Origin of the sequence: Bacillus sp. ISL-57 (assembly GCF_018613135.1) — a bacterium.
Taxonomy (GTDB): Bacteria; Bacillota; Bacilli; order Bacillales; family DSM-1321; genus Peribacillus; species Peribacillus frigoritolerans.
Window position 1 is genome coordinate 1 of record NZ_JAGGQV010000039.1, and the last position, 51718, is coordinate 51718.

Annotated in this window: 54 protein-coding genes, 3 pseudogenes and 1 riboswitch; of the genes and pseudogenes, 11 read left to right on the forward strand and 46 right to left on the reverse strand. The window is 36.5% G+C overall.

Annotated elements, in window-relative coordinates; genetic code table 11:
- Positions 1-210: 210 nt before the first annotated feature.
- From J7I90_RS26455 to bla, 9 genes are all read right to left on the reverse strand, one after another.
- A complete protein-coding gene (locus tag J7I90_RS26455; protein WP_214774796.1) occupies positions 211-696 on the reverse strand; it encodes a GNAT family N-acetyltransferase in 486 nt (161 codons plus the stop codon).
- Positions 697-1061: 365 nt separating this feature from the next.
- On the reverse strand, positions 1062-1319 hold the full coding sequence (locus tag J7I90_RS27620; RefSeq protein ID WP_251025485.1) for a hypothetical protein: 258 nt from the start codon (positions 1317-1319) through the stop codon (positions 1062-1064).
- A gap of 159 nt (positions 1320-1478) precedes the next feature.
- Positions 1479-1631 carry a hypothetical protein gene (locus tag J7I90_RS26465; RefSeq protein WP_214774799.1) on the reverse strand — a complete coding sequence of 51 codons (153 nt, stop codon included), beginning with the start codon at positions 1629-1631 and terminating at the stop codon, positions 1479-1481.
- Between the two features lie 734 nt (positions 1632-2365).
- Positions 2366-3499 carry a zinc-dependent alcohol dehydrogenase gene (locus J7I90_RS26470; protein ID WP_214774802.1) on the reverse strand — a complete coding sequence of 378 codons (1134 nt, stop codon included), beginning with the start codon at positions 3497-3499 and terminating at the stop codon, positions 2366-2368.
- Between the two features lie 301 nt (positions 3500-3800).
- Complete coding sequence (locus J7I90_RS26475; protein WP_214774803.1) at positions 3801-4013, reverse strand: hypothetical protein; 213 nt, start codon at positions 4011-4013, stop codon at positions 3801-3803.
- Between the two features lie 128 nt (positions 4014-4141).
- Positions 4142-4579: a VOC family protein gene (locus J7I90_RS26480; RefSeq protein WP_214774805.1), complete on the reverse strand. Its 438-nt coding sequence runs from the start codon at positions 4577-4579 to the stop codon at positions 4142-4144.
- 343 nt (positions 4580-4922) lie between these two features.
- Complete coding sequence (locus tag J7I90_RS26485) at positions 4923-5330, reverse strand: hypothetical protein (protein ID WP_214774807.1); 408 nt, start codon at positions 5328-5330, stop codon at positions 4923-4925.
- A 109-nt stretch (positions 5331-5439) separates the two neighbouring features.
- Positions 5440-5841 (reverse strand): DUF6157 family protein, encoded by a 402-nt coding sequence (locus tag J7I90_RS26490; RefSeq protein WP_214774809.1) that lies wholly within the window; start codon positions 5839-5841, stop codon positions 5440-5442.
- A gap of 220 nt (positions 5842-6061) precedes the next feature.
- Complete coding sequence (bla, locus tag J7I90_RS26495; RefSeq protein WP_214774811.1) at positions 6062-7009, reverse strand: class A beta-lactamase; 948 nt, start codon at positions 7007-7009, stop codon at positions 6062-6064.
- 231 nt (positions 7010-7240) lie between these two features.
- Between bla and J7I90_RS26500 the strand changes: the two genes are divergently transcribed.
- Both J7I90_RS26500 and blaI read left to right on the forward strand, forming a co-directional pair.
- Positions 7241-9052 (forward strand): BlaR1 family beta-lactam sensor/signal transducer, encoded by a 1812-nt coding sequence (locus J7I90_RS26500; protein ID WP_214774813.1) that lies wholly within the window; start codon positions 7241-7243, stop codon positions 9050-9052.
- On the forward strand, positions 9033-9413 hold the full coding sequence (gene blaI / locus J7I90_RS26505; protein ID WP_214774815.1) for a penicillinase repressor BlaI: 381 nt from the start codon (positions 9033-9035) through the stop codon (positions 9411-9413). The genes J7I90_RS26500 and blaI overlap by 20 nt, the downstream gene beginning before the upstream one ends.
- Before the next feature lie 238 nt (positions 9414-9651).
- On the opposite strand, the gene J7I90_RS26510 is transcribed toward blaI, so the two are convergent.
- The 22 genes and pseudogenes from J7I90_RS26510 to J7I90_RS26610 all read right to left on the reverse strand — a co-directional run bounded on the left by J7I90_RS26510 (position 9652) and on the right by J7I90_RS26610 (position 28297).
- A complete protein-coding gene (locus J7I90_RS26510; RefSeq protein ID WP_214774817.1) occupies positions 9652-9828 on the reverse strand; it encodes a DUF4083 domain-containing protein in 177 nt (58 codons plus the stop codon).
- A 94-nt stretch (positions 9829-9922) separates the two neighbouring features.
- On the reverse strand, positions 9923-10150 hold the full coding sequence (locus tag J7I90_RS26515) for a DUF3953 domain-containing protein (protein WP_214774819.1): 228 nt from the start codon (positions 10148-10150) through the stop codon (positions 9923-9925).
- Positions 10151-10347: 197 nt separating this feature from the next.
- Positions 10348-10689, reverse strand: a complete 342-nt coding sequence (locus J7I90_RS26520) for a hypothetical protein (RefSeq protein WP_214774821.1) — start codon at positions 10687-10689, stop codon at positions 10348-10350.
- A 131-nt stretch (positions 10690-10820) separates the two neighbouring features.
- Positions 10821-10958 carry a hypothetical protein gene (locus J7I90_RS26525; RefSeq protein WP_167555975.1) on the reverse strand — a complete coding sequence of 46 codons (138 nt, stop codon included), beginning with the start codon at positions 10956-10958 and terminating at the stop codon, positions 10821-10823.
- A 181-nt stretch (positions 10959-11139) separates the two neighbouring features.
- Positions 11140-11826, reverse strand: a complete 687-nt coding sequence (locus tag J7I90_RS26530; RefSeq protein ID WP_214774823.1) for a zf-HC2 domain-containing protein — start codon at positions 11824-11826, stop codon at positions 11140-11142.
- Positions 11827-11828: 2 nt separating this feature from the next.
- A complete protein-coding gene (locus J7I90_RS26535; RefSeq protein ID WP_098186143.1) occupies positions 11829-12308 on the reverse strand; it encodes an RNA polymerase sigma factor in 480 nt (159 codons plus the stop codon).
- 285 nt (positions 12309-12593) lie between these two features.
- Entirely contained in the window at positions 12594-12962 is a 369-nt protein-coding gene (locus J7I90_RS26540) for a VOC family protein (RefSeq protein WP_048687544.1), read from the reverse strand.
- A gap of 245 nt (positions 12963-13207) precedes the next feature.
- Positions 13208-13753, reverse strand: a complete 546-nt coding sequence (locus J7I90_RS26545) for a hypothetical protein (protein WP_214774825.1) — start codon at positions 13751-13753, stop codon at positions 13208-13210.
- Between the two features lie 177 nt (positions 13754-13930).
- Positions 13931-14842 carry a DUF4240 domain-containing protein gene (locus J7I90_RS26550; RefSeq protein ID WP_214774826.1) on the reverse strand — a complete coding sequence of 304 codons (912 nt, stop codon included), beginning with the start codon at positions 14840-14842 and terminating at the stop codon, positions 13931-13933.
- 326 nt (positions 14843-15168) lie between these two features.
- Positions 15169-15537, reverse strand: a complete 369-nt coding sequence (locus tag J7I90_RS26555) for a DUF2750 domain-containing protein (RefSeq protein WP_170974058.1) — start codon at positions 15535-15537, stop codon at positions 15169-15171.
- 218 nt (positions 15538-15755) lie between these two features.
- Positions 15756-15921, reverse strand: a pseudogene (locus tag J7I90_RS26560) (DUF2197 domain-containing protein).
- Between the two features lie 42 nt (positions 15922-15963).
- The gene (locus J7I90_RS26565) at positions 15964-16206 is read right to left on the reverse strand and encodes a hypothetical protein (RefSeq protein WP_214774828.1); all 243 of its coding nucleotides are present in this window, start codon (positions 16204-16206) and stop codon (positions 15964-15966) included.
- Positions 16207-16362: 156 nt separating this feature from the next.
- Positions 16363-16725 (reverse strand): hypothetical protein, encoded by a 363-nt coding sequence (locus J7I90_RS26570; RefSeq protein ID WP_214774830.1) that lies wholly within the window; start codon positions 16723-16725, stop codon positions 16363-16365.
- A gap of 170 nt (positions 16726-16895) precedes the next feature.
- Positions 16896-17792, reverse strand: coding sequence for an Imm26 family immunity protein (locus tag J7I90_RS26575; protein ID WP_214774832.1), 897 nt, complete (start codon positions 17790-17792; stop codon positions 16896-16898).
- 653 nt (positions 17793-18445) lie between these two features.
- Positions 18446-19411, reverse strand: coding sequence for a carbohydrate kinase family protein (locus J7I90_RS26580; protein WP_214774834.1), 966 nt, complete (start codon positions 19409-19411; stop codon positions 18446-18448).
- A gap of 113 nt (positions 19412-19524) precedes the next feature.
- Positions 19525-21459, reverse strand: a complete 1935-nt coding sequence (locus J7I90_RS28220) for a glycoside hydrolase family 32 protein (RefSeq protein WP_396020458.1) — start codon at positions 21457-21459, stop codon at positions 19525-19527.
- Positions 21460-21537: 78 nt separating this feature from the next.
- Positions 21538-22554: pseudogene (locus J7I90_RS28225) on the reverse strand (glycoside hydrolase family 32 protein); the annotation flags it as partial.
- Positions 22555-22628: 74 nt separating this feature from the next.
- Complete coding sequence (locus tag J7I90_RS26590) at positions 22629-23531, reverse strand: ABC transporter permease (RefSeq protein ID WP_225988884.1); 903 nt, start codon at positions 23529-23531, stop codon at positions 22629-22631.
- Between the two features lie 80 nt (positions 23532-23611).
- Positions 23612-25177 carry a sugar ABC transporter ATP-binding protein gene (locus tag J7I90_RS26595; RefSeq protein ID WP_251025486.1) on the reverse strand — a complete coding sequence of 522 codons (1566 nt, stop codon included), beginning with the start codon at positions 25175-25177 and terminating at the stop codon, positions 23612-23614.
- A gap of 80 nt (positions 25178-25257) precedes the next feature.
- On the reverse strand, positions 25258-26238 hold the full coding sequence (locus J7I90_RS26600; RefSeq protein WP_251025487.1) for a substrate-binding domain-containing protein: 981 nt from the start codon (positions 26236-26238) through the stop codon (positions 25258-25260).
- A gap of 556 nt (positions 26239-26794) precedes the next feature.
- Positions 26795-27547, reverse strand: coding sequence for a DeoR/GlpR family DNA-binding transcription regulator (locus J7I90_RS26605; RefSeq protein WP_214774838.1), 753 nt, complete (start codon positions 27545-27547; stop codon positions 26795-26797).
- A 216-nt stretch (positions 27548-27763) separates the two neighbouring features.
- Complete coding sequence (locus J7I90_RS26610) at positions 27764-28297, reverse strand: DinB family protein (RefSeq protein WP_214774840.1); 534 nt, start codon at positions 28295-28297, stop codon at positions 27764-27766.
- 308 nt (positions 28298-28605) lie between these two features.
- Between J7I90_RS26610 and J7I90_RS26615 the strand changes: the two genes are divergently transcribed.
- The 3 genes from J7I90_RS26615 to J7I90_RS26625 are packed head-to-tail and all read left to right on the forward strand — an operon-like array spanning position 28606 to position 30828.
- Complete coding sequence (locus J7I90_RS26615) at positions 28606-29148, forward strand: sigma-70 family RNA polymerase sigma factor (RefSeq protein WP_214774842.1); 543 nt, start codon at positions 28606-28608, stop codon at positions 29146-29148.
- Positions 29138-29557 (forward strand): PadR family transcriptional regulator, encoded by a 420-nt coding sequence (locus J7I90_RS26620; protein WP_214774844.1) that lies wholly within the window; start codon positions 29138-29140, stop codon positions 29555-29557. The genes J7I90_RS26615 and J7I90_RS26620 overlap by 11 nt, the downstream gene beginning before the upstream one ends.
- Positions 29554-30828: an FtsW/RodA/SpoVE family cell cycle protein gene (locus J7I90_RS26625; RefSeq protein ID WP_214774847.1), complete on the forward strand. Its 1275-nt coding sequence runs from the start codon at positions 29554-29556 to the stop codon at positions 30826-30828. The genes J7I90_RS26620 and J7I90_RS26625 overlap by 4 nt, the downstream gene beginning before the upstream one ends.
- A 343-nt stretch (positions 30829-31171) precedes the next feature.
- Here the strand turns inward: J7I90_RS26625 and J7I90_RS26630 are convergent, their stop codons facing one another.
- Complete coding sequence (locus J7I90_RS26630; protein ID WP_214774850.1) at positions 31172-31963, reverse strand: phosphotransferase; 792 nt, start codon at positions 31961-31963, stop codon at positions 31172-31174.
- A 200-nt stretch (positions 31964-32163) separates the two neighbouring features.
- Between J7I90_RS26630 and J7I90_RS26635 the strand changes: the two genes are divergently transcribed.
- From J7I90_RS26635 to J7I90_RS26645, 3 genes are all read left to right on the forward strand, one after another.
- Positions 32164-32583, forward strand: a complete 420-nt coding sequence (locus tag J7I90_RS26635; protein WP_214774852.1) for a hypothetical protein — start codon at positions 32164-32166, stop codon at positions 32581-32583.
- A gap of 551 nt (positions 32584-33134) precedes the next feature.
- Positions 33135-33313: riboswitch (Lysine riboswitch) on the forward strand.
- A gap of 134 nt (positions 33314-33447) precedes the next feature.
- On the forward strand, positions 33448-34344 hold the full coding sequence (gene dapA, locus J7I90_RS26640) for a 4-hydroxy-tetrahydrodipicolinate synthase (RefSeq protein WP_214774854.1): 897 nt from the start codon (positions 33448-33450) through the stop codon (positions 34342-34344).
- A gap of 127 nt (positions 34345-34471) precedes the next feature.
- On the forward strand, positions 34472-35434 hold the full coding sequence (locus tag J7I90_RS26645) for a D-2-hydroxyacid dehydrogenase (protein WP_214774856.1): 963 nt from the start codon (positions 34472-34474) through the stop codon (positions 35432-35434).
- Positions 35435-35937: 503 nt separating this feature from the next.
- On the opposite strand, the gene J7I90_RS26650 is transcribed toward J7I90_RS26645, so the two are convergent.
- The 8 genes from J7I90_RS26650 to uraD all read right to left on the reverse strand — a co-directional run bounded on the left by J7I90_RS26650 (position 35938) and on the right by uraD (position 42448).
- Positions 35938-36525, reverse strand: a complete 588-nt coding sequence (locus J7I90_RS26650; RefSeq protein ID WP_251025488.1) for a carbon-nitrogen hydrolase family protein — start codon at positions 36523-36525, stop codon at positions 35938-35940.
- 223 nt (positions 36526-36748) lie between these two features.
- Positions 36749-37660 (reverse strand): VanW family protein, encoded by a 912-nt coding sequence (locus J7I90_RS26655; protein WP_214774858.1) that lies wholly within the window; start codon positions 37658-37660, stop codon positions 36749-36751.
- A 43-nt stretch (positions 37661-37703) separates the two neighbouring features.
- Positions 37704-38558, reverse strand: coding sequence for a hypothetical protein (locus J7I90_RS26660; protein WP_214774860.1), 855 nt, complete (start codon positions 38556-38558; stop codon positions 37704-37706).
- Positions 38559-38835: 277 nt separating this feature from the next.
- The gene (locus J7I90_RS26665; protein WP_214774862.1) at positions 38836-39243 is read right to left on the reverse strand and encodes a DUF1259 domain-containing protein; all 408 of its coding nucleotides are present in this window, start codon (positions 39241-39243) and stop codon (positions 38836-38838) included.
- Between the two features lie 781 nt (positions 39244-40024).
- A complete protein-coding gene (gene tpx / locus J7I90_RS26670) occupies positions 40025-40564 on the reverse strand; it encodes a thiol peroxidase (RefSeq protein ID WP_214774864.1) in 540 nt (179 codons plus the stop codon).
- 30 nt (positions 40565-40594) lie between these two features.
- Positions 40595-40954 (reverse strand): hydroxyisourate hydrolase, encoded by a 360-nt coding sequence (gene uraH / locus J7I90_RS26675; RefSeq protein WP_214774866.1) that lies wholly within the window; start codon positions 40952-40954, stop codon positions 40595-40597.
- Positions 40954-41937, reverse strand: a complete 984-nt coding sequence (gene pucL, locus J7I90_RS26680) for a factor-independent urate hydroxylase (protein ID WP_214774868.1) — start codon at positions 41935-41937, stop codon at positions 40954-40956. Before pucL ends, uraH begins: the two co-directional genes overlap by 1 nt.
- 13 nt (positions 41938-41950) lie before the next feature.
- Positions 41951-42448, reverse strand: a complete 498-nt coding sequence (gene uraD, locus J7I90_RS26685; RefSeq protein ID WP_214774870.1) for a 2-oxo-4-hydroxy-4-carboxy-5-ureidoimidazoline decarboxylase — start codon at positions 42446-42448, stop codon at positions 41951-41953.
- Positions 42449-42687: 239 nt separating this feature from the next.
- Between uraD and J7I90_RS26690 the strand changes: the two genes are divergently transcribed.
- The gene (locus J7I90_RS26690; protein WP_214774872.1) at positions 42688-43872 is read left to right on the forward strand and encodes a PucR family transcriptional regulator; all 1185 of its coding nucleotides are present in this window, start codon (positions 42688-42690) and stop codon (positions 43870-43872) included.
- A gap of 109 nt (positions 43873-43981) precedes the next feature.
- On the opposite strand, the gene J7I90_RS26695 is transcribed toward J7I90_RS26690, so the two are convergent.
- Positions 43982-45169: a PucR family transcriptional regulator gene (locus tag J7I90_RS26695; RefSeq protein WP_214774874.1), complete on the reverse strand. Its 1188-nt coding sequence runs from the start codon at positions 45167-45169 to the stop codon at positions 43982-43984.
- A gap of 247 nt (positions 45170-45416) precedes the next feature.
- Between J7I90_RS26695 and J7I90_RS26700 the strand changes: the two genes are divergently transcribed.
- The gene (locus J7I90_RS26700; protein WP_214774876.1) at positions 45417-46757 is read left to right on the forward strand and encodes a nucleobase:cation symporter-2 family protein; all 1341 of its coding nucleotides are present in this window, start codon (positions 45417-45419) and stop codon (positions 46755-46757) included.
- A 267-nt stretch (positions 46758-47024) separates the two neighbouring features.
- On the opposite strand, the pseudogene J7I90_RS26705 reads toward J7I90_RS26700, so the two are convergent.
- The 3 genes and pseudogenes from J7I90_RS26705 to J7I90_RS26715 form a co-directional block, all read right to left on the reverse strand.
- Positions 47025-47894: pseudogene (locus tag J7I90_RS26705) on the reverse strand (CotS family spore coat protein); the annotation flags it as partial.
- Between the two features lie 313 nt (positions 47895-48207).
- Positions 48208-48591 (reverse strand): YkvA family protein, encoded by a 384-nt coding sequence (locus tag J7I90_RS26710; RefSeq protein ID WP_214774879.1) that lies wholly within the window; start codon positions 48589-48591, stop codon positions 48208-48210.
- Between the two features lie 177 nt (positions 48592-48768).
- Positions 48769-49587, reverse strand: a complete 819-nt coding sequence (locus tag J7I90_RS26715; protein ID WP_214774881.1) for an alpha/beta fold hydrolase — start codon at positions 49585-49587, stop codon at positions 48769-48771.
- Positions 49588-49860: 273 nt separating this feature from the next.
- On the opposite strand from J7I90_RS26715, the gene J7I90_RS26720 reads away from it, so the two are divergent.
- A complete protein-coding gene (locus J7I90_RS26720) occupies positions 49861-50370 on the forward strand; it encodes a DoxX family protein (protein ID WP_214774883.1) in 510 nt (169 codons plus the stop codon).
- Positions 50371-50638: 268 nt separating this feature from the next.
- Here the strand turns inward: J7I90_RS26720 and J7I90_RS26725 are convergent, their stop codons facing one another.
- Together J7I90_RS26725 and J7I90_RS26730 are read right to left on the reverse strand one after the other, a co-directional pair.
- Positions 50639-51124, reverse strand: a complete 486-nt coding sequence (locus J7I90_RS26725) for a DinB family protein (protein WP_214774885.1) — start codon at positions 51122-51124, stop codon at positions 50639-50641.
- 190 nt (positions 51125-51314) lie between these two features.
- Positions 51315-51617, reverse strand: coding sequence for a hypothetical protein (locus J7I90_RS26730; protein WP_214774887.1), 303 nt, complete (start codon positions 51615-51617; stop codon positions 51315-51317).
- Positions 51618-51718 lie beyond the last annotated feature (101 nt).

The following is a 51718-nucleotide window of genomic DNA, read 5'->3' on the forward strand; positions in this document are numbered from 1 at the left end:
GCAACCACCATTTAATCATCTTAACTTAAAGGAGAATCGTTCCTTACCTTTAAAGTTAAAGCTATTAAATAAAAGACGTTTGGAAGAATATTACCAAACGTCCTTTTTTACTAATCTTTACATACTCTTATTGAACTAACTGCCCCTTTAGTCCATAAGAAAAAGCTGCCCTAAAGACAGCTCTGATCTTCTACTAACGCACCCGTTAGTTTAAGAAGATGTAGATAATAATTTATGCATTCTAAATCTCGGAACAGTATCTTCATCTTCTATTTTTAATACATCAAATCCATTTTTTCGATAAAAATTTATTGCCCTTTTGTTTGTGTGGGATACCCTTAATTGGTATGCATTAACACCATATTCTCGAAAGAAACGTTCTGCAAATTCAATTAGTTTAACCCCGAATCCTTTTCCACGATATTCTGAGATTAAGTAAAATAGATTAACATATCCAATCTCTTTATTCTCAAATTGTTTAATCTGCAACTCAACTTGCCCTACTTGTTTACCATCTATTTCAACAATAACAAGCCCACCAGGAAATTTTATAAGCCTTTCAGTAATCTTCTTTAAATAACTGTCATTATCTCCGATTAAACTCTCATCACCAAAACTAATACTGTACGAATCTCTTCTAAACTTAATAATGGTTTCAGTGTCTCTTGATAGGTCAATGTTACGAAATGAAAACAAGCTAATTCCCCCATTCCTTATGCACGATATGCTTGATTTTAAAATACCTTATTTATAGTTCAACTCGAAAATGGAAGTTTTTTCTTAAAGAACTATCCTGCCCCGTTAGTTCCATAAGAAAAGAGCTGCCTTAAAAGACAGCCCCGATCTTTAGCTAACGTACCCGTTAGTTCAACAAATATTTCTAATTACAAAAATTCATAATAACTATCTAATAATTCTTCGCTTCCATTTTCTGCTTCTTTCCCATCCATTTCCTTATCTTCTAGCCATTGTTGATAATGAATTATCTCATGAGCCATGCTGCGTAAAATTGTCCATAAAGCATCATTTTTTCCTCTTTCTGAAACTAATTCTTCATAATCTCATGTTGCAATTCTTATGTAAGGTTCAACAGTTTTATCATAAGGTGCAAAAAAGGTAGCACTCGCCAGTTCTTTTGTATCTCTGGTTTTAAGTTGATAATCCGTTTTTAGGTATATAACAACCCTTATCGGAAATTCCATATATGTACGTAACCAAACAGCAAAGCTTAAGCAAGTCCGTCTTACTGATGGATTAACATCCTTTTCACATCTGACTCTTAATCCTGAACGTCGATATTGCAAATCACTGGTTGTCATAATAATTCACCTTTAGTTTCATGTTATTGCATAATTCGCTAACTTCCCGAAATTTCCTTCTTACACTAACCTGCCCCGTTAGTTCCATAAAGTAAGAGCTGCCTTTAAGACAGCTCTGATTCAGCTAAAGCACCGTTAGCTCTATTCTGACTAACCACTTCACCAAATGTTCTTTATTAAGCGAATCATCATTCTTGGTATAAACATTAAGATGTTCCAAGCGACTTCAAATAAGATTGAATCCCTAAGCTCAATTAGGATTTCTTTAAAAAAGCCGTTCTGCCTTTCTTTTTTTCTTTTTTTATTTTTCATCTGTCTAACTCCCAATAACTTAATATTTATCTAAATTATAATCCAATTTTCTTGTTGCAATAAATAGTTTGACACTCCTTTACTTCATATATTAATCCATCAGCAAGGGTCTCAATCTTTGTTTAATTATTCTGCCCCGATAGTTCCATAACAAAAAGAGCTGCCAAAGCAACTCTCTTCTTGAAGTAAAGCACCCGTTAGTTAAAACTTTTAGAGTTGACAACACTGTGAAAACAAAAAAACCCTATAAATTAGAGGGTTTTTTGAGAAATAGGTATATCTTTACTGATGTATGTATTATCGATAATCTTAAAGTAAGGGAGTATTATTCCTAGTGAAGATACAGTACAAATAATTGCCGAGTGTGAATTTTTCATTCTTTTTTTTTGCTGCAATTTGTCCCTATATTCCATTTGAATCTTTCTCTTTTTATAATCAAATTTCATATTGTAGGTAGGTTCCTTAAGTTTACTTTACCAGAAAAAACCATATTCGTTATTCAACTATCCTGCCCCGATAGTTCATTAAGAAAAAGAGTTGTAGCAGCAACCTACTTTATTTGCACCTAGTTAAGATTGATATACCTAATGATGAATGATTCCTGCCAATGTCAAAGATGTGATTAGACTTCCATACTATGCCTATCCAAATTACCAGTCGAATTACTACAAAAAAATTCACAGACAAAAAGACTTCCATACACAGTATGAAGTCTTTTTGGAAAGAGAAGAGCATTACGGTTTTAAAACGACTTTTATACATTCATCCTCACGATTATTAAAAATTCGATAACCATGACTTGCTTCTTCAAGAGACATTTTGTGAGTGATAATATCTCTTGGGTCAAATTCGTTATTTGTTATTTTTTTAAACAATTCCGGCATAAAATGAATGACTGGAGCCTGTCCCATTCTAAGATTAATATTTCTAACCCAAAATGCACCTAATGGAAATAGATTATAGTTACCTCCGTAAACACCTGTCATTTGCACTGTCCCATACTTTCGGACAGCTTTAGTAGATATTTGAATAGGCCCAAGGGTTCCGCCCTGCAGTTTCAATTTTTGTTCCAGAAACTCCAGGGGTGATTTCTTACCATCCATACCAACACAATCGATGACGACATCTGCCCCACCATGTGTGATCTCTTTTAAATGTTCCCCCATATCAGGGTGTTTTGTGAACTCAAATACTTCAACATTGTTCATCTTTTTCGCATGATTGATTCGGTAATCCAAGTAATCAACTGCTATTACACGCTTTGCACCTTCCATCCAGGCAAATTTTTGTACCATCAATCCAACAGGTCCGCATCCGAGAACAATAACTGTATCGCCTGATTTTACACCTGCATTTTTCACACTCCAATAAGCTGTTGGCAGAACATCCGATAAAAAGAGCAGTGACTCATCCTCCAATTCGCATGACTCGGGGATAACAAAGGGAGTGAAGTTTCCAAAAGGGACTTTCAAATATTCAGCCTGACCACCTGGATGGTTACCGAACTTCTCAGTATAACCAAAGTATCCGCCAGAATCATAATGAGGGTTTGAGTTATCGCATTGGCTTTCCATTTCATGTTGGCAATAAAAGCAATGTCCGCATGAAACATTAAAGGGAACGACAACACGGTCTCCCTTTTTTACTTTTGTCACTTCAGGTCCAACTTCTTCTACAATACCCATCGGTTCGTGGCCAATAATATATCCTGGGGGTAATGGCATGTTACCTTGATATAAATGCAAATCAGATCCGCAAATAGCAGTAGAAGTAATCTTAACTATAATATCGTCTTTTTTTTCTAATTTTGCATCCTCTACTTGGTTAACCTGTACATGATTTGGTCCTTGATAAGTTACAGCCTTCATAAATGTAGGGCCCTCCTAAATTCTAATACTGTTAACACTCTTGACTATGGTCAACAAAGAAAGTAAATAATATACTTATTCAACCTTAGCGTAATTGTTTTATGTAAGTTAAAGGGGCTGAACCGTTTTGACCACGAAGTAATGGTGCTAGCTTTCGAAATAGTTATAGGTGTATATAGCGTGAATTAATTCGGGGAAATAATTATAACCCTTACTGAACTAAACTTACCTGCCTCTATAGTTCAACAAGAGTAATGAACAAGAAAAAGAACCCCTTTGCAATAAAGAAGTCCTTATTCATTCATTCAATTTCAGTTGCAAATTGAAACAATTCCGGGTGATCTGCCAAGTCTTGCATCGCTTTTTCTCTTTGTTTTTTGGCTGTTTCCATGTCTTCTTCAACTAATGTTTCACTTCCAGGTAACAGAATAACTTCTTCATCTACTGGTACTGGCGCATTTGCTAAATCAGATTGGAAAGAAAAAAGACCAATAAAAGTGACTCCAAATAACATAAGGATTTTCTTAAATTTAATCTACCTCCTTAGGATATGTTTAATTATACCATTTACAGGCCTCTTACGGAGCTAATGCACCCGTTAATCCTTTATGGGTACCACCAGCAACATTAATTACCCTTAATTTATTTGATTTTCTCCGCCAACTCTAAAATAATTCCCTCTGGTCCACGACAGTAGCATAACTTATAACTATCTTCATATTGTTGTATCTCACTAAAGATTTCCGTACCTTTCTTTTTCAATTTGGCAACAAGAGCTTCAATATCTTCAACAGCAAATGCAATATGCCGGATGCCCAGGGTATTTGCAAAAGGTTGCTGACTATCTTTTTCATCTGACGGCGTATAAAATTTAATTAGCTCTACCCATGCCTGACCTTCTGGCTTCCCCAATCCTACACATGCTACTTTAACGTCATTAAGCCCACTCATCCGATCCATCAAATCTCCTTCCATTTCCCATTCCCCTTGCACTTCAAGTCCAAAATCGAGAAAAAACTCTTTAGCAGCAGAGAGATCATTTACGATTACGCCTACATGATCTATTCTGTGGATCTTCATATTTCTACCTCCTTCGTTCCTGTTATTTTGCAATATCCTGTATTCTTTCATTCTAATTCTCTAAAAACAGAAAATAACCTTCTTGTTGAATAAAGGCAAAGAGCACTCTTCAATATCCTGCCCCGTTAGTGCCATAAGAAAAAGAGCTTCTGATCAGCTCTTATAATGAAGTAAAGCACCCGTCACTTTTAGTCAAATTTTTATCGTAAAAGAAAAAGGTGCACTCAGTATAAAGTGTACCTTTTTGTAATATTGCCCCCAAACAATCCACAAAAGCCTTACCAGTCCAATCCCGATTTTTTTCATGAAAAAAACTACCCGAGTGGGTAGCCAGTATTACATGTTATTTGAAAACAATTTGCAGTTTTCCAGATACTCTTCCAGAAGAGTATCCATCTTTAACATCCACATAAAATTTGCCAACTCTCATATCTGTGAATAAGGTCTTTCCACCAGCTAAGCTATGATAGCCTGTGCACTTTCCAGTACTGGCATTGCAGAGACGGGACCATATGTTACTATAATTAGTCAACAACTTACTTCCAGAAGAAGTCTTTAAATAGATTGGGGAAACCAGTTCTACCTGTAAGTCACTACCTCTGTTAGGATTTCCAATTTCACCATCCCATTTTCCATCTTCTGTTTGAAAAGAATACTGTGGAACACTTGCTTGTGCAGAAGAATTGCCTAATACCATTCCACCTACCAGGACTAACACAAAGGTACTTAAGATTGCAAATAAGTTTTTCATGTTATTTTCCCCTCCCATCTTTATCCATTTTATAATATCAGAACAAACTGATTATTAAAATGATTAAAAATGACTATACCTTCTTTGCTTCAAACATGTTTTGGTTGCGTCATTTTCTTTTGGAGCGCATGCCTTTAAGTTTTGTAATGTCATCTTGCTTAAGCAAATGGTTATACATTTCACTGTTAACATCATATATCGCAATTTTCCCTTGATTATTATAATGAATTCCCCAACCATAATTTTTCACTAAAGGAGAAGCCCTGAAACACGCCTTGGATTTTGAAAAGAACTGTTCTCGAAGTTCAGCTGCATTTTCCGCTTCCATTTGATTTTTGATTAAATATGTTTTGAATTGGACATCTTCTTGTGTAAATTTATAGGGGTTATTGTTAATCAAATCATGTTCAATATAAGCAATGGTCGGTTTTCCGTTTTTGATGACAGGGACCTTTGCCGAAGAAACTTTTGAATCCCCTGAAATGGTAATAAGTGTGTTCTTATAACTCATATAACAACCTCATTAGTCTACATACCATATCATACCATTATTTTCCTCCACTCTCCTGCCCCTTTAACTCTATAAAAAAAGCGTCGCTTCATTATGTCTTCATAGCAATACAGATCGTTCATTAATGGGAGTTGAAGAAGGGTCACCATAACGATCATTATAGGAATTAATCTACTAAAAAAAGGCTACTTAACGTAACCTTTTTTAGTACAATCATTTTCTATTTCACTTTGACTTTAAGGGCCTTAATCACTTCTTCTGTTGCCTCGGCAATAAGCTCGTCGTTATAATCAGCCTCTTTTTCATCACGACTTGAAAGTACAGCAAGAACAATGGGATCTCCTTTTGATGGCCAAATGATCGCAATGTCATTTCGCGTACCATATGATCCCGCTCCAGTCTTATCAGCCACTTCCCAACCTTTCGGCACTCCAGCACGAATTAACGCATCTCCAGTAGTATTTCTCTTCATCCAATCTATTAAAAGTTCACGTTTCTCAGTTGGAAGTGCATCTCCCAATGTAAAAGCCTGAAGACTAGTAGCAAGTGCTAGTGGTGTACTCGTATCATGCGTTTCACCAGGATTAACTACATTTAAATCTGGCTCGATTCGCTCAGGGTTGGTAACATTATCTCCAATTCCCTCCAGTGCTTTTTTAAATCCAGCCGGTCCCCCCAGTTGTTCAAGGATAAGGTTTCCAGCAGTATTGTCACTGTATCGAAGCGAAGCATCAGCAAGCTCCTTAAGGGTCATCCCCGTATCAACATGCTTTTCGGTAATCGGATTATAATTAACAAGATCCTCACTTGTATAGGTAATTCTTTGATTAAGGTCCTCTATTGATTTCTGTTGTAAAAGTGCTCCTACTGCCAGAGCCTTATGAGTAGATGTAAACGCAAATCGTTCGTTCTCATGAAATTCCACGGTTTCTTTCGTTCCTGTATCAATGGCATAGACCCCAAGCTTTGCATCATATTCCTTCTCAAGTTGTTCAAATTTCTTGATTGTGGCTTCTTTTGCCGTAATAGTCTCCGACGTTTGGTTAGTTCCCCCGGTTTGTTCTGTTCCCGATTGTTGTACAACCTGTTTTTCCTCATCTGAGCAGCCTGTAACCATAAGCACCAAGCCCATTGGTGCCAGTATTTGATAAAACCATCTTTTGTTCATCATATAAACCCCCTAATTATTTGATTAGACTCTTATGTACGAATTGAAAAAACAACCTCATGCAAGGAGTTTTAACAGATTACGTTTGTAGTCCGATTACATCTGTAGTATAGTATTACATATGTAATCAAAGAAAGTCAATTCTTTATTTTTTTACCATCAAGCCACTATAAATTTGCTATATACCTGTTTTTGTTAATTTAAAAGTCAAGAGAGGTGGTATTGAAGGACATGTTTTTAACCTACTTTATAATAGGTTTATTGGTGTCTTCATTTTCCGTTACTGTTATCCTGCTTATACGAAAATGGTTTGGAAGACAATTAACAGCAAAATGGCACTATCATTTGTGGATGTTTCTTTTTATGGCTTTAGCACTTCCTTTCATACCTACTGATTTATATAATTTTAGTTCTCTCTTTAGCAGCGGGGACATAAATCAAATTAATGCACCCAGCTCTAATATGGAAAAAAACGGGACTGATATGATGCAGGGCCTGCACCTCATACAAGACTTTTCTGTATCGGTCAATCGGCCGGACCTGTCCTTACTTAATAAGGGAGTGATGGGTTTATGGTTGTCAGGGATGCTTTTATTTACCTTTACTATGGTTCGTGGATGGCTCACAATCAGAAGGATAAAGAATTATTCTTCTCCGTTTTCCAATCAAGAAGTTCTCGTGCTTTTCGAAGAATGCAAGAAAAGACTGCATATAAAAAAACCAATAGAGATTGTTATTTCGAATAGAGTCCAATCTCCAATGATATTCGGGCTTTTTCAAACATATATCGTCTTACCTTCCCAGCATGAAAACTGGCTTAGCTTGAAAAATTACGAGTATATCTTTCTTCATGAACTGAATCACTATAAAAACAAGGATTTGCTGACAAATTACGTGATATTGTTCTATCAAATCATATATTGGTTTAATCCCCTTGTTTGGCTTGCTTTTAGAGAAATGAGATTGGATCGGGAAATCGCATGTGATACATCTGTTTTACAGTTACTGGATGATCATTCCATTAGTGAATATGGAAATACGATCATTAATTTTTTGGATCTCTCAAAACGGTCAAGTAATCTGCAGTTGGTGACACAATTAAACGGTTCGAAGCTTCAAATCAAAAAACGAATTGAACAAATTTCCGCCTATAGTCATTCCGCAAAAAAATCATTAAGAAAAAGCGTCTTCATTTATGTGTTGGCCAGTATCATTTTGACAATCCAATTACCTTTCGTTTCCGCATTTGCGACGGAAAATGACCGATACTATTTTAAAAATGACGGAGTAGTTTATGAGGATTTACAGCAATTCTTTAAAGGGTATGAAGGAAGCTTTGTTTTATATGATCATAACGCACAGCAATATCGCATTTATAATGAAGAGAAAAGCACTTTACGGATATCACCTGATTCCACATACAAAATCTATAGTGCCTTATTTGCTCTAGAAGCAAATGTGATATCACCCGAAGAATCGAAACTTTCATGGGATGGGACGAAGCAACCCTATGAAGCTTGGAATATGGATCAGGATGTCTCATCTGCATTACAAAAATCTGTAAACTGGTATTTCCAAGAATTAGATCGTCGAACAGGATTTGAAACAATTCAATCCAATCTACAAGAGATAAACTATGGGAATTCCGATGTATCTGGGGAATTCAGTGAATTCTGGAACGAATCCTCATTAAAAATTTCTCCAGTCGAGCAAGTCCAACTGCTGCAAGCCTTTTATAACAATCAATTCGGATATAAGGAAAGGCATATCCAAGCCGTGAAGGACGCACTACTCTTAGAAAAGAATGAAGAAGCTCGCCTATCAGGAAAAACAGGCACAGGAGCAGTGAATGGAAAAAACATCAATGGTTGGTTTATCGGGTATGTAGAGACGAAGAACAACACTTATTTCTTTGCTACCAATATACAAAATGAAGATGATTCATCCGGAAGCAAAGCGGGAGAAATCACTTTATCAATTTTAAAAGATTTAGGAATCTATAATGAAAATGAAGGGGAGAAATATGGAGAAAAACATTCCTAGTATATCAGAATCAGAATGGGAAATCATGAACGTACTTTGGGATAAAGCCCCTCAAACAGCGAATGACATCATACTTTCCTTACAGGAAAGTTCCGATTGGAAACCGAAAACCATACGAACCCTTCTCGATCGATTGGTTCAAAAAGATGTAGTAGGTGTCAATAAAGATCAAAGAGTTTACACCTTTTACCCGCTTTATTCACAGGAAGAGTGCCAGCGTGCCGAGACCGAATCATTTATCAAACGTATCTATGGAGGGACCATGAAATCCATGCTTGTCCAATTCATTCACGAAGATACCCTATCTGATGATGATATCAATGAACTGCGCACCATTTTAAATAAAAAACCTAAAAAGTAATCCTATTAAAAAAGTCGATTTGGAATTTTTCCAAATCGCTTTTTTCGGTCGAAATTGAAATAGCGGGGGTTTCTCAAGTAATTATCGCTTTCTTGCTCAGCAACCCGTTAGTTCCATAAAGAAAAAGCTGCCTTATAGACAGCTCCGATTTTCAGCTAACGTACCCGTAGTTCATTAAGACTTATTGTAGAGTTGAAATAAATAGTGTAGTAAGGATTAATGCCAAAAGAGAAAAAGATTAATTTTTCTTATCCTTTTCTAGTAAATCAATAATTCTATCAAGCTTTTGTTCGATATTTTCTGACTTGCTTGGTTGTTTAGTAACGAGAGAACGAACAAGAAAAAATACACCAGAAAATATTCCAAATATTAAAATAAGGAAAACTAGTTGATATAACATATCGCCAATATTCATATTAATTCCTACCTTTACAATCACTGGTGTTAGTGTACCATATTTTTTACTACACAGTTCTTTAACACTTCCCTTATGGAACTAACCTGCCCCGTTAGTTCAATAAGAAACCCTGTATTGAAACAAAGAAAAGAAATATTGAGACAACTACGCACCCCAAAAATCCTCCTTTTCTATCTTTTTGAAGTTCGACTAATCCTGTTACCAACATAAGTGCCCCCACGATCAACATTAAATACGGCATTACAAAGGTTTCAGTTATTAGCTGATAAGCTGATAAAGCAAGAACAATTATTGCTAAAATAATTCTAACTATTTTCAAGAATATATTTCCCCCTAAAAATCAAGTTCTGTACAATTTTTTATTTAATCATACCATTTAACACCTTTTCATTTGTGTGGAAAATGGAATTCCTCATTCAACTAACCTGTCCCTTTAGTTGCATAAAGAAAAAGCTGCCATAAAGACAGCTCTGATCTTCAGCTAACGCACCCGTTAGTAGAATAAGGAGTTACCTTTTATTCCTCATTTAATTGCTTTAACCACTCTTTAAACCAATCTTGAGGTAACTTTACTTTTGAGAGGTCTAAATTCTGCAATTCTTTTAATGAGTATGTATTTACCAAAAATAAATCCCATTGACATTCAATATCTCGTGCTATCCCAAAAGCTATTTCACCAAGTTCATTAGATGCTTCAGCTTCAGCTTCCTCAAAAGCCATTGTGAGGTTATCACACCACTTAATAAACTCAAATTGTGAAAATCTGTTTTCTTTTCTGCAAACGGTATTTAACAAGTTCTTTAAGTTTTCGGACGAGAATGGAAAATCTATAGTGGTTTCATTCCAGTTCCAATTCATATATACATCCCCTATTATCAATAGTAATTAATTACTATCCTCATCACCTTCTATTCTCTAATTTAATGTTTTCTTATTCAACTAAACTGCCCCTTTACTACCATAGGAGAAAACTGTTAGTTAAAGAACGTTTATTTCTTATCTCTAATTTCTTCTAAAATTTCTATTACACGATTGTTTTGTTTTTCTATATTCTTTAATCTTTTTTCAATAATACTTGAAGAAAAAAATACAATAAGTATAAGAGCTATTCCAACAAATAATTCCATATTTCTCCTCCGATGAATTCAGTTTATGTTTAAGAGTATAACATTAATATCCTATATTCCCCAGGTCTGTTATGCAACTATCCTGCCCCTTTAGTTGCATAAAGAAAAAGCTGCCTTATAGACAGCTCCGATCTTCAGCTAACGCACCCTTTAGTTGAATAAAAAAAAGACAAATTCTATTCTATTCAAATCCAAAGTATTTCTCTACTTCTTCACTTGCCTTTGGCAATTCCATTCCCTTTTCCCAAATTAAAATTTTATCCTTTGGCGTACCATAATAAATTCTCTTTATTTCCTTACCACGAAATTCTTCTTGTACTTTAATATCTATAAAATCATACCCTTTTTCTAATCCGTATGGAGGCTGTGCTTCTTTCTTTATTAAGGGGCGTAGTGGAGTCATATAAAAATTCCCTTCGCTATCCATATCGTATTTTATTGTATTTAAACTATATCCATCGTTTATATCCGCATAATATACGATTTTACCATCCTCCATTTCACTTATATCCCTAATTTTCACTACATCTGTAGAAACACTGTTGATTTCCCATTTAAACAAGCCAACATATCCTAAAATGATTATGCCTATTAATAATGCAGTTATTATTCCACCTTTAATAAAAGACTTTAACCGTAATCTTTTCCACGAAGTAGATATATTTTTTATGACATTACTATCCGTTCTATTTTCAATAATACTTTTTTCTGGAATATGAATTTCATCTTGAATTTTTTTTAATTCCACTTTGCAGTTATTACACACTGATAGATGTTCCTCTACCATTCTTTTGCTATCATCACTACATACACTGTCGTAATACAACGGAAGCATATCTTTAATTATTTCACAAGATACTTTTCTCAATTTCATTCCTCCCTTAACATTTCTTGTATTTTTTGTTTACCTCGGTAAAATGTGACTCTCGCCCAACTCTCCGTCCTCTCAAATAGTTCACTTATTTGTTTAAAGGAAAGTTCACCAAATATTCTAAGTGTAAATACCTCTTTATAAGGTTCGTCTAAGGAATGCAAAACTTTATGAATACGGAAAGTTTCTTCCTTTTTTAAAATCAACGTTTCGATTATATTTTCGCCGGTTATATCTTCTATCTCTTCTGTATCGTATCTTTTTTGTTTATTGAGATAGGTGAAATATGTATTTTTTGCAATTTGGCAAAGCCATACATTTATTTTGCAATACCCTTGAAATTTATCTATACCTTTTAAAGCCTTAAAAAACGTTTCTTGTGTTATTTCTTCTGCAATCTTTTCATTACGGCTTAATTTTAGAACAAATAAATAAACCTCCCGAAAGTATTGATTGTATATACTCTCAAATTCTGTCAATCTTCTACCTCCTTTCATATGTAAGACTATGATAGAAAGATTTCGTTACAAAAAATCAAAAAAATAGCAGCTCGTTAGTCTGCTTTTAAATCAACTATATATTAGCAAAATACAATACCAAAGTTACCTGCTTTACTATCATAAAAATTTATAATACTTGTTTAACTAACCTGCCCCGTTAGTGCCATAAGAAAAGAGCTGCCTTAAAGACAGCTCTGATCTTCAGCTAACGCACATGTTAGTTCTATAAGGCCTTGTATTGTACTCTATGTTTCAAAAAAGAACTTATAAGTTCAAATTTTGAATCATTTCTACCCTATTACCAAATGGGTCTCTAAATTCAAATCGTTCAAAATTTGGAATTGGAACACCATCAAGTATTTGTATATTCTCTTTTGTTAATCTATTTTTCCAATATGAGATGTCTTCTACTTCGTAAGCAATATGTGCTTTAGTTTTCAATCTATCAAAATCATCTTCTGTTCCTATATGTACATCTTTATCACCGACTTTTAACCAAAATCCTCCTCGTCCTTTAAGGGATTCGGGTTTTTCGATTTCTTGTAAACCTAAAATACCACAATAGAAATTTTTAGCCTTTTCTTCAGTCTCCTTTGGAATAGTTATCTGAACGTGATGTAATCCTTTAATCATTTTATCACCCCTATGAATTCAAATTTTTCCAAAAACTTCCCCTTTAACTAAAGGATACTAAACTTCCAAAGTAAATAAAACTTTATATTATTTATAAAAATACATAAGAATCTCTTATGGTTAATGTTTTATACTTATAGTTACATCTTCAATTAACCTGCCCCGATAGTTCTATAAGAAAAAGCTGCCTTAAAGACATCTCTCTAAAGCTAAAGCACCTGATAGATGAATAATAATGGTTACATTCATGTTTCTTTATTCTGTAATAATAGTTTTTTAACAAAATTACAAAATTTTTCATTACCATGAACTTTAAAAATTATCTCATTCTCGAACTCAATTGATAACATCCATTCTTTATCCTTACCAATAAGTCCAGTATAAGAAGTACCGCCTTCACCAGCTGTGTTTTCAGTCAATAGGTAATACAATGGAAATAATACAGATGTTTTATCCTGTCTCTTTAAACTATAAGTTCCAATGCTTTCAATTACCCTTGAAATATTATCGTGAACATTAACATTAAAATAATTACACCCCTCATTTATCCCAAACATTCTACATCCTTCTAATAAAGATTCATTTAAATCTTCTGGAGAAAATTTTGCAGGTTTTAGATTATGAACAACTGAATGGAAAAGAGTAAGGTGATTATTCAAATCAACCGAATATAAAACTGTACTTGTATTAAAAAAATTATCTTCAAGGAAATCGTTTGGAAATATGTATTGTTCTAACCATTTCCTTATTTCTTTAGATTCCTCATTATCTAATGCAGTAGCTAAGCGCACATTACTTCTCTCCTCATGTTAAAGAAAAATAGTCCTTCTTTTGTAATTCCATTATATAGATACATTATTACCTATAAAGTTGTTCAACTATCTGACCCGATAGTTGCATAAGGAACAAGCTGCCTTAAAGACAGCTCCGATCTTTAGCAACGCCCTCGTTGGATGAAGCTTGCAACATTATTTCCAACCATCAACATTTGAGAAAGTCTCATAATCACATCCAGTGATATACTGAAACTCTTTTCCTGTAAGCCTTTCATATGCTTCAGTTGCTATGGAAAGCAATGGTTCGAATGTATTCTCCTTAGGCATAAGTGCAGGGTATTCTAGAACCGCATTGAAAAAGCCTTCTCCTTTAGCAATTACTTCACACCGAAGGTATAAAAACACATCAGGTGAGAAGTAATCATCCTTGTTTTTACTGTATGAATATTCGCCTATGTTTTTTGCGTGTTCCTTTGTGTCTAATAAATAAAGTTTGTAGGACATGGCTTCTTCAAATTGCTTAATATTCCTTACTCCCATTTTCTCAAGTTCTCTAACAGCCACTTCTATAACTTCATCCTCATCATTAACTGACTCCCAATCTAGAAGAGATATTATGTACCAAAAGGATTCATCTGTCATCATCTTCCTTGGTTTCTGCGGTTCTTCCATTAGTTGTTCAATCTTTCGCTCTTCCTCTAGTATTTCTTTCTCAAAGTTATCTCTGTCATTGATCCAACGCCACTCATAAAAGGCTTCCATACCTGTTGTTTCATCCCAGGTGCCACCATAATTACTTAGTCTCATTTTTTTAGTCCCTTGAATGTTCCCAATGTAAAAAAAAATTCCAGGAATTTTACCATCAAACCAACAAATTGCAGGGGCGTTTTCAAAATAAAAACGGTTTTGCAGGAGAGTTTTACTTAAAACATTATTTTCAATCATTGGGATGGTCTCCCCTATATATGGGGTGGTAGCAAGAAGATAAGAGTTTCGATCACAGTTAACAATTCTTAATGCTCCATATCTCCCATCAGGGAGTTTTACCGCATATACATCCCCAATTGATACTTTTTGTTTTTTTATCTTTTTTTGATTCTCCAATTACTCTTCCTCCTGATTTACAAAAGATGAATTATATGAAGTAACAAATATTTATAAGAATCTTGATATGTGTATATCCATAGGTATATATTTCACCATTTAATTGGGGAATCCTTGTTGAACTAACCTGCCCCGATAGTTGCATAAGAAAAGGAGCTGCTAATCAGCTCCATTTAATGTAGTAAAGCATCCGTTAGTAAAATAACAAAATCAATTTCTACTAAAGAAATGGACCTACTAATGATAGGATTCTCTTTTATTAGTCTAATTGCAGTTTTATTTATTTTATAAATATTACAATTTTCCAATTTAATGTGAGGGAGTATCTATAAATTGCGAATCATTTCCTTTATTTCATCCCGTTTTTGAATCGTTGTATCGTTTTTATTTGGGAAAATCGCTGTGGCACCACCGTCATTTTCAATATCAACTAGTAAATCGAAAAAATTCAAAAGTGGTATGTTGAACGCTTCGTATGATTTATCTATATTGGCAGACTCCATTTCAGCAAAACTTCGACTTGGCCAAACAGGTAGTAAAAATGGATAGTCTCCATCATCATCATCCAATAGTAATAAGTCGCCATTTTCGTCGCGTAATAACCACACCTGTTCATCTGTCGCAACCATTCCATAAAAATATGCAAGTCGCTTTTCAGCAGGACGGTTTAAAATAAATCGTTTAATTAATTTCATATATGTCATTCCTTTACGATAATTATTAAAAAATACCAAGTAAAATAGAAAGTTATTATTCTTTTTGAGGATAATTATACCATTTATTCTTCAAATAAACTGCTCCTTTAATTCCATAAGAAAAAGCTGTCTTAAAGACAGCTCCGATCTTCAGCTAACGCACCCGTTAGTTTAAGTACAATCCTTCACAATCTATTAGTAGGACTCTCCCCAAAAAACTATCTAAAGAAATTTTTGATTGCTTCAATGCGTATTTTATGACCACAATCATCGCAAAAAAAAAGTCCTACTCTTTCTTACCTTAAATTGTTTATATTTTAGTGAACCTTCGTATACTCTGAATATTTTTTTACAACTATAACAAAGTACCTCATAGTAAATCATTGTTATCCTCCTATGTGACACATGGGAAAAGAGAGCTCATATTTATGATACAAATAAATTAATGAATAACATGAATACTGCCAAACCAAGAAACATTGAAATGAGCTGAATCCACCCTTTTTCTTTAGATATCGTTAATAGCGTAAATAACATTATAATAAAAATCCATTTTGAAACCGTTTCATTTATGTTCAATGAATCAGGCAAGAAAATAACGGTTATGTAAAGCAATAAAGCTGTTACTAAAATGTTAATAATAATCCTTAAAGCTATCAAATAAATCACTTCCGTATCCTTTCAACTAAGCTTGCTAATGAATTACTATATTATTCTTTTTAAACTAACCTGCCCCGTTTGTTCATTAAAAACATTCATTATAGGAATTCTGGTCCTTAGTTCAATAAAAAGGCTACCGGTTAGGGCGCCGGTTCTTAAATGTAATCAAGCAAACGTTTCTTTTATTTCAATCTTAAAGTTCGGTTTGAAGGTAATTTCTACAATCATTAAAAACCTTTCTCTATCATCATCTAAAAATAACCGTATAGAAGATTCATCCTCTTTATCGGTAAGTATTTCGATTTTACTTACCGTTTGAAAGTTATATCTTCCAATAACCATACTTCCCTCTTGTACTAATAACCAAAATTGATTATAAAACGGACAAACGATAACCTCATATTTATACTTTTTAACCTTGAACCTGAAGGATGATTCATTATATTTGAACAGTTCATCATCATCTTTCTTTACTGGAAGACATTCAAATAGAGAAATGAAATCAATTTCAGAAGGATAAAACTCCATAATACAACCTTCTTTCATAAGGAAATGCACATACATTACTTACCTTCTGCAAAGGAAAATGAAAATCCTTTTTCAACTAACCTGCCCTGTTAGTTCTATAAGAAAAAGCCACCAAGTATGGCAGCTGGATCTTAAACCCTTGCAGTCATAAACGAATAATACATAATAATTCAAAACCAATCAGGTATTTTAGTATAAGATGCTTCGAGCTGATTTAAATCGTATCCAAGTTTTTTAAAGTGATTAATCTTTTCTTCCCTTGTTAAAAATAAAAGGTTGTCTGGTTTTTGATAAGATGGCACTAGCATTTTATCGAAATAGTTCACGTCTACATTTTCATTCCAGGGTCTTATTCCATTTAGAGCTTCTGCCAGTTCTTTTAAAGAGCTATCTGAATAGGTTTTACGTGTTATTCGACGTACATAATTTTTTGGTTGCCCCTTGATTACTTCTTCAACCTGAACAATAGCATTTTTGTTTCCAATTATTTTCCAAGTGTGATTATCCAGGGATTCTGAGGAAATAGGTAATATCGAAACAACAGTTTTATTTATAATATTATCAATTTCTTCTATTTCATTAGAGACCAACTCGAACAAACAACCAATCGGCAATCCAAGTTCATTCTTTTTTATTATCTGACCAAAGCTATAAGAACTGTTGCTTAATGGGATGAAAAAAATACCCCCTACAACCCATTTTTGTTTTTTAGGTCTTTTAAAATTTTTTGCTAACTCATTTACCTTGGCTAATTCGGATTTGTTGATTTCAAAACCAATCAATTCATTAATTATGTTTGCTGCCTCAACCATCACATCACCTTTTATTGACGTTATAAAAATGCCGTTAGTTTCATAATCAATCTTTAATTTTTTAAAAGACGACTCCATTTTATCTTTTAGAGTTTTCTTTATGTACTTAGCTGCTTCGTGACTGGTTTCTAATCCGAACAATTCTGCAAGGTCTTCATTTATAAAAAAATCGCTCAAACTAGCATTAGGAAAATAAATTGTTATTACCCCGATCTTGACTTCCAAGTAAAACAATCCTTTCTGCTTTAAACTCATATTTCTTACATATTCGCTTTGTTTATAAGATAATCCTTGTTCAACTGAACTGCCCCTTTAGTTCCATAAAGAAAAAGCTGCCTTAAAGACAGCTCCGATCTTCAGCTAACGCAACCGTTAGTTAAAGTACATTCCTTCTCAATCTTTGTAAATTGAAGGAAATATCACTCCATTTAAATTAACCTTTTATTATCTAACAATTCCTCCTCATCACATTTTATATTGATGAATTTAATTAAAAACGCAGTTACATACTTACCTTTTCGGTAAATGAATACTGTTTTGACTTTTCCGTATAGATTCGGTATTGAATGTTGTCTAATGATTCCGTTTTGTATATGCTTTGTAATCACACTTTGTGGAAGCATACTTATACCCAGACCAGCTGCACACAACCGATGATTCCATCTATAGTGCCATATTCCATTATCTTATTGGGAATCATATCCTCTCGGTATAGCCATTGTTCAAACTTTTCACGATAAGCACACCTGAATGAAATACAAGCAACGTCCTTGTTTGAATTTCTTTGATAGAAGAAGCTTTTGGAGGATGAACTGTATCTGTAATGAACATCGAATACCTCTAAAAATCGCGAAGCACCTAGATCTCTTACCGCGATTTTTTCACAATCCGAAACAATACGATGTAGACTAAATCTTATATATATCTTCTTCGTTTGGTAGAGAAGATATCGCTCCTACCTTCGTACACACGACGGCACCTACTTTATTTGCAAAGAGAATGATCTCTTTAAGTTTACTAAAATCACTAAGAATTGTGTCATAGGACTCAAGATTTGCAAATTGAAATAAAGCAGCACCGACAAATGCATCACCAGCACCAGTTGAGTCAATTGAATTTACTTCGACGCTGTTTATTACACTCATTCCACTTCCATTTGAAAGAAGAGTTCCTTCCCATCCAAGGGTAACAGCCACTATTTTTGCCCCTAAATGATGGAGCATTGCTATTCCTTCATATTTATCCATTTTTCCCGTGATTAGTTCAAGCTCTACTTCGCTTACTTTTACAAAGTCAGCCATTGATATACCCTTTCTGGCTAAACTAATAAATTCAGCCACTCTATTTTTCCATAAATCATGTCGGAAGTTAGGGTCAAACGATAGAAATATCCCCCTATTTTGCGCAAATTCCATTGCCTTTAAATAAGTTGTTTTAAAAGGGTTTTCCAGAAATGCAGTTGCAGATCCAAAGTGAATGATCTTTGCAACACTTAATCTATCTAGGTATAAGTTATCCTCTGTTAAATTTCGATCCGCTCCTCTATTGAATACAAAATCCCTTTCACCATTTGCTTGTAAAGAAACAAATGCTAAAGTAGTTGGTGCTAAATCATCAGTAACAATCATCGATGTATCAACCCCCACCTCTTTTATCGTTTCTATTAAAAATAATCCAAATGGGTCATTTCCTACTTTTCCAATAAGACTCGCTTCCCCACCTAGCTTTGAAATAGCAGCTGCGACATTCGCTGGTGCACCCCCGGCTTTCTTTAGAAAATGATTACCTTCCATTAAATTAACATCAATATCTGTACAATAAAAATCGATCAAAAGCTCCCCAACGCATATGACTGCACGGTTTGTTTTATTCATTTACATTACATCTCCATTCTGATTTAGGTAAAATGAAAGGCTATCGATCATTTTCGACAGCCTTCATAATCTCTTACTATCAACTCATCATTAATAAGATTGAAATTTAGTCTTTATCTTTTCCATATACTCTTTAAAGGGTATATTTTCAAAGACTTTAATGTAACTTCTCCACCCTTGCTATAAATTTGTAATCCTTTACTTGATGGATCCGGGAAAATTTGATCAGAAATAACCGTTTCACCTTTGTTTCCAAACACTTCTACAGCAGATCGGTCAATGAAAATATGCATTTTCACAGTCCCATTTAATGCATGTAACGGTCCGTCATGCTTACCGACTACATTGTTCCCATAATCAAAGCTTCCTGAATTTGAACGGTCTACGAATAATTGTCTGGTGGCAACATCATAACCAATAGTCGTATATTCAGTTGCTCCTTTACGAACTTGAAAGCCGAATTCAGTTGCTTTTATATCATCTACATCAAACTCAGCTATCATTTCAAATGTATCTTCTGATAGTTTAGATAGGAGGTTACTTTCACCAGATATGACTTTATTTTCATATGAAATTTTTTCACTCTTATCTCGAATGGTTTTTAAAGAAACTGGCGTTTGTTTTAAACGTAAACCTTCTTCTGTCTGAGTTAGCTCCATCTTTCTTGGCAATGTCGTTGAACTTCTCCAAGTCGAAGTTGGTGTATGATTTGCATATTGCCAATTACTCATCCAGCCAATCCAATATTTTTCGCCATTCTTCCCTTCAATTCCGCTCCAATCAACTGCGGCATAATAATCTGCCCCGTAGTCAGTCCATAACACTTGATTGGAAGGGTTTTCATTTTTAAACGTTTTCCCGTCAAAGGTACCTACAAAATATTGCATACCTGACCCGCCTGCAGGAGCGCCATCATTAATGCTTACCTGTAGTACCCATTTTGTTTTTGAAGGGTCACCATCAATAGGTAATTCGATGAGAGTAGGACATTCCCAAATCCCTCCGTTACTACCATGAGTAGAAGGTATCCACTCTCCGGAAACAGCAGACCAGTCTGTAAGGATGCCGCTTTCTTTCGAATCGCCTTTCTCAGGCTCTTTGGCAACTTGGTCTACTTCATTTGGCATGGCCCCTTCATTATAAACATTAACATCATCCATGTTTATATGACCCCAACCACCTGTAGCTTGGTCTACAGCTTTAATATATAACACTTCTCCAATGTATTTAGACGCATCCCAGACGTATTTTTGATATTTTTCTTCTTTAAATTTGGTATTGGCTTGTCGAATTAATTCTTGATCATCAGAGGCTCTCACTAACGAAACATAGCGGGTGTTGATATCATTACCACCGCCCAACAGAAAGTTGATTTCTCCAGAGCCACCTAGTTTAAAATATGAGGAGTGCAGTTCACCTGTTGCGTCATCTCCCTTTTGTAGATCAGTAAATCCCCATAAGTGGTAGTTTCCTTGGTGGCCGAAATCCCCTCCCCAGTATGATGGTACATTTGTCACATGATCTTTTGTGAAAGCATTACCTTCGATTGTACTCCACCCAGTTAGATCACCTGTCTCAAAATCATGATTAATAATTTCCTTCTCATCTGTCATGATGTTCTTACCAACTTGAACATTTTGGAATAACGTGGATGAATTCCAAACATTTAAGCCAAAATGCCCTGATGAAAAAGTTGAATCATTTACATCATGAATGAGATTTCCATCTAAAGAAATTTTAATATTTTTTCCATGGGTGCTTGCTTTTAAATGGTACCTTTTATCTGTATCTAGATTTATTGTTTTTTCAGCTAGAATGGATATGTCTCCATTTTCGATTTTCATGATTTTCATTGTATCGTTTAAAGCATCGATATTCGCCATATAACCGTTTGTTGCATTGGGATCTGCACGAAAAACGAGCGAGCCAGCTCCATTGCCGCCTTTTTCGCCAGATATCTCAATGTTTGCTTCATAAAAAAAGTTATCCCCTGTTTGATCGCTCATTACAAAAGCATCCGCCGTAGAGGTTCCACTTTTTCCATCCATCGTGTTCTCCCAGCTACCGTTTACATCTGTCCATTTTGATAAATTGGTTTCAAAGTTAGATGTATTCTTGAACTCCACATTTCGAAAGGCTGCCGTTGAATTCCACGCTGACAATCCATAGTATCCATAATCGAATTCTATATCTGTTACTTTTATAACGGATTGATCGTTTACAGAGACTTGAATTTGATCCCCATCTGTTTCCACCTTCACATGGTAGGTGGTTGAGGTTTTGAGGGTAAAAGGTTTTCTCGCAATTTCCTCGTTTGTTCCATCTACATTCTTACTTAATGTTATGACATCATTTTTGGCATCCAAGCTAGCAACATAGCCGTTCTTTGCACTCCTGTCTGACCGAAAAACTAACCCGCCTGCCCCTTCTCTCCCATTCTTCTCATTAAGGGTAATATTTCCCTCATAGCTAAATGATTCACCTGTCTGGGATGACATGGTATAAGAAGTTCTGTCTAAGCTATTGGCTTGTATTCCACCATCTTCGCCGAATTCGCTTGCATACTCCCACTCTTTTAAATTAGGTGAGGTATAAAACATGATCTTATCCTTAGCCGCTAACGACATGACCCATTGGTTTGATTCTTCATGCCAAAATACTTTAGGATCGCGCCAATCTTGTAAAGGAGGGTCTGGCATTACGGGATTCCCTTTATACTTTTCCCAAGTTCTACCTTTATCTAAGCTATACGCTATACTTTGGACTTGCTTATCCCCTGAATGCGTAAAGATGGCAACCATTGCTTCTTTTCCAAAGCCAGCTGTATTGTTCCAATCAATAACAGCACTCCCCGAGAAAATCTGACCGTTTTCATCCGGCGATAGAGCAATCGGCAAATGCTCCCAATTAACAAGATCTTTACTGACAGCATGCCCCCAATGCATCGGTCCCCATGTCGTTCCATACGGATGATATTGATAAAACAAATGATATTCACCTTTATAAAAAACCATACCATTCGGATCATTCATCCAGTTAGCTTCAGGAGAAAAATGAAATTGATTACGGTATGGTTCATTATAATACCCAGGGTCCTCTGCATATGCACTATTAAATGGTAAACAAGTGACAGTTGAACATATTAATAGAGTACTAATAATCCTCTTCACCTTTATTTCACATCCCTTTTTTTAAAATATAAAATGACGTGTGATCGTTATGCTGGACTATTTCCGCGCAATCTATCTAATAGAACGGCTGCTACAATGACTCCACCTTTTACAACCAACTGCCAATAATAGTTGACATCCATTAGAGTTAACCCATTACTGATTACCCCCATAATTAAAACCCCAATAATTGTTCCTATTATTTTCCCTTTTCCACCTGTTAAACTTGTTCCTCCTAGAATAACAGCCGCAATTGCGTCTAATTCATACATTTGACCAGCAGTTGGCTGTCCAGAAAACAACCTACCCGCTAAAACGACTCCTCCTAAACCAGCTAGTAAACCACTAATCGAATACACATTGATTAAAGACTTTTCAACCTTAATTCCAGTTAACCGAGCTGCCTCTTCATTGCCACCAATCGCATAAATATGACGACCGAACATCGTATATTTAAGAACAAAAAACATCACGACATATACTAAAGACATGATATAAATAGGAGTGGGGATTCCGAAAATACTTCCGCCACCAATGAATTTAAATGTTTCGTTTTGTAAAACAATTGGATAACCGCCACTAATGACATAAGCGAGTCCACGAACATAGGTGAAGCTGCCCAGTGTAACAATAAATGCTGGTAACTTTGCTTTGGCTGTAAGAAACCCATTAATCAATCCTACTGCATACCCTACTAGTACGCCTGATAACATCGCAATAATAGGATTAACACCTGCAGAAGAGACCATGACTGAGATAACGCCAGATAAAGCAACTGTTGCACCAACTGATAAATCAATACCACCAGTTAAAATAACGATTGTCATCCCAGCAGCTAAAATAGCAATAATGGAAACTTGTTTTAATACATTCAATAAATTGGCTGTATCCAAAAAATTTGGTGCTGTGAATGAAAGTACTACACACAATAATAATAAAATCATGATCATGCCAAGCCTATTCCATAAAGAATAAAGGACATTTCCTATATTTAGGCGTTGTGAATGCGTAATAGTTTGCGTATTCCCTCTCATTTCTCTCTCCCCCCTTTGGTAGCTAAACGCATAATTGTTTCCTGTGTAGCTTCTTCCTTCGAAAGCTCGCCTGTTAACCTTCCTTCACTCATGACAAGTATTCGATCACTTACCCCCAATACTTCAGGAAGTTCAGATGATATCATTAAAACGGCCAATCCTTCATCTGCAAGCTTTGAAACAATCTTGTGGATTTCAGTCTTGGCACCTATATCGACCCCTCGTGTTGGCTCATCAAGTAGTAATACCTTTGGTGCAATTGATAGCCACCTAGCGATCACCACCTTTTGTTGATTCCCACCACTTAAGTTTGATACTTTCTGTTCTGGGGAAGCTATTTTTATATTTAAGTCTTCAATATATTGGTTAGCGCTTTCATTTGCTTGCTTCCAACTAACAATTCCTGCTTTAGCATGTTTTTTCAATTCAGCCATTATGATGTTCTCTTTTACGGACATTGATAAAAATAACCCTTGTTCTTTCCTGCTTTCAGGTACATGTGCAATCCTATTAGCAATAGCATCTATTGAGGATTTGATTCTAACAGATTGACCATCAACCAATATTTCGCCACTTTTCAACTCGGACAAACCGAAAATGGCCCTAACCAGTTCTGTTCTGCCAGCTCCAACAAGCCCCGCTAAGCCAACAATTTCACCTGGGTAAATTTTTAAAGATACATTCTTTACAATTGTGTTATCGGAAACATTTTTCAATTCAAGTACAGGTGCAACTTCCTTTGGACTTTTTGTGACAAAAGCTTTTGACCGATTAAACAAGTCCTTTAAATCCCTTCCTACCATCAGCTTTACGAGATGATCAGGATTTGTCTCTTCAATCGGCCCACTTGCAATCCATTCGCCGTCACGTAATACAGTGAACCTATTAGAAATTTTAAAGATTTCTTCCATTCTATGAGATATATATACAATAGCAACTCCCTGCTTTTTCAAACCATCAATAATTTCAAACAGCTTTTTTATTTCTTTATCTGTTAAAGAGGCGGTTGGTTCATCCATTATGAGTACCTCTGCATTAAAGGATAATGCTCGGGCGATCTCGACCATTTGTTGTTGAGCAACACTTAAGGTGGAAACCAATTGGCGTGGATTTAGATTCGACCCCATTGAATCTAACACCTCTTGGGCACGTTCATGGACCTTATCCCATTTCACCATTCCTAAACCATTTCTAGGAAAGGTGGAGCCCATTAAGATATTTTCACTTATTGTTAAATTAGGAGAAAGGTTTAACTCCTGATGAATAACACTAATTCCTTTGTTCCTTGCATCAGTAGGGTCCTTCCATAAAATTGGTTGACCTTTCAAGCAGATTTTCCCACCATTGTCATCAGGTGTATGGATGCCTGCGAGGATTTTCATGAAAGTTGACTTTCCAGCGCCATTCTCTCCCATTAATGCATGTACTTCACCTGGATAAAGTTCAATTCTCACATTGTTCAATACGGTTACACTCGAGAACGTCTTACTAATCCCTTCCATATTCAACAATGGCTTTTTTAGACTTTGTTGGCCTTTAAGGGACATTTGATTCATAGCCATATCTTTATCTCACCCCTTTTATTGATTTGAATAGGCTGATTAAAGGAGGAATCCTTATCAGCCTATTTATTGTAAGATTCTTACCAACCTTGGTAAGAATCTAATGTATCTTGAGTCACAATCTCAACTGGAACTTTAATAAGCTCCTCAACTTCTTCGCCAGTTTTCACTTTCATTCCGATTTCAACAGCTTTTTTGATCATGTTACTAGGTGACTGAGCTGAAGTTGCGGCAATTGTACTTCCTTCCTTTGCCATTGCTTCTGTGGCTTCAGGAGCACCGTCCACTCCGACAATGAAAAATTCATCTTTACGATTCGCTTGCTCTTGAGCAATTTCAACACCAATTGCTTCTGGATCATTAATCGCAAATACAGCGTCAATGGAGCCTGATGAATTAGCTTGTAAAATACTTTCCATCACCGTTAATGCCTTTTCGCGATTCCCTTCTCCATTTTGCTTCGCGATAACTTTAATTTCGGAATCCTTTATTGCATCTTCAAATCCTTGAATGCGATCAGATACAGCCGAAACAGGAGGTCCATCAATAATAACTATTTTTCCTTTTCCATCCAATTTTTCAATCACATATTCTCCGGCCAGTTTACCAGCTTGATAGTTGTCTGAAGTAACGGTGGCATCGACACCACCTTCAGCATTCGTATCTACAGCAACTACTGGAATATCAGCCGCTTTGGCCTGTTGAACAGCTGCCGCAATTCCTTTTGTATCAACAGCATTTAAAAGAATGATATCTACCTTTTTCGTAATGAAGTTTTCAATTTGAGCTGCTTGTTTGGCTAAATCATATTCAGCGCTTTCAACTAGAACTTCAGCACCTAATTCTTTTCCTGCTTCTTCAGCACCTTTAGCCATGGAGACGAAGAAAGGGTTTGCTAAACTACCCACCGCTACACCGATCGTTAATTGTTTGTTACCTTTTTGTCCTTCGTTACCGTCTGTTGATCCATTTGATGATTCACTAGCCCCGCTACATGCCGTCATCGCGGCAATTACAAACGCCAAAACTAGCATTCCTATTACTTTTACATATTTCACCATATTAGTTAGTCCCCCTAGTTTTTGAAGATGAAAATAATTAGCTACAGAACGAGAAATTGTTACCGCTCTCAATCTCTTAAACTAGATCACCTCCTTAAATTTAAATGAATACTTTTGGTTGAAATAATGGAAGTATGGTTGATTTTGATAGTTTTTTCACATCGACTATTTATTGATAACGCTTTCATTCCTTGTAAAACAATATGATCACCCTTTACACATAAGAATTATAATTGATTGATTTTGGTTGTTTTTGATTGATTTTGATTATATTAAAGCTGTTTGTAATTGTCAACAGTTCCAATTATTACAAAAAATATATTGATAACATAAAATATTAAACGTTTCAAATGGAATGTTTAATACATGGAGCAGATTTTCCTTCATTGTTAATTGGCCATATTACAATAAATCAAGCATCCTTTATTATATTGATAAAACAAAGGGGAAAATTTTCAATAAAATAATTTCAGAATTTTCAAAAAGCTGGTATTCAAACTGTCTGAATCAGACAGTTTGAATACCAGCTTTCCTTCAACGATAGCAAATTTAGTTTTTAGTCCCTCACAATAATTATCTCCGTTTTCTCCTTATATTTTCCTAACGTTATTGTACCTTCTTCATTCGTAATAACTTTTGTCTGGTATAAATCTGCAAACTTGGAAAATGAAACTTCTCCAAATTTTGTATGATCTGCCAATACAAAGGCCTCACGTGACAAAAAAATGGCTCTTTCTTTTATTTGCGCCTCTTCTGGATCTGGGGTAGTCAATCCAAAATTATAATGAATAGCGTTCGCACCCATGAAACACTTATCAAATCTGTATTTTTTTATACTTTCGTATGCATAACGTCCAACTGTTGCTTTGGTAATTCTTTTAACAAATCCACCAATAAAATATGTACATATTTCATTTTCAAGTAATGCATCTAAATGATCAATTCCGTTTGTAATGACAACGATATCTTTTTGTCTTAAATGTTTGATCATCTGATACGTTGTTGTTCCAGCATCAAGATAAACACAGTCGCCGTCCAAAATTAGTTCTGCCGCATATTTTGCTATCTTAGCTTTTTCCTCAAGGTTCTGCGTTATTTTCTCAAACACACTTGGTTCGTCTCGTTTACTATGTAAAAGTGAAGCTCCACCATGTACACGTTTTAAGTAGTTCTGCTTTTCTAATTGATCTAGATCACGACGCAAAGTAGATTCTGAAGTATTTGTTAATTCTACTAGCTCATGAATCTTAACATTACCCTTTTCTTTTAACAGCTTTAAAATTAATTGATGCCGCTCCGTAATAAGCATGATATGATCCTCCTCGTATAACACTTCTATTTAAAGTTTCTTCGTGTATTCTAGTTTAATTAATTTTAGTATATAGAATTTTGCAGTGACATGTGAGAACTATAGGGTATCCCCATAAGAAAAAGGAGCTGTTGATCAGCTCCTGGTAATGAATTACGCACCTGTTTGTTGAATAAACAATTTAAAACCGGTCAATAAATGCTTCAACAATAAAGTTTACTTACTTACTTTTAAAAGAAACTGATCGATACGTTCTTTTTGCCGGAAGTGGTGACGGAAGTGCATTTCGATTAGCTGAAAATATTCCTTTGCATTTAAATATCCCATTCTCCGGTGCTGAACTTTCTGGCTGGCCGGAATGTCAGAGAGCTTTCTTTCTATCTCTTGCATTTTCTCAACGATTTGAAGCAGTCCTTCCTTTACTTCTTCTTTTCCTGTAGGATTTGGCGGTGTGAAATCCGGTGTATCCGGACCTTTTAACCTGATTGGAGGAAACGTCCCTTCTTTGAAAATCGATTCGCCTATTTCTGTTTTTTCACCGCCATCGGAAGTAGTGCCATTAACACATTGCTCAATGGCTTTCAAATGGAGACTAAGGGTACTCTTTATTAAATGATTGTACATTTGTCCTAATGACCATTCATCCTCAGAAGGCTTTCTCGTAAACTCATCCAGCGAATATTTACTTAACTCTTCAATATAGTATGCAACTACCTGTTCGAATCGCTTCAATACCTCTTTTGTATCCAATGGATCTCCCACTTTCTTTATAATTTTTCTTTCTCCTCAATGTTATTAACTTCGACTCACTTACAAATAATCCCTTCTCTCCCATTCAAGAAAGTAGTGATTTCGGTTTATCATGTTTATAAACGGTTTAACTTTTCTGATTGGCTGTGTCAGGCAAGGATATATTCTACTATTCCTGTTCTGATTCTTAAAATGTTTTCAAGATATTCATTTGTACTCTATAGTAAAAAAGGGATAATTTTAAAAAAAAGAAAACCTTCATATAAGTACTATCGTCTATATATCTAGGGAAGGAAGTGTGAACTGTTTTGGAGGAGTTTGTGTTGAAATGGTCTCAAATGAAAGATGACGAATCCTTACTTGATGAAATGATGTCCCTTTATGGACAGGATATTCTGCAATTGGTCTATTCCTATGTAAAAGATGCAGTTGTTGCAGAGGACCTGACACAGGAGATTTTCATCAAATGCTTTAAGGCTCTGCCCACGTATAACCAACAATCAAATATAAGGACGTGGCTTTGGAGAATTGCTATTAACCATTGTAAGGATTATAGGAAAAGCTGGTACTTCCGAAAAGTTTCAACTGCGGAAGAAGAGCAGGAATGGACTTCTTCCTATAATGTGGAAGAAGAGGTCATTCAGCAGGATGAAGACAGGCAGCTTGCTGTTGCAGTTATGGAGCTGCCCATCCAGTATCGCGAGCTTATTTATCTCCATTATTTTCAGGAAATGAAGCTCAAGGAAATTTCTGAAATTACCGGAGTCAAACTTGGAACGGTTAAGACCAGGATGCGCCAGGCGAAAAGAAGGTTAAAAACCTATTGGGAGGAATCCACCGATGGAAGATAAATTAGCGCGCTTGAAATCGGCTATGAAAAAGCATACATTTCGTGATTTAAAATTCACGGAAAACCATAGACACTCCATCCATACTGCTATAGAAAAGCAGGATGTGAGTAGGGAAGACATTTTGATGGGTATTTTCAGATCATTGGATGAGGAGAAAAGTGGTTATCAGATTAACGAATCTCTTTACCAGAAAGGCATCCGGAAATTTGAAAATAACGAAGGCTCCTTATATGCTGTCTTGCATGAGCTTGAGAAGGAAGGCTGGATCCAGTCTTTTTGGGAAACGGAAGAAAGAAAGCTCTATTCCTTGGATGAACGTGCGAAAAAGTGGCTAAAGAAAAAGGAGTCTAAAAGAGGTTCCGAATCTGCTCGTTGGCGGACAGCGTTTGAAGGAGGAGGAACCGATTGAGAAGCAATCATTTTTTAGATGAGGTTTCATCATATATTCGATCAAAAGAAGCAAAAAAATATATAGAAGCTGAATTAAAAGCCCATTTGCATCAAGCTAAAACTGAACTGGTCAAAAAAGGGTATACAGAAGATGAAGCAGAGGAACTGGCTGTCCGGGGTATGGGTAGCCCCTCTGATATCGGGCTGAGGATGGACAAGCTGCACAGGCCGAAGATTGATTGGAAGCTAATAAGCGTGTTTCTATTCATGTCAGCTACTGGTCTGTTTTTGTTTTGGTTCTTATTTAAGAATGGTAATTCCTTTTCCGTACTGAAACAGGTATATTCTGTCACAGGAAGTTTCATTTTGGCCTGTGTCCTTCTTTTTTTCGACTATCGCAAACTTCAAAGATGGGGCTGGGGTTTCTTTTCGATAGGATGTCTAATTCTTGTTAAGTTCCAATTTTCCAATATATTCGTGCATGGCAGTCCTCGAATTAATATTATGGGTCTTTTATCGGTCGATTCTATTGTGGTTCTGCCACTTTTTCTCCTAGCCTGGGCCGGAATGCTGCAATCAAAAAAGATGAATGTTTATTTGGCTGCCATTTTATACATTTGTTCTGCCTTTTTGTTTATGGTTACAGTCAACTTGCAGGCGGTGGCGCTTTATTCATTGATGGTCGCTGTCATGGTCTGGAAGAGCGGACTAAATAAAAGGAAAATCATTATCACTGCAGCCGTCCTGCTTAGTGCATGTGTTTCACTTCTGCTTATATCCTTGAAAGATATAAGGGCCTATCAATTTGAAAGGCTTTATGCGTTCGTTACGCCTGAAAGATTCGTTGAGACATCGGGGTATATGTATTTGAAACTAGAAAAGCTAATTGCGGATGCTGGTTGGATTGGCCATTTAAGTTCCCACAGGGAGATTGATTTTTCTAATGAAATGATGACGGATTTTATCTTTGTAACCATTACCTATACGCTTGGCTGGGCCGGGGCATTGCTCATTGGTATGCTGTTTTTATGGATAATCTGGCGAATTTCCCATATATTCCAAACAGTGAAAGACCCATTTGGGAAAATGCTTGTTTCCGGCATTTTTGCTATATTCACTGCACAGGTAACTGTCAGTATCGGAATGTCTCTCGGCTTATTACCAATAATAAGCATATCCCTGCCATTTATGAGTTATGGTGCTTTATCAGCAATGATCAACGCCTTCTTGTTTGGTCTGGTTTTAAGTGTGTATCACAAAAAAGATATTATACTGATGAAGAAAATATGAGAATATGGTTCTGTAGCTCATACTCTCTTTTCTAAAGAACCCAGGAAAGGACAAAGACATGAAGTTTTGAAAGATACGATGAATCATGAGGATAATTATCACGTGAAAAATATCCCCTAATAGTTGAATATATAGGAACTGATAAATGATCAGTAAGTCCATTTATAAAAAAAATAGAACTAATTAAGATCTAGAATCAAGACTAATCAAAATTCTCTCCAGAACCCCATATTAGCGTAAATAAAAAGAATCCATTTTGAAAAAAGTTTGATTGAAATGGATTCTTTTCTTGTGATTAAAACCATTCTTGAAGTAAATCATCCGTAAATTCAAAAAAACCACCTTACACCCAATCCTTTCCATGTTCCCGAATGAAGTTAATATCGCTTTGATAATGATCAAGATGCCCTTCCTCTATCATCTTTTGAAAAGCAATGTCCCCTTCACTGGCTTTTCTTGTAATTGTTTTACATAACCCTTCTAACCGCAGCAATACCATTTCCAAATAATTTGTTTCTATTTCCCCACCGTAAGATTCAAAAAACAATCTGACTCTTTGTTTTATACGGCTACCATGCTGTAATGAATGGTAATAAACTTTCTCACCTGTTTCAGAAAGATGAAATCTGCTTAAGGGGACGCAAGTATAAAGAGTGTAAGCTATGTCCCAAAGTCTTGGACCAGGTCCAGCAACATCAAAATCAATAATACCCATTGGTTTTTTATGATTAAAAATAATGTTGTACATCGCAAAATCATTATGGCACAGCACCTCAGGTTGTTTTGGGGTGTTATCTATCGGTTGCCAGCTGTCATCAAATGAAAAATCACTGATAGAATCATGATAAAGACGGAGTATCTTCGCTATTTCCATTAAGACATCATCTGACCACATGTATTCCTTTAAAGGATAATTACCAGCTTCTCCTTCAATAAATGATAATATTTCTCTTCTATTATCATCAATACCTAAAAACTTTGGTGCATAATTGAAACCTTTATTCTCCAAATGCTTTAATAGCTTATGAATCTTGGGACTATCAGGCTTTAATTCCCGTCGCACAGTAGCTCCTGAACGATAAACATCGGAAACATTCCCTCCTGTTAGCATTTCTTCATTATCAAAGTTTGACATCCATGGATCCCTCCCTAATATGACTTTCTATAACACATAAAACAATTCCTGTTTGTAACTGCCTTATAGACAGTTACGATTCACGAAACATTACGTAGAAATATTCAAGGACGGATACGATAAAGGCAGGGAATTTAGTAAATTTGTACAAGCATGTTTTGTTTTATCTCATATATATAGTAGAAAAAGGAGTGATATTTATGAATTTAAGTAATGATATATTATGCCGTCATAATCCATTCTGCGGTCATAATTCATCCAGCCATGATAAATCATCCTGCTGTGATAAGTCATCCTGCTGCGATAAGTCATCCTGCTGTGATAAAGCAAAGCACAAGGGGCATAAACAAAGAATATTACCGTCATTCGGACAAGCATGTCAGACCCGACAACAAATAAGTGAGTTTTTAAGGAATTCTACCATAGGTTCAATCATTGGATTCACTACAACCGCTGAACCTTTTAAACCTATATTTGTAGAGTTACGAAGTTTTGATCCTGTTACCGGACAAGTGATAGTTACTGACAGAGCACTGGGTAATTTCACGATTAGCCTTTCATCTATTTGTTCCGTTAAAACGATTTGCCCTGTTACAACACAACCAATGTTTAATGCCTAAGACTTTATAAAGGATTGGGAAAAAAATTAAAAGCTCCCCTAAGGGAGACGGGGGGTCAGGAAGTTCTGAATGACTCCTTCATACTCTTCTCCATTCCAAGCAGAATAAAAAAGGCAATTAATTGAATAATTAATTGTCTACAGTTTTTTTGGTTTGTATACTTTGAATGTTGCCTCCAGGCACTCGCTTTCCCGGGCTGTCCGGGTGTGTGCGCCTGCGGGGTCTCTCCCCTGGACACACTTTCCCCGCAGGAGTCCCGCCCACCTGCTACCCATTTAACGACCAGCAGTATCAAACTCAATTAAGCCTTTGTCACCAAGTTCGCAACCGCGGAGCCTCAATGGCAAAACCTTTCAGGAATCAGGCCTATGGATCCCCACTTTATAGCTCATTCGGATTCCTTGAATAAAAGGATTCCTCTAGGATTTTCCTTGATACCAAAGCCAGTCCACAAGAAAAGGTTACATATAAAACAAATTGTCCTTGCAACAGAATGGATTCCCTGTTATATTACAATCAATTAAATATTTTCTTACTTCGAAATTTTTTGAAGTGAGGATAGAGGAGCAAAGACCATCAGTACACATTTTGAGGAGAATGAGATCCTATGACTATTGTGGAAAGGGGAATTTGCCGAAGCGGAAAGAATCTCATGTTCTTGAAGCTGGTTCTGCTATTGAATAAATACAGGACTGTCATATAGGAAACTATATGGAGGGCTATCTTATGCGCGGAAACATTTTTTTGGTAAATATTGTTTCTACTGCAGCAGCGAATCCTCGTTGTTGCTTTTTTGCGTTTACTCCTGAATGGCCCTAACCACCTCTGAATATTTTTAAAAATTATACTAAAGGGTGTGAAGTTATGAATTTTGGCCAAGTTTTAACCGCAATGGTTACCCCGTTCAATCATAATGATGAGGTTGATTTTAATGCTACAAGAACTCTAGTAAATTATTTGATTGCTAATGGTTCCGATGGATTAGTAATAGCTGGTACAACTGGAGAGTCCCCTACATTAACTCAAGAAGAGAAAGTGGAATTATTCAAATTTGTTGTTGAAGTTGTTGATGGAAGAGTTCCAGTCATAGCAGGAACCGGCTCAAATAACACGAGGGCTTCCATCAGCTTGACAAGGCAAGCGGAGGCAGCAGGAGTCGACGGAATCATGCTCGTCACCCCCTACTATAACAAACCTTCTCAAGAAGGATTATTTCAGCACTTTAGCGCTATTGCCCATTCAACCTCATTACCGGTAATGCTTTATAATATTCCAGGGCGAAGTGTTGTAAACATGTCAGTGGAGACGATTGTCAGCCTCTCAAAAATCAACAATATCGTGGCAGTAAAAGAAGCAAGCGGTGACTTGGATGCCATGGCACAAATCATAAGCAAAACAACTAGTGATTTTACTTTGTACAGCGGCGATGATGGGTTGACATTACCGGTTTTAGCCATCGGTGGAACAGGCGTTGTTTCGGTTTCTTCACACATAATTGGTAATGAAATGCAAGAAATGATCAATAGCTTTAAAAATGGTGATGTCCTTGGCGCTGCCGCTGCACATCGTACACTTCTTCCAATCATGAAAGCACTATTTGCTGCACCAAGCCCGGGACCAGTAAAATCAGCATTAAATATGCGGGGGTTACATGTTGGAGGTGTCCGCTTACCAATGGTCCCTTTAAACGAAGAAGAAAAAAGAGAACTGCAAATCGCTCTGCATCCTAGTGACGCAGAAGCCATTTTGTTAAATAAATAAAACTAATGATTCTGGAGAAATTTTAAAAAGCAGTGCATACTGAAAGAAATGCACTGCTTTTTTATCCATGTACGACTCAGGAGAAAGAATTTATACTATAAATAAAGAATAAATAAGGAGAGAGCCAATGGGGGGTACACACAAACCAAACATTCTTGTATTCAGTCCTATTCAGTCAGAGGTCGATGCTTATGCTGACCATATCCGCAATAGTGGGTTTATATCAGTAAAGACAGCGAAAACTTTGGAGGAAGCAGAAAAATATTTACCAGGCACTGAAGTTATTTTGGGATGGAAATTCCCGACACAATTACTATGTAAACCAATTGCCTCATCCGTTAGCTGGTTTCAATCAATGGGAGCCGGAGTCAATGATTTGATTGCAGACAAATCGATACCTCAAAACATTACCTTAACTCGAATTATTGACCAATTTGGTGCTTACATCTCTGAATATGTATTTTCGTTTCTCTTGGACATAGTGAAAGACGGTCCTCGGATGAGACAATCACAATTGGAGCGGAGATGGGATCCTTTTATTTCTGAAACTCTAAAGGGGAAAACAATCGGGGTGGTTGGACTTGGATCGATTGGCGCTGAACTTGTACGTAAAGCCCGGGCATTTGATATGAATGTGCATGGGTTAAGCTTTAGTGGAAAACAAGCAGCACTCGTGGATCTCCACTTTACTCCAGATCAATGGGGTGAATTTGTAAAAGATCTGGATTATTTGGTCCTGACCCTTCCTTTAACGGATTCCACTTACCATATCATTAACCAGGAACTTCTTTTAGCGATGAAACCCAACGCTTACCTTATCAACGTTGGCCGTGGAGCATTGATAGATGAAAGGGATTTACTATCTGTCATGCGGGAAGGACATCTTCAGGGAGCAGTCCTCGATGTATTTGAGACAGAACCGTTGCCAAAAGAACATGCCTTCTGGTCCATGCCCAATGTGTTTGTCACTTCCCACCTGTCAGGGCCAAGTACGATTAACGAAGTGAGCAACTTTTTCATAGAAAATTTAAAGCGATTTTCAAGTGAACAACCATTAAGTGGAATGGTAGATCGGAACCGAGGGTATTAAACCCGATTAGAATTGTTGTTATTTGCTTGCAATTATTTATTGAAAAGGCCGCATTTTTCAACGGAGGAATTCGGCCTGCAAACTAAAAGTGAATAATTTGATTTTTTTCAAGGATTATTGAAAGTGGATTTTCATTTGTTTAGTTTTATCTCCCTCTTACAAATCAAGAACCCTCACAAGAGATAGGCTTTTTTTGATGGAGTTACCGTGTGGCGATGTACCACCATCCATTTGTCATCTCCTCATGTATCGTAAGAAAAAGCTGCCCTAATGACAGCTCCGTTTCTTCAGCTGGTGCATCCTTTGTCAACAAGAGCTGATGTAGTTCTCATTATATGTAATCGATGTCGAAATGAGGGGATAGTAATTCCATGCTTTGTAAATCCCATTCAAAGGTAAGTATGGCTGATTGTTTTGATTTATGAGTCAGGAGGGGTGCACCATTTTTTATGATCATGCTTTCTGCATCCCAAAAACGGACCGTTTCGTCTTCGCCAGTACGATTACAGACTATTACGGGCAGCCCTGTTTCTAGTGACCTTTGTTCCCCTTTCTCCCTCCGGACCATGTAATCCGGGACCCCAAGAAGACGGTGCAAGTAATATTTCTGCTCCTTTTTCAGATAAGGTGCAAGCAATATCTTTGTTATATGCGTCTGCACAAATCATAATACCAACCTCAACATTGTCTGTTTTTATTGGCTCCAATACTTCCCCTGAAGTTGACCAATCATCAATAACACTGATTTTTCTCTGTTTACCTATTAAATGACCTTTTTTATCAATGACAAACACAGAATTATACAACTCTCCGTCACTGCCTTTTTCAGGGCAGCCCAAAAATACAGTGCTTTTCAAATTCTTTAGTTTACTGCCCAAATTATTCATCCAATCATCAGGTTGCTTGTTAATCCACCCAGTCCCAACCTTATGATTGAATTGAAGTCCGCTGACACATAGTTCGGGTGTTATAATCCATTCGGCATTTTTATTTGATGCAATATGAATGGCTTGTTCAATTAGTTTTTGGTTATGCTCCACATCACCAGCGATGGGCAATAGGTGCAGTAAAGCTATTTTTATTTTTCCCATAGTGTTCTCCCAAACATCAACTTATATTAATGGCTATGCTTGTAATGATTGTAGCATGGACATGGATTGGCTTGTTCAAGTAATCTGTCCCGATAAAGAAAAAGCTGTTTCCTCCCCCATCTCTAAACAAGCCCTTGCTCTAATGAGCAAAGGCCGTTTTTACGAGTTTCTTCTATATATACACCAAATTTGCCAAAGGTGCCTTCATTCGTAACGTGTACTTTTACGAACGAATAATTTGTTCTTTGGATATCTGCTTTGAAGCATCGGGAATCTTTCGTATTTTATAATTAATCATATCTGAAGAGTAAACCATGATACTCACCATTCCTCCTTGGATTGTAGCCCGGATCAGGATCGGTTGATTGTACTTGTTTTTAAAACTAAAATCAGGCCCATACCAGCTTACTGTAGCATCGCGGCCAGATGGAACATACGGAACGCTCCTTGTATGGGAATAGCGTTGAACCGTTTGCAACCCTGCATTGTCGATAGCATTAAACAAGGTGGATGAAACCTGGCAAATTCCTCCGCCAATCCCTTCAGAAAACTCCCCTTTAACGATAACCCGAGCGAGTAAATATCCTTTTTCCACCGACCTCTTGCCAACAACTTGGTTAAAAGAAAAGACCTCTCCTGGAAATACGACATAATTATTAATGGCTTCTGCAGCAAGTTTGATATTATTTGAACGATTTTTATTGTTCACATTAAAATAGGTCCTATATTCACCGATCTTTTTTTCACGAATTTCCGCAAGTATTTCGCTGTCAACCTTTGGATGGATAGCAAGCAAAGGTGCTTCTAGTTTGTATGATCTACTATTGTACAAAAAGGAATCAAATTGTTCTTTAAAGGCTTGATGGTATAGCTTGTAACCTACCCGCCCAGGTAAAATATTACCTTGTTTGTCCATTGTGGCATTTACAGGTTTTTGGTAAACTTGCCGGTCTATTTTTTCGACAAATTGATTGTATTTATCCACGTCCAACATGGGAACATCCAGGTAGGGCATCGTAATATCAGCATGGTTGACACTGGCAATCGTTTGTCCTTGGTGGGTTACCAATAAGCTTTCTGAAATATTCACTGGTTGAACGAATAACAAAAGTCCGGCAATCCATGTTAATCTCATTGAATGCACCTCCTGGGTTGGTTTCCTTGAACATTCACAATTTTCACCTCAAGTCTTCATAAATTGCATCTTGATCAATAAACCAACGATCAGGCAAACTCTCCTTACGGATCATAAAATGCATAACCTTTATTTCTTTGCCTTCTTTCTTCTTATAAATAGCTACTTGAACGGGTACATCCACGAGAAATAGACCATTTAGCTGTTCAGGCGGTTGTCTTAAAGGGGCAACCACTCCAAAGTATGTAATATCGTTAACAAGTTTAGTGACATCGTTGGCTTGACTCGGATTAGATAAGGTCATTGCTAATAATTCCTGATTTCCTTGATTGATGGCAATCGTAAAAATACGTATAAGTTCGTAAGGATTTACGGTTTGTATATAATCATCAAGCTTACCAGCCGCTTTCAATATCATTAATTTATGAGAAAGATCTTCGTTTTTCAAACGATGCGTAATACTTCCAGAGAAATGAACACAAAAATGACCTGAAAAACCATTTGGAAGAGCACCAGCACCATGTGGCATTCCGTGCATGGATGCAGCTATCATTTGATTATTGATTAATACAATGATGGCTCTTCTATTCCAACTCCATTTATTATTATAAATTTTCTTCATGATTTGAGTATCTTCTTTGGTTAATGGCTGTACATCGGCATGATGGCTGCCTGCCCTTCGTTGTACCTTAAATGATAAACCAGTTTCAATATCGATTATGGTGAAATTTGTTTTATCAGGAATAATGTTATTTACAATCTCCCAAGGTAACATCTCAATTTTAAAACTTATAGGTCCTTCTTCATCTTCCCATTCCATTGCATAGACCGACTGATCGACCATTAAGACAAATATAAAAATAGCGATAATTACTTGATATAATTTATTGTTTTTCATTTGGCCTCTCCTGCATTTTTTCTTATTATTTCAGGACATAATAAATTCAATACCTTTGAAAATTTGGAAATTCTTCAAATTAAGCTAAAAAGGCTCAGGCATGATAGTCATGATGTTATAATATGTACTTTTGATATCCCTAATCCGGTAACTTAGAAACTACACAAGATGCCATGCGGCCTGCTCCAAGGAAAAATAAAAGACATGATATACAAAAAAGAAAACATCAGTGGGATTGATAATCTCACTGATGTAAGGCTTGCCTCTTATAGTCTGACTACACTTTTAATACTCTAAATGCATCTCTAACTTTTTTAGCAAAATCCAGTGGTGGTTCAATCGATTCAAAGTGCATATACATTGCCCGAGGTTCTTCAAATAACCAGTGATTATGAATAGAAGTAACTAAAAGGTCCCTTTTTCTAAGTTCAGTTAATAACGGGTTAACTTCTTCTTGTAAAAGAACTGTTTCCCCTAAATTTAACGCATTCCCCCTACTATCAATATTCTCAAACGTAAAAAATTGCGGATTGACTAGTGGAGATTGCGTTCTGCGATCAAGTATTGTGAATCTAATATTACGAAACTTTTGCACCAAGCATACTCCTTCTGGAGTAATCATTCCGTCTCCGCCTAAAATTCTTGCATATTCCTGACATAATCTTCTACGTTTTTCCGAACTCATGAAAAATCCCCTTTCAAGAAAAATTTTCCACATGCTAAAATTCACGATTATTATATTCATCTGTTGATGAGGATATTAGTTTAAAATCCTCAACTTCTAATAATCTAGGTAATATGAACATGAAAATCCCTTCAGATTTTGTTCTGAAGGGATTTTTGTAGAGTATCATTATACATGTAATAAAAATGCTTACATTGATAAATTAATATGGGAACAAGGAAAGGCTCCCACCTTCAACAAGAAATAAAAGAAGGCAAGGGCTTTTTACTTTTTAAACCACTGATCATTCTTAAGTGGGAATGGATATGACCAGTAGAGTTGTTTTAAAAAGGAAATAGTACCCTCGATAGATTTTGCCATTTGCTGATGTAGGAAATATCATTGCAGGGGCTGTTTGTTGTATCATCAAGAATTTGAAGTGGCAGGAGCAGAGATGACGGATTTCAAGAGTTTACACGGATACTTATTTCTATTTCCGGTGTTTCTAGCATGGTTATGTTAATTAGTAAGTGAAAACATAAAAAAGGCACTTCCTCGGATAAGGAAGCGCTTCCATATTATATAAAGCTATTGGGCTTTCATTATAGCATGACCATCGTTCAAATAAAAGGTATTTATGTTTAATTTTAGCATTTATATTTGACATTAGAAAGAGATCTGGATAAGTCACTGGAAAACTACTAATTTAATTCAGTATCAACAAAAGACAAGACCGTCCAGCTTTTTGACGGTCTTGCGGAAAATAGAGTGTACTTTTACTATCCTTCGTGAGGGAAAATGTTTATGTAGCTGCACCAGCTTTATTTATCACTTCCTTCGCTACCTGCAATGCGGATTCATAATCTGCGTGATCCGTGACTTCCGGTACATATTCCACATACTTAATGGTTCCTTCTTGATTTATTACAAATACTGCCCTGCATTCCAATCGTTGTTCTTTCATATACGTTCCATATGCTGTGCCAAAAGACAAATCAAAGTGATCGGAGAGAATGGTTATAGCCTCCACATTACTTTCTTTACACCATCTTGCTTGAGCAAAGGGAAGGTCTGCGCTGATAGCCAATACCGCTACATCATCACCCATTTTGCTTGCTTCTTCATTTAAGAGCCTTGTTTGTAAATCACATACACCGGTATCAAGCGAAGGAACAGTCGTGATGATGCATGTCTTATTTTTATAGTCTGTTAAATGTGCTTTACGGCGGTCATTTGTTAATAGTTCGAAGTCAGGGGCCTTATCCCCTACTCTTAGTTCAGGACCAATCAAGGTCACTGGATTCCCGCCTAAAGTCACTGCACCAGTACGCTCATGTGCCAAATTGAACCCTCCAACTCTCTTACTGATTTACTAGCTTCCTCGGTAGGTGCTATATCCACCCGGAGCAACTAGCAGAGGAACATGATAATGTTCTTCATTACTTCTTATTCCAAAACGAAGTGGGACCTTATTTAAAAATGGCCTTATATTTGGATCATTCGCTCCATCATTGAAATATTCCCCAACATAAAAGACAAGCTCATACTCACCTGGTTTGAGATCATCCCCTTGAAGAAGCGGATCATCCACTCTTCCATCTTTGTTTGTACAGACCTCTTTAATGAAAGAATGGTCTCCCTGTTCTGCTATAGCCCAAAGTTCTATCCTCATCCCTTTTGCCGGCAGACCTTTAGACAGGTCCAATACATGTGTGGTCAGCTTACCGTCCATTATCGGGAAGCCCCTACAGTTGAATCAGCTGCCTTTTTTTGTTTAACGTCTTCTTGTGTAACGACAAAGCCTTGGAAGCCATACGGAGGACGTGGTTCCTGATAAACGCTTCCTTCTGAATTCGGAATGGTTTCCACAACGGTTTCCCAGGTACGATTATTGGTTTTAAATTGAACATTCGCCAGCTGAGGGAAACGTTCCAGAATCCTAATGCCAATATGATAAATGAGCTGCTGAATCGAACGGTTATTCAGTTCATGGAATACTGTGTTTGCAATATCACAAATTTGTTCCGCTGCTACATATTTTTCTGGATCCGCACCAGTGCCATCCTCCCAGCGGCTATATTCCCAATCGAAATCCAAGTAGATAAATAGTGGACGATCCTGAGCTTCTGGCAGTGTGGTGTATTCATCTTGAATAAATCCATAAAAAGAGCTTCCTTTAACCTTGATTAAATGGACATCAACTATTCCACTTGAATGCTTAACGATTTTGCTTCCGGTAGGTGTCCTTTTGACTTCGATTGTAGTGGTAGCCCTTTCATTTCTGGAACATCGATAGACAACATCACTATTTTCATGTCCTTCCCCTTTTGGAACGAGTACATGATCGAAGGGAACTTCAGTTGCTGTCAGTTCCACTGCATCTATGTGGCTATACTTATCAAGGAAAACTTCACATATGAACTTTAAAAATCCTTCCGCCGTATTTCCTTGATAATTGGCCGCCTGGCGATGAATGATATTTTTCATGGAATCCGTTGCAACCACCAAGCTATTATCCCCTTCCGTAAAAGAAGATAAAAAAGCTTCCCCTTTCAGAGAAATCTGGCAATTGAATCCGAAAATAGTATTATCTCTTTCTGTGAAACTTGATTCCGGTATTTTCCTCAAACCTGTAAGCGGCTGCACAAAAGTCCTGTATACAAATACATCCCCTTTACCGTAAAACATCGTTCTGTTTTCATTTTGAACTGTCATATTATTCCTCCTCCTACTTTATAAAATCAGATAACCTGTGGCTGGCAATTAAGTGGATTTGCTTGATCGCTTCCTTACGTTCATTTGCCTGATCCAAACCAATCCTTCTTTTCATCTCTGCCTTTATCACCGTTTTATCGCTGCCACGGACAGCAAATATGAACGGAAATCCAAACTTTTCTTTATACTGATTATTTAACGCATGAAATTCTTCATATTCATCCGGAGAAAGCGAATTCAAACCGGCTGCGGATTGTTCTTTAACTGATGCTTCAGCCATATCAATCCGGGCTGCTAGGTCCGGGTGAGACTTGATTAATTGGAGCTGTTCCGATAATGAGGCATTCTGCACAACTACTTCCATTTTCTGTTTTAGGTCCTCTAAGGAAATGAATGGCTTGTACTCCCATGAACGCTCTGCTATCCATGGAGAATGTTCATATACCCAACCTAACTTTTCGATGAATTCCACCTTGTTCAACTCATTAATGCTATTAAGGTCAGATATCAATACGGGCCCTCCCTTCTTCCGACTATTTTTATAATTCTAAACATTCTTAACTTAATTGAATTATATACGTGCGTTCATTTATAGGTCATTAGCTGAAAAAGCTAATATTTTTCCAACCCCTTTGTGCTTACCGCACTCACCTTTTAAAGAACAGGCTATCCTAATGGCTTAGTTTTATTTGCCAATATTCAAAAAATTAGTTAAATTAGAGAAAAAAGGCACAGCGAAGGGGACCTATCATGCATTTAACGATGACTGATGCATTAAAATTACCACAAATCAAACAATGCCAAGTGGCAGCTGGCATGCAGGGACTTAATAGAGAAATAGAATCCATCAATAGCTTTGATGCTCCTGATGTGCTTTCCTGGTTGAAGCCAAATGAATTGATTCTAACAACCGGATACTTATTTCAAGATAATCCGCAACAATTAGACCAATTCGTAATCGAATTGGCAAAAATGAATTGTTCAGGATTGTTCATCAAACTGGATGAAATTCCGCAAACTACCATCAGCATTGCCAATATGGCCAATTTGCCTATTCTCAAAATCCCCCCTGAGTTTTCGCTATCAGATATCATGTCTCCCCTGCTTCGTGAAATAGTTACGAGACAGAATGAACAAAAAGAGCAAAGTTATAGCAAGGATGATATTTCCCAAGTTGGTGCCGAAAGTTACGGGATTTTAAGTATGACGGAAGACAAATCCAGCTTCCAACAAATTACTGGGGGATTCATATGTACGGTTTTACCTTTAACGTTGCAATGGAATCAGAGGAATGATCCCATTACTTATAAACAGCTTATCGAGACAATTGAAACATTAACCGAGCAATATAAAATCGATAAGCTCATAAGGAATATCAAGGGCAGTCTAGTTATCATTTATCTGGATACCATCCCCTTAGGGAACACCCGCTTTTATTCACAAGTCACCCAGATAAGCCAACAAATTATCTCTACTTTATCTAAACACCTGCCAATGGAACTTACGCTGGGAGTCGGTAACTATCATACAGGTATTAATAACCTCGCCAATAGCCTACAGGAAGCTTTACAATCGATTGATTTGGGAAAACGATCGAACCCAGGAAAGGAAGTTTACAGCTACAAAGAATTAATAACATTTAAAATTTTGCAGTATGCTCCAAAAAATGTGCTCATGGATATTGTTACAGATAATTTAGCACCGCTGAAGGAGCATGACGATGAAACCCAGTCTGATCTGATCAAAACCTTGGAGGCCTATTTGCAATGCAATCTTCGACCTGCTGAAACGGCCAGAATAATGGGCGTACACCGAAACACTATCCATTTTCGAATTAAAAGCATAAAAAAACTACTAGGAATGGAACTAAGCAATGATGATCTGTTCACTTTAAAACTTGCCCTATATGCCAAGCGTCTGCTGGATAACCGATAAGAAAATGGCCCATACAAATAAAAAAACTGCCAGGGACCCTTCATTCCCTGGCAGTTTTTCATGTGCAGTAACACTGATTCCCTATTCCTTCAAATCATGCTTCCTTTACCTAGTCAGGTAATAATAACTTCGCAGCTTTTATACTAAACTGCAATTTAAAAGCAATATCCCTCGATTTTAAATCAACTCCTAATAAGTCTTCAATTCTAGACAAACGGAACTTTACAGTATTTCGATGAACAAACAAAGCCCGTGCCGCGTCTTCTATTCTCCCTCTTGAAAATAGATAGGTTTCCAGCGTTTTTAACAACTCCCCCTCATTTTCCCTATCATATGCAATAATCGGCTGAATCATGGATTGCACGTATTGAGTTATGGCATCCTTAGGGATTTGATTTATTAGATCTTCAACTTCAACGCTTGCGTAATCATTGATATTAGTCGGGTTGACCCTCGAGCCCAGTTGAATGGCCTTTTTAGCTTCAATAAACCCTTCTTTCATATTGTAGAATTCTTTTTTCACCTTGCTTAACCCCATCGATAGTGAAGTGCCAGGATTATCTTTGGATATAAGACCTTCCAAAAGGATGGCAATTCTTTGAGCCTGGATAAGCAGGTGTTCATCAGTCACCATCCCTTTCCCTTGCAGGATAATCAATTGACCATCGAAGTCGATATTCCAATACTTAAAATCTTCCCTTTCCGTTTGGTTTAATTTCTCCAACATTCTGCCAATTGGAAAGAATGAATCCCCGTCTTCTTTCGTTCCGTTTATTAAGAGCAGAATATATGGCCTATCGGGATTAAAGCCAAATTCCTGTAATTGGGGGATAAAAGATGAACTCCTATTTTCCCCATTCAAAAGAGAATGAAAAACTTCAACACTTCCTTTACCATTGTTTTTCACTTTCTCCTTATTAACAAGTTCATATGTAAAGCTGAATAATAAGTCGGATAAAGGCATTTCATAAGGAATCTCCAGCAATGGGAAATTGTACTTGTTCGCTTCTTCCACCATTCCAGGAGGAATCGTAGAAAGAAACCGCTTAATCTTGATAGCTAATCCAGCACTTCCTCTTTTCGACAATTCCCTAACAAGATTGATTTGAGCATTCAGGTCATCCTTAAACACATAACCGGTTGTCAGCAGGAGTTCCCCTCGTTTAATCCATGATATATCCGGATGATCCATTATACTTACTGAATTAATTACCCGACTTAACCCTTGACTTCCTCCAATAACTTCCACTTGGTTTAGGGCAGGAAGTTTCAAAGCTTTTTCAATCGTTAAGTACATATTTCTCCCCCTATTCTTCTTAATTATATACAGAATGAACTTGAATGAATATTCATATTTTTCCAAAAAATAGTCTTGATTTAGCATTATGGCGGTGATAATATAAAAATACACCGATTTTGTAAATGGCGTTTCTTAATAAGCAACATAAAAACCATCCATAAGGATGTTTTTACAAAATCACAAGGAGGCGATTTCGTTACATTCATATAATTGGAAAGTCGTGACTAATTAAAAGGGGGCAAACATGGAAAAATTAAGCAAACTAAACACGTTATTGTTAGGTTTACAGCATGTTTGTGTAATGTATGGAGGAGCGGTAGCTGTTCCACTAATCGTCGGTCCTGCAATCGGCTTGACACAAGAACAGGTCATATACCTGATCTCGTTTGATTTACTCGCCTGCGGGATAGTCACCTTGCTTCAAGTTATTGGCGGTAAAGGGTTTGGTATAAGATTACCTGCTTTAATGGCTGTTTCTTTCATAGTCGTCGAGCCAGTAATAGCCATAGGATCGGTCCATAGTATAACCGGGGTTTTAGGCGCAGTTATGGTATCCGGAATAATTGTTGCCATTTTATCAGGAGTAATCGGTAAATTAATACCCTATTTCCCACCAATTGTTGCAGGGTCCGTCATATTAATCATAGGCGTGTCATTAATGCCAGTTGCCATGAAAAATGCAGCGGGCGGAGTCGGTTCCCCCACCTTTGGAGATCCTATGAATCTAATGCTAGCCTGTTTTACACTAGTGAGTTTCCTTTTATTGAATACACTTACTAAAGGTTTCTTGAAAGCGGTTTCAGTTCTTTTCGCCATGATTCTAGGCACTATATTGGCTGGTTTTTTAGGTATGGTCGATACGTCTGGCTTTATAGAGGCCAGCTGGTTTACAATGGTGACTCCTTTTTATTTTGGGGTACCTACCTTCGACCTTTCATCTATTATCACTATGACAATCATATCTTTAATCATAGCTGTGGAAAGTATAGGCGTCTTTTTGACACTCGGGGAAGTATGCGGGAAGGAAATAACCGAAAAAGATGTGGAAAAGGGCCTCCGTGCAGAAGGAATAGGGAGCTTCATAAGCGGTATCTTCAACTCTTTCAACCATTCTACCTTCTCACAAAATGTTGGCTTGGTCTTGCTGACAAAGGTAACTCAGCGCTCGGTAGTTGTCACGGCAGGCTGTATCCTAATCTTTCTAGCTTTTGTGCCTAAGGTTGCCGGTCTTACGACCATGATCCCTTTACCCGTTCTCGGCGGAGCCATGATACCAATGTTCGGCATGCTTCTATCTGCAGCTTTGGGGATGATAGCCAAAGCTGATCTAAGCAAACCTTCCAATCAATTGACGATTGCACTTGGAATAGGAGTCGGTCTGGCAGTCAAGGGGGTCCCGGAAGCATTTGATAAATTCCCGGAAACAGTCCAATTAATATGTGGAAATGGAGTAGTGATGGGTACAATAACGCTGGTTGTTTTAAATGCCATCCTGAATGGAAAAACAAATCCATCCATTACACACCATCATTCCATACCTGAAATTCAACCAAGCATGAGCCAGAATATTAATATCCACCCTTAGAAAGTAGCGGACAAGGCAATTCTCTAAGGGTGTCTAGTTGGCTAGGATCTCCAACACTCTTAATTATAACCTTATTCAGGGAATTTTCAATCAAATAATACAAGCACCTTGCAACAGCCTATTTAATAGGTAAGCAAGGTGCTTTTTTTTACTCCATTATGGCTCTTCAACTTGTTTCATTAGAAAAGAGAGCGATATAACCCTCCAAAAATTTGGAGTCACTCCCGAAATTCCCTACCTTTTTCGAGTCTATATTCAAGGGGTCCCTAATTCAGGTTCATATACTACTTCTTTAACATTAAAATTCATTTGGTGCAGATAAGTCGATCATTAAGATATCATATAGTTGAGATGAAATTGGATTTGCCTCGTGATAGGACTTGATCATTTCCCTTACCCAAGTTGCATCCCATCTATATAAATCTGCCATTGTGCCAGTAATCAGTTTTCTCAAATCACGAATAGGAAGGTCGTAAGCGACACCGTTAAGTTCAATAATCCACATTCCATTAGATCCCATTTGACCAGCCATAATCTTGATGCACTAATCCCCAATATTCATTTCCTTGTTGCGCCAGCTCTAGATAGCTTGATTCATTTAATCTTTCTAAATTCTTTTTGCTTGTTCTTCAAATTCATTTAGAACATTCAGCAAATAAGAGCTTGCAGGCATTTCTTCATATGCATTAGCAATGTTTCGAAACCAATCCATCTTATTGATGACTTTTTCATAAGTCGCTGGCCATTTATATAACCGGGATGAAACTTCAGCTTGTTTTAGGCGGAACATACCCTTTGCTTAAAAGGTGGAATTCGCCGAGAGCATTACAAAGATGTTTGGCTCCTTTCAAACCTTTTGATACAGGTGCCAATAACTAAATATTCTTGAGCTCCTAAGCTAAACATGCTTCTTGTAGGTCTTCTGTGTAAAAGTTTTAAACTCTTTGGCCCTGAACTTGTTTCCATTTTCCATATAGAGCCGCCTTTATCTGGTTTTGTTGTAGCAACTTGAATGTCCTGAACGGAGAAACCGTAATGTTCAAGAACTTCAAGTGCCATTTTTTCAATATATTCAGGAACAAAAAACTCATGAGTGAGCTCATCCTCTTCCCAAGGCACAATTATTTCTTTCTCCATGAAAACCCCTCCTTTGATATATATAAAAGTATTTTCCGCCAAAATAAGGGCAAGGTTACGACAGATTCATTATGTTCTAATATCAGGTTGTATCCATATACAAGCATAATTTTCTAATGTTGAATAATGTTCCTTTATTAAATACGCATCAGCCTCAGAGAATCCGATTCTTGTAGAATAATTCCATTGATTATATTAAAAGATCGCTTTTTAACCATGGCTTTGTTAAAGATTAATGTTGATTTTTGAAACAAATAAAAAGAGACCACCTATAATTGGTCTTCTTGTGCATCCTAGTGAAGTAAAGCACCCGTTAGTTCATTAAACCATTAATATATATAATAGCCCATATTATAATTAAGACCCAAATCATTACTATTAGTGAGCCGACTATCCAATTCTTCGGCTTACCATTTTTCATCATTTCTTCTGCCTTAACTTCACAATCGGTTAATACAATCTTTGGTATCATCTTTAATGCGATCATTATCCCTATTGGAACGAGAATTACATCGTCTAAGTAGCCAAGAATGGGTATAAAATCAGGTATTATGTCTATCGGACTGAATGCATAAGCCACCACACAAGCCGTAAATACCTTTGCATGCCAAGGCACCCGTTCATCTTTATAGGCAAAGTAAAGGATAAAAATTTGCCGTTTTAGACTCCTCGCCCAATTCTTAATTTTATCAAACATTTTTATCTCCTATAATAATTAAGGTTTTATTTCCATTATAACAATATAAGATTTACAAAGGATTGTACCTTCACTAACCTCCCCGTTCCATAAGAAATAGCTGCCTTCGATCCTAAGCTAAAGCAACCGTTAGTTTAAGTTCTATTATTTCACAATCTTCAATTACTGCGTTAAGTATTAGTTTTGGAACTCTTCAATTCTATCCAACCATTCATTTAATAGAGTGCTAAAAAGTTGCGGTTGTTCAATTTGTAAATTGTGACCTGCCATATCCAATACAGCAAATGTTCCTCGCGGATACTTGTTTGCTATGTCAAGAGCATCTTTATATCCAACCGAGGAGTCTTGTCTTCCTAACAGGAATACACTGGGTTTAATAAAATCAGACTGGTCAATCTTAAAAGAAAACCCATATTTATTCTTAACCTTATTTAGAAACTTTTCATCTGCAATTTTACAACCACTTAGAATTTCTTTGTTGTACCTTAACCATGTGTACTTATCAAGTACAATGTTGTTATTTCTAAAGTCCTCTAATTCACCCTTTGATAAATTTTCAATGAACTTCTCATCCGTTCTCATTATTTCATGTATCTCAACTGTTCTATTTTCTGGAAGAGGAATAATAAGAGGACATATAAATGCTGCACCAAGTATTTGTTCTTGATGCTTTTCAATAATGCCCCTAGCTATATAGCCACCGTAAGATTCCCCAGCAATTACGTACTCTTGGTCAGGAATTACAGCTTGAATAAACTCTAAAACAGCATCCAGCATTTCATCAGAACTACTTATTTCGTTATATTCTTTTGTTAATCCCATCCCAGGCAGGTCGATATAAATACGTCGCCACCCTTCCCTCTTAGTAAATATTGGTTCCATACAACCACTCATTAATCGATGGTCCGGAGAATAACCGTGTATCATTAAAATTGGTTTCCCTTCCCCTAAATCTTCATAATAAATTTCTGCTTGGCGAACTTTGCAATATGCCATATTAATCCTTCTTTCTATAAAAATCATTTTAACTAACAGGACCTATTCTCTTTTTGTTTCTTTAATTCCTTCTTCAACTATCCTCCCTCTATAAACATTGATGTATCAACGATTTGCACCACTCGGTATATTAGGGAATTTATTTTTTTAATCATATTCCATAGTTGTTTGGGCCTTGTTTTACATATTCGTCACAAGATGATAATGAAAATCATTTTCAATTATGTTATTATATTTCTTAGTACTTTTTATTTTAACTATTGGGGGAAAAACATGATGATTGATGCTCTAAGACAAAACAAAAACATTTCTATACTCTTAGCTGTATTACGTGTATATATCGGATATACGTGGATTATGGCTGGTTGGGGGAAAATAGCAAGTGGACAGTTTGATGCTTCTGGCTTTTTACAGGGTGCGTTGGCCAACGCAACAGGAGAACATCCGGCAGTTCAAGAATGGTGGGTGGTATTTCTAAAAAATATAGCGATTCCTAATATAGATGTATTTAACCTCTTAGTACCTTGGGGAGAACTATTTGTAGGTCTAGGTCTATTAATCGGTTGTTTTACAAAAACAGCAGTGTTTTTTGGAATGGCGATGAACTTTTCTTATATGTTTAGTGGTACTACAAGTACAAACCCACAACTTGTTTTATTGTCAATGTTTATCTTAGTTTCTGCTATGAATGCAGGAAGATATGGGGTAGATGGTATGATTATGCCAACTCTTAAAGAAAAACTATTTGCTAACAAAACAAGAGAGATAAAAGATGCTGCTTAGTTTTTTAATACATAGATTCGAAAGATCGCCAGTATAGGCGGTCTTTTTTGCAATCTTCTTGTTGAATTATCCTGCCCCGTTAGTTCCGTAAGAAAAGGCTGACTTAAAGACAGCCTTTTTCAGCAACGCACCCGTTACTTTAAATACAATTCTTCACAAACTGATTTTGCTTAACAAAACTGACCTGCAGCAGAACATCGAAAAGGCGATTTCTAATTGAAGGATTACACATATATATAGAAACCGACTAAATTAATATCTATTTGAATTATTTATTGGAAAGAGAGGAAAGGCCCCGACCTATAAGATTTGCAGAAACAGGCTTTTTCCCTAATTCCCTTGCCCAAATTGATAATTGCCCTATATGGTGAATTTCGTGAGCAATAGTATGCCGCATTATTTCACCCCAAGTATCCGTCACAATTCTTCCATCTTGCAAGGTATCATAAAATAATTGTTTTTCCATACTAGCATCCCAGTTGTTCACAAAGTTTTCCACTTCTAAATGAAATTCAGCGTCCAATTTTCGAACTTTGTTTAAGCTTTTATAACTATCGAAACTATCCTGAAAGTCCGTTTTACCTTGTAAGAGACGTATCCAGCTCCATTCGACATCTACAATATGGAAAAGTGTATGCAATATACTTCCCATTCCACCCGTTCGGTTCCGCAGAAGTTCTTCTTCACTTAACTCTTCACACCAACGATACCAGTCTTCTCTTACCATCCAGTTATATCTAAAAAAAGTTTGCAAAAATTCCCCTCCCCAGTTAGAAAATAAAATACCATTAGAGCAATGCCAACATTGTTAATATTACTATTTATACAAACATAGGTTGAATTCCTTTTTCAACAATCCCTGCCCCGTTAGTCCCATAAGAAAAAGCTGCCTTAAAGACAGCTCCGATCTTCAGCTAACGCACCTGTTAGTTCCATATAAAACATTACGAACCACTTATAAAAAATACTACGAACCATATAAAAGCAATAGCAAAATCTACTAACATCTGCCTCTTATTTTCCTTTTTTAAAAAACTTTCAAATCCATCTATAATTGAAACAATTCCTAGTAAGAGAATTATATATTTAATGAAATTAAAATTAAAATCATTAATTATAACTAATATTAAAATTAAGCCCATTAATATCCTCATTAAATATCCAATCAGTATAAATGGTTTAGTACGTTTAGTACTTTCTCTTTTTTCAAAAAACAATCCCATTACATATTTCCACTTATTTGACACTAAATTTCCCCCATAAACTACAAACTGAATTTAATAAATATACCATAAAGCAAACGGGTCTTCTTCCTGCCCCGTTAGTTTCATAAAGAAAGAGCTGCCTT

Excerpts from the sequence above, each read along its gene's own strand:
- J7I90_RS27620 (WP_251025485.1), bottom strand. The coding sequence starts at position 1,319 with ATGACAACCAGTGATTTGCAATATCGACGTTCAGGATTAAGAGTCAGA.
- J7I90_RS26465 (WP_214774799.1), bottom strand. The coding sequence starts at position 1,631 with ATGAAAAATAAAAAAAGAAAAAAAGAAAGGCAGAACGGCTTTTTTAAA.
- J7I90_RS26470 (WP_214774802.1), bottom strand. The coding sequence starts at position 3,499 with ATGAAGGCTGTAACTTATCAAGGACCAAATCATGTACAGGTTAACCAA.
- J7I90_RS26475 (WP_214774803.1), bottom strand. The coding sequence starts at position 4,013 with ATGTTATTTGGAGTCACTTTTATTGGTCTTTTTTCTTTCCAATCTGAT.
- J7I90_RS26480 (WP_214774805.1), bottom strand. The coding sequence starts at position 4,579 with ATGAAGATCCACAGAATAGATCATGTAGGCGTAATCGTAAATGATCTC.
- J7I90_RS26485 (WP_214774807.1), bottom strand. The coding sequence starts at position 5,330 with ATGAAAAACTTATTTGCAATCTTAAGTACCTTTGTGTTAGTCCTGGTA.
- J7I90_RS26490 (WP_214774809.1), bottom strand. The coding sequence starts at position 5,841 with ATGAGTTATAAGAACACACTTATTACCATTTCAGGGGATTCAAAAGTT.
- bla (WP_214774811.1), bottom strand. The coding sequence starts at position 7,009 with ATGAACAAAAGATGGTTTTATCAAATACTGGCACCAATGGGCTTGGTG.
- J7I90_RS26500 (WP_214774813.1), top strand. The coding sequence starts at position 7,241 with ATGTTTTTAACCTACTTTATAATAGGTTTATTGGTGTCTTCATTTTCC.
- blaI (WP_214774815.1), top strand. The coding sequence starts at position 9,033 with ATGGAGAAAAACATTCCTAGTATATCAGAATCAGAATGGGAAATCATG.
- J7I90_RS26510 (WP_214774817.1), bottom strand. The coding sequence starts at position 9,828 with ATGAATATTGGCGATATGTTATATCAACTAGTTTTCCTTATTTTAATA.
- J7I90_RS26520 (WP_214774821.1), bottom strand. The coding sequence starts at position 10,689 with ATGAATTGGAACTGGAATGAAACCACTATAGATTTTCCATTCTCGTCC.
- J7I90_RS26525 (WP_167555975.1), bottom strand. The coding sequence starts at position 10,958 with ATGGAATTATTTGTTGGAATAGCTCTTATACTTATTGTATTTTTTTCT.
- J7I90_RS26540 (WP_048687544.1), bottom strand. The coding sequence starts at position 12,962 with ATGATTAAAGGATTACATCACGTTCAGATAACTATTCCAAAGGAGACT.
- J7I90_RS26555 (WP_170974058.1), bottom strand. The coding sequence starts at position 15,537 with ATGAAATTAATTAAACGATTTATTTTAAACCGTCCTGCTGAAAAGCGA.
- J7I90_RS26570 (WP_214774830.1), bottom strand. The coding sequence starts at position 16,725 with ATGGAGTTTTATCCTTCTGAAATTGATTTCATTTCTCTATTTGAATGT.
- J7I90_RS26575 (WP_214774832.1), bottom strand. The coding sequence starts at position 17,792 with ATGAGTTTAAAGCAGAAAGGATTGTTTTACTTGGAAGTCAAGATCGGG.
- J7I90_RS26580 (WP_214774834.1), bottom strand. The coding sequence starts at position 19,411 with ATGAATAAAACAAACCGTGCAGTCATATGCGTTGGGGAGCTTTTGATC.
- J7I90_RS28220 (WP_396020458.1), bottom strand. The coding sequence starts at position 21,459 with ATGGATGGAAAAAGTGGAACCTCTACGGCGGATGCTTTTGTAATGAGC.
- J7I90_RS26590 (WP_225988884.1), bottom strand. The coding sequence starts at position 23,531 with ATGATCATGATTTTATTATTATTGTGTGTAGTACTTTCATTCACAGCA.
- J7I90_RS26595 (WP_251025486.1), bottom strand. The coding sequence starts at position 25,177 with ATGGCTATGAATCAAATGTCCCTTAAAGGCCAACAAAGTCTAAAAAAG.
- J7I90_RS26600 (WP_251025487.1), bottom strand. The coding sequence starts at position 26,238 with ATGGTGAAATATGTAAAAGTAATAGGAATGCTAGTTTTGGCGTTTGTA.
- J7I90_RS26605 (WP_214774838.1), bottom strand. The coding sequence starts at position 27,547 with ATGCTTATTACGGAGCGGCATCAATTAATTTTAAAGCTGTTAAAAGAA.
- J7I90_RS26620 (WP_214774844.1), top strand. The coding sequence starts at position 29,138 with ATGGAAGATAAATTAGCGCGCTTGAAATCGGCTATGAAAAAGCATACA.
- J7I90_RS26630 (WP_214774850.1), bottom strand. The coding sequence starts at position 31,963 with ATGTCAAACTTTGATAATGAAGAAATGCTAACAGGAGGGAATGTTTCC.
- J7I90_RS26635 (WP_214774852.1), top strand. The coding sequence starts at position 32,164 with ATGAATTTAAGTAATGATATATTATGCCGTCATAATCCATTCTGCGGT.
- dapA (WP_214774854.1), top strand. The coding sequence starts at position 33,448 with ATGAATTTTGGCCAAGTTTTAACCGCAATGGTTACCCCGTTCAATCAT.
- J7I90_RS26645 (WP_214774856.1), top strand. The coding sequence starts at position 34,472 with ATGGGGGGTACACACAAACCAAACATTCTTGTATTCAGTCCTATTCAG.
- J7I90_RS26650 (WP_251025488.1), bottom strand. The coding sequence starts at position 36,525 with ATGGGAAAAATAAAAATAGCTTTACTGCACCTATTGCCCATCGCTGGT.
- J7I90_RS26655 (WP_214774858.1), bottom strand. The coding sequence starts at position 37,660 with ATGAGATTAACATGGATTGCCGGACTTTTGTTATTCGTTCAACCAGTG.
- J7I90_RS26660 (WP_214774860.1), bottom strand. The coding sequence starts at position 38,558 with ATGAAAAACAATAAATTATATCAAGTAATTATCGCTATTTTTATATTT.
- J7I90_RS26665 (WP_214774862.1), bottom strand. The coding sequence starts at position 39,243 with ATGAGTTCGGAAAAACGTAGAAGATTATGTCAGGAATATGCAAGAATT.
- uraH (WP_214774866.1), bottom strand. The coding sequence starts at position 40,954 with ATGGACGGTAAGCTGACCACACATGTATTGGACCTGTCTAAAGGTCTG.
- pucL (WP_214774868.1), bottom strand. The coding sequence starts at position 41,937 with ATGACAGTTCAAAATGAAAACAGAACGATGTTTTACGGTAAAGGGGAT.
- J7I90_RS26690 (WP_214774872.1), top strand. The coding sequence starts at position 42,688 with ATGCATTTAACGATGACTGATGCATTAAAATTACCACAAATCAAACAA.
- J7I90_RS26695 (WP_214774874.1), bottom strand. The coding sequence starts at position 45,169 with ATGTACTTAACGATTGAAAAAGCTTTGAAACTTCCTGCCCTAAACCAA.
- J7I90_RS26700 (WP_214774876.1), top strand. The coding sequence starts at position 45,417 with ATGGAAAAATTAAGCAAACTAAACACGTTATTGTTAGGTTTACAGCAT.
- J7I90_RS26710 (WP_214774879.1), bottom strand. The coding sequence starts at position 48,591 with ATGTTTGATAAAATTAAGAATTGGGCGAGGAGTCTAAAACGGCAAATT.
- J7I90_RS26715 (WP_214774881.1), bottom strand. The coding sequence starts at position 49,587 with ATGGCATATTGCAAAGTTCGCCAAGCAGAAATTTATTATGAAGATTTA.
- J7I90_RS26720 (WP_214774883.1), top strand. The coding sequence starts at position 49,861 with ATGATGATTGATGCTCTAAGACAAAACAAAAACATTTCTATACTCTTA.